Origin of the sequence: Ornithinimicrobium murale, assembly GCF_003352835.1 — a bacterium.
Lineage (GTDB): Bacteria > Actinomycetota > Actinomycetes > Actinomycetales > Dermatophilaceae > Ornithinicoccus > Ornithinicoccus muralis.
The window spans coordinates 226,780-282,733 of the sequence record NZ_QLVD01000010.1; the positions used below are offsets into that span (position 1 = coordinate 226,780).

The 55,954-nt window shown below is 70.6% G+C and carries 56 protein-coding genes and 2 pseudogenes (1 of these 58 cut by a window edge); 12 read left to right on the forward strand and 46 right to left on the reverse strand.

Annotated features, from left to right (window positions below; genetic code table 11):
* Window positions 1-46 precede the first annotated feature (46 nt).
* The gene (locus tag DPQ65_RS04325) at window positions 47-1,390 is read left to right on the forward strand and encodes an MFS transporter (RefSeq protein ID WP_114906133.1); all 1,344 of its coding nucleotides are present in this window, start codon (window positions 47-49) and stop codon (window positions 1,388-1,390) included.
* Window positions 1,391-1,568: 178 nt separating this feature from the next.
* On the opposite strand, the gene DPQ65_RS04330 is transcribed toward DPQ65_RS04325, so the two are convergent.
* The 5 genes from DPQ65_RS04330 to DPQ65_RS04350 all read right to left on the reverse strand — a co-directional run bounded on the left by DPQ65_RS04330 (window position 1,569) and on the right by DPQ65_RS04350 (window position 7,402).
* A complete protein-coding gene (locus DPQ65_RS04330; RefSeq protein ID WP_238146671.1) occupies window positions 1,569-2,276 on the reverse strand; it encodes a nucleoside/nucleotide kinase family protein in 708 nt (235 codons plus the stop codon).
* A 3-nt stretch (window positions 2,277-2,279) separates the two neighbouring features.
* Complete coding sequence (gene ispG / locus DPQ65_RS04335) at window positions 2,280-3,455, reverse strand: flavodoxin-dependent (E)-4-hydroxy-3-methylbut-2-enyl-diphosphate synthase (protein ID WP_114906134.1); 1,176 nt, start codon at window positions 3,453-3,455, stop codon at window positions 2,280-2,282.
* Window positions 3,456-3,489: 34 nt separating this feature from the next.
* Entirely contained in the window at window positions 3,490-4,815 is a 1,326-nt protein-coding gene (locus DPQ65_RS04340) for a M50 family metallopeptidase (protein WP_114906135.1), read from the reverse strand.
* The gene (gene dxr / locus DPQ65_RS04345) at window positions 4,812-6,134 is read right to left on the reverse strand and encodes a 1-deoxy-D-xylulose-5-phosphate reductoisomerase (protein ID WP_114906136.1); all 1,323 of its coding nucleotides are present in this window, start codon (window positions 6,132-6,134) and stop codon (window positions 4,812-4,814) included. Before dxr ends, DPQ65_RS04340 begins: the two co-directional genes overlap by 4 nt.
* 80 nt (window positions 6,135-6,214) lie before the next feature.
* Window positions 6,215-7,402: a citrate synthase gene (locus tag DPQ65_RS04350; RefSeq protein ID WP_162802006.1), complete on the reverse strand. Its 1,188-nt coding sequence runs from the start codon at window positions 7,400-7,402 to the stop codon at window positions 6,215-6,217.
* A 64-nt stretch (window positions 7,403-7,466) separates the two neighbouring features.
* On the opposite strand from DPQ65_RS04350, the gene DPQ65_RS04355 reads away from it, so the two are divergent.
* On the forward strand, window positions 7,467-8,681 hold the full coding sequence (locus DPQ65_RS04355; protein ID WP_114906208.1) for a citrate/2-methylcitrate synthase: 1,215 nt from the start codon (window positions 7,467-7,469) through the stop codon (window positions 8,679-8,681).
* On the opposite strand, the gene DPQ65_RS04360 is transcribed toward DPQ65_RS04355, so the two are convergent.
* The 4 genes from DPQ65_RS04360 to DPQ65_RS04375 all read right to left on the reverse strand — a co-directional run bounded on the left by DPQ65_RS04360 (window position 8,588) and on the right by DPQ65_RS04375 (window position 12,196).
* A complete protein-coding gene (locus tag DPQ65_RS04360; RefSeq protein WP_114906138.1) occupies window positions 8,588-9,400 on the reverse strand; it encodes a hypothetical protein in 813 nt (270 codons plus the stop codon). The genes DPQ65_RS04355 and DPQ65_RS04360 overlap by 94 nt on opposite strands.
* Window positions 9,400-10,671, reverse strand: a complete 1,272-nt coding sequence (locus DPQ65_RS04365; protein WP_114906139.1) for an AAA family ATPase — start codon at window positions 10,669-10,671, stop codon at window positions 9,400-9,402. The genes DPQ65_RS04360 and DPQ65_RS04365 overlap by 1 nt, the downstream gene beginning before the upstream one ends.
* Window positions 10,668-10,973 carry a hypothetical protein gene (locus DPQ65_RS04370; RefSeq protein WP_114906140.1) on the reverse strand — a complete coding sequence of 102 codons (306 nt, stop codon included), beginning with the start codon at window positions 10,971-10,973 and terminating at the stop codon, window positions 10,668-10,670. Before DPQ65_RS04370 ends, DPQ65_RS04365 begins: the two co-directional genes overlap by 4 nt.
* A gap of 131 nt (window positions 10,974-11,104) precedes the next feature.
* Window positions 11,105-12,196 carry an ATP-grasp fold amidoligase family protein gene (locus tag DPQ65_RS04375; protein WP_114906141.1) on the reverse strand — a complete coding sequence of 364 codons (1,092 nt, stop codon included), beginning with the start codon at window positions 12,194-12,196 and terminating at the stop codon, window positions 11,105-11,107.
* Window positions 12,197-12,334: 138 nt separating this feature from the next.
* Here DPQ65_RS04375 and DPQ65_RS04380 point away from each other — a divergent pair, with 138 nt between their 5' ends.
* Window positions 12,335-13,498 (forward strand): LOG family protein, encoded by a 1,164-nt coding sequence (locus DPQ65_RS04380; protein ID WP_114906142.1) that lies wholly within the window; start codon window positions 12,335-12,337, stop codon window positions 13,496-13,498.
* A 101-nt stretch (window positions 13,499-13,599) separates the two neighbouring features.
* Here the strand turns inward: DPQ65_RS04380 and rlmN are convergent, their stop codons facing one another.
* From rlmN to rpsB, 7 genes are all read right to left on the reverse strand, one after another.
* Window positions 13,600-14,766: a dual-specificity RNA methyltransferase RlmN gene (gene rlmN / locus DPQ65_RS04385; protein WP_114906143.1), complete on the reverse strand. Its 1,167-nt coding sequence runs from the start codon at window positions 14,764-14,766 to the stop codon at window positions 13,600-13,602.
* Window positions 14,767-14,771: 5 nt separating this feature from the next.
* Window positions 14,772-16,172, reverse strand: coding sequence for an MFS transporter (locus tag DPQ65_RS04390; protein WP_114906144.1), 1,401 nt, complete (start codon window positions 16,170-16,172; stop codon window positions 14,772-14,774).
* Between the two features lie 30 nt (window positions 16,173-16,202).
* Complete coding sequence (locus DPQ65_RS04395) at window positions 16,203-17,081, reverse strand: phosphatidate cytidylyltransferase (RefSeq protein ID WP_337589673.1); 879 nt, start codon at window positions 17,079-17,081, stop codon at window positions 16,203-16,205.
* Between the two features lie 21 nt (window positions 17,082-17,102).
* Window positions 17,103-17,669, reverse strand: a complete 567-nt coding sequence (gene frr / locus DPQ65_RS04400; protein WP_114906209.1) for a ribosome recycling factor — start codon at window positions 17,667-17,669, stop codon at window positions 17,103-17,105.
* A 75-nt stretch (window positions 17,670-17,744) separates the two neighbouring features.
* Window positions 17,745-18,482 carry a UMP kinase gene (gene pyrH, locus DPQ65_RS04405; RefSeq protein ID WP_238146683.1) on the reverse strand — a complete coding sequence of 246 codons (738 nt, stop codon included), beginning with the start codon at window positions 18,480-18,482 and terminating at the stop codon, window positions 17,745-17,747.
* Window positions 18,483-18,704: 222 nt separating this feature from the next.
* Window positions 18,705-19,532, reverse strand: a complete 828-nt coding sequence (gene tsf / locus DPQ65_RS04410; RefSeq protein ID WP_114906147.1) for a translation elongation factor Ts — start codon at window positions 19,530-19,532, stop codon at window positions 18,705-18,707.
* Window positions 19,533-19,585: 53 nt separating this feature from the next.
* Complete coding sequence (gene rpsB, locus DPQ65_RS04415; protein WP_114906148.1) at window positions 19,586-20,533, reverse strand: 30S ribosomal protein S2; 948 nt, start codon at window positions 20,531-20,533, stop codon at window positions 19,586-19,588.
* Window positions 20,534-20,760: 227 nt separating this feature from the next.
* On the opposite strand from rpsB, the gene DPQ65_RS04420 reads away from it, so the two are divergent.
* Window positions 20,761-21,921, forward strand: a complete 1,161-nt coding sequence (locus DPQ65_RS04420) for a pyridoxal phosphate-dependent aminotransferase (RefSeq protein ID WP_114906149.1) — start codon at window positions 20,761-20,763, stop codon at window positions 21,919-21,921.
* 30 nt (window positions 21,922-21,951) lie between these two features.
* Here the strand turns inward: DPQ65_RS04420 and DPQ65_RS04425 are convergent, their stop codons facing one another.
* The 16 genes and pseudogenes from DPQ65_RS04425 to DPQ65_RS04495 all read right to left on the reverse strand — a co-directional run bounded on the left by DPQ65_RS04425 (window position 21,952) and on the right by DPQ65_RS04495 (window position 34,312).
* Entirely contained in the window at window positions 21,952-22,854 is a 903-nt protein-coding gene (locus DPQ65_RS04425) for a tyrosine recombinase XerC (protein ID WP_238146684.1), read from the reverse strand.
* Window positions 22,855-23,060: 206 nt separating this feature from the next.
* Window positions 23,061-23,747 carry a M23 family metallopeptidase gene (locus tag DPQ65_RS04430; protein ID WP_114906151.1) on the reverse strand — a complete coding sequence of 229 codons (687 nt, stop codon included), beginning with the start codon at window positions 23,745-23,747 and terminating at the stop codon, window positions 23,061-23,063.
* A complete protein-coding gene (gene dprA, locus DPQ65_RS04435) occupies window positions 23,747-24,856 on the reverse strand; it encodes a DNA-processing protein DprA (RefSeq protein WP_238146672.1) in 1,110 nt (369 codons plus the stop codon). Before dprA ends, DPQ65_RS04430 begins: the two co-directional genes overlap by 1 nt.
* Window positions 24,853-26,388 carry a YifB family Mg chelatase-like AAA ATPase gene (locus DPQ65_RS04440; protein WP_114906152.1) on the reverse strand — a complete coding sequence of 512 codons (1,536 nt, stop codon included), beginning with the start codon at window positions 26,386-26,388 and terminating at the stop codon, window positions 24,853-24,855. Before DPQ65_RS04440 ends, dprA begins: the two co-directional genes overlap by 4 nt.
* Window positions 26,388-26,792: a YraN family protein gene (locus tag DPQ65_RS04445; RefSeq protein WP_420330067.1), complete on the reverse strand. Its 405-nt coding sequence runs from the start codon at window positions 26,790-26,792 to the stop codon at window positions 26,388-26,390. The genes DPQ65_RS04440 and DPQ65_RS04445 overlap by 1 nt, the downstream gene beginning before the upstream one ends.
* 98 nt (window positions 26,793-26,890) lie before the next feature.
* Window positions 26,891-27,211: a DUF2469 domain-containing protein gene (locus DPQ65_RS04450; protein WP_114906153.1), complete on the reverse strand. Its 321-nt coding sequence runs from the start codon at window positions 27,209-27,211 to the stop codon at window positions 26,891-26,893.
* A complete protein-coding gene (locus DPQ65_RS04455; RefSeq protein ID WP_114906212.1) occupies window positions 27,208-27,882 on the reverse strand; it encodes a ribonuclease HII in 675 nt (224 codons plus the stop codon). Before DPQ65_RS04455 ends, DPQ65_RS04450 begins: the two co-directional genes overlap by 4 nt.
* Window positions 27,883-27,962: 80 nt before the next feature.
* Window positions 27,963-28,868 carry a signal peptidase I gene (lepB, locus tag DPQ65_RS04460; RefSeq protein WP_238146673.1) on the reverse strand — a complete coding sequence of 302 codons (906 nt, stop codon included), beginning with the start codon at window positions 28,866-28,868 and terminating at the stop codon, window positions 27,963-27,965.
* 335 nt (window positions 28,869-29,203) lie between these two features.
* Window positions 29,204-29,563, reverse strand: a complete 360-nt coding sequence (gene rplS, locus DPQ65_RS04465; RefSeq protein WP_114906213.1) for a 50S ribosomal protein L19 — start codon at window positions 29,561-29,563, stop codon at window positions 29,204-29,206.
* 242 nt (window positions 29,564-29,805) lie between these two features.
* Window positions 29,806-30,495: pseudogene (trmD, locus tag DPQ65_RS04470) on the reverse strand (tRNA (guanosine(37)-N1)-methyltransferase TrmD); the annotation flags it as partial.
* A gap of 1 nt (window position 30,496) precedes the next feature.
* A complete protein-coding gene (gene rimM, locus DPQ65_RS04475) occupies window positions 30,497-31,003 on the reverse strand; it encodes a ribosome maturation factor RimM (protein WP_114906156.1) in 507 nt (168 codons plus the stop codon).
* 124 nt (window positions 31,004-31,127) lie between these two features.
* On the reverse strand, window positions 31,128-31,370 hold the full coding sequence (locus tag DPQ65_RS04480) for an RNA-binding protein (protein ID WP_114906157.1): 243 nt from the start codon (window positions 31,368-31,370) through the stop codon (window positions 31,128-31,130).
* A 2-nt stretch (window positions 31,371-31,372) separates the two neighbouring features.
* The gene (locus DPQ65_RS16575; RefSeq protein WP_475120291.1) at window positions 31,373-31,597 is read right to left on the reverse strand and encodes a sunset domain-containing protein; all 225 of its coding nucleotides are present in this window, start codon (window positions 31,595-31,597) and stop codon (window positions 31,373-31,375) included.
* A 114-nt stretch (window positions 31,598-31,711) separates the two neighbouring features.
* Window positions 31,712-32,221: pseudogene (rpsP, locus tag DPQ65_RS16030) on the reverse strand (30S ribosomal protein S16); the annotation flags it as partial.
* 311 nt (window positions 32,222-32,532) lie between these two features.
* The gene (locus DPQ65_RS04490; RefSeq protein WP_114906158.1) at window positions 32,533-33,645 is read right to left on the reverse strand and encodes an amidohydrolase family protein; all 1,113 of its coding nucleotides are present in this window, start codon (window positions 33,643-33,645) and stop codon (window positions 32,533-32,535) included.
* Between the two features lie 70 nt (window positions 33,646-33,715).
* Window positions 33,716-34,312, reverse strand: coding sequence for a mismatch-specific DNA-glycosylase (locus DPQ65_RS04495; protein WP_238146674.1), 597 nt, complete (start codon window positions 34,310-34,312; stop codon window positions 33,716-33,718).
* 64 nt (window positions 34,313-34,376) lie between these two features.
* Here DPQ65_RS04495 and DPQ65_RS04500 point away from each other — a divergent pair, with 64 nt between their 5' ends.
* Window positions 34,377-35,885: a phytoene desaturase family protein gene (locus tag DPQ65_RS04500; protein WP_114906160.1), complete on the forward strand. Its 1,509-nt coding sequence runs from the start codon at window positions 34,377-34,379 to the stop codon at window positions 35,883-35,885.
* A gap of 46 nt (window positions 35,886-35,931) precedes the next feature.
* Window positions 35,932-36,222: a Uma2 family endonuclease gene (locus tag DPQ65_RS04505; protein WP_238146675.1), complete on the forward strand. Its 291-nt coding sequence runs from the start codon at window positions 35,932-35,934 to the stop codon at window positions 36,220-36,222.
* Window positions 36,223-36,299: 77 nt separating this feature from the next.
* On the opposite strand, the gene ffh is transcribed toward DPQ65_RS04505, so the two are convergent.
* A complete protein-coding gene (gene ffh / locus DPQ65_RS04510) occupies window positions 36,300-37,925 on the reverse strand; it encodes a signal recognition particle protein (protein WP_114906216.1) in 1,626 nt (541 codons plus the stop codon).
* A gap of 67 nt (window positions 37,926-37,992) precedes the next feature.
* Here ffh and DPQ65_RS04515 point away from each other — a divergent pair, with 67 nt between their 5' ends.
* On the forward strand, window positions 37,993-38,880 hold the full coding sequence (locus tag DPQ65_RS04515; RefSeq protein WP_337589674.1) for an oxygenase MpaB family protein: 888 nt from the start codon (window positions 37,993-37,995) through the stop codon (window positions 38,878-38,880).
* A 6-nt stretch (window positions 38,881-38,886) separates the two neighbouring features.
* Here DPQ65_RS04515 and ftsY read toward each other — a convergent pair whose 3' ends face one another.
* The 8 genes from ftsY to DPQ65_RS04555 form a co-directional block, all read right to left on the reverse strand.
* Window positions 38,887-40,083, reverse strand: coding sequence for a signal recognition particle-docking protein FtsY (gene ftsY, locus DPQ65_RS04520; protein WP_114906162.1), 1,197 nt, complete (start codon window positions 40,081-40,083; stop codon window positions 38,887-38,889).
* Window positions 40,084-40,589: 506 nt separating this feature from the next.
* Window positions 40,590-40,799 (reverse strand): hypothetical protein, encoded by a 210-nt coding sequence (locus DPQ65_RS04525; RefSeq protein ID WP_114906163.1) that lies wholly within the window; start codon window positions 40,797-40,799, stop codon window positions 40,590-40,592.
* A 128-nt stretch (window positions 40,800-40,927) separates the two neighbouring features.
* Window positions 40,928-44,503, reverse strand: coding sequence for a chromosome segregation protein SMC (gene smc, locus DPQ65_RS04530; protein WP_114906217.1), 3,576 nt, complete (start codon window positions 44,501-44,503; stop codon window positions 40,928-40,930).
* A gap of 114 nt (window positions 44,504-44,617) precedes the next feature.
* The gene (locus DPQ65_RS04535) at window positions 44,618-44,899 is read right to left on the reverse strand and encodes an acylphosphatase (protein WP_114906218.1); all 282 of its coding nucleotides are present in this window, start codon (window positions 44,897-44,899) and stop codon (window positions 44,618-44,620) included.
* A 23-nt stretch (window positions 44,900-44,922) separates the two neighbouring features.
* Window positions 44,923-45,819, reverse strand: a complete 897-nt coding sequence (mutM, locus tag DPQ65_RS04540; RefSeq protein ID WP_114906164.1) for a bifunctional DNA-formamidopyrimidine glycosylase/DNA-(apurinic or apyrimidinic site) lyase — start codon at window positions 45,817-45,819, stop codon at window positions 44,923-44,925.
* 6 nt (window positions 45,820-45,825) lie between these two features.
* Window positions 45,826-46,638, reverse strand: a complete 813-nt coding sequence (rnc, locus tag DPQ65_RS04545) for a ribonuclease III (RefSeq protein WP_114906165.1) — start codon at window positions 46,636-46,638, stop codon at window positions 45,826-45,828.
* Window positions 46,639-46,652: 14 nt separating this feature from the next.
* The gene (rpmF, locus tag DPQ65_RS04550; protein WP_114906166.1) at window positions 46,653-46,847 is read right to left on the reverse strand and encodes a 50S ribosomal protein L32; all 195 of its coding nucleotides are present in this window, start codon (window positions 46,845-46,847) and stop codon (window positions 46,653-46,655) included.
* A 1-nt stretch (window position 46,848) separates the two neighbouring features.
* Window positions 46,849-47,433 carry a YceD family protein gene (locus DPQ65_RS04555; protein ID WP_114906167.1) on the reverse strand — a complete coding sequence of 195 codons (585 nt, stop codon included), beginning with the start codon at window positions 47,431-47,433 and terminating at the stop codon, window positions 46,849-46,851.
* Between the two features lie 117 nt (window positions 47,434-47,550).
* On the opposite strand from DPQ65_RS04555, the gene coaD reads away from it, so the two are divergent.
* Both coaD and DPQ65_RS04565 read left to right on the forward strand, forming a co-directional pair.
* On the forward strand, window positions 47,551-48,027 hold the full coding sequence (gene coaD / locus DPQ65_RS04560) for a pantetheine-phosphate adenylyltransferase (protein WP_114906168.1): 477 nt from the start codon (window positions 47,551-47,553) through the stop codon (window positions 48,025-48,027).
* A 3-nt stretch (window positions 48,028-48,030) separates the two neighbouring features.
* The gene (locus DPQ65_RS04565; RefSeq protein WP_114906169.1) at window positions 48,031-48,759 is read left to right on the forward strand and encodes an HAD family hydrolase; all 729 of its coding nucleotides are present in this window, start codon (window positions 48,031-48,033) and stop codon (window positions 48,757-48,759) included.
* A gap of 14 nt (window positions 48,760-48,773) precedes the next feature.
* Here DPQ65_RS04565 and rsmD read toward each other — a convergent pair whose 3' ends face one another.
* The 3 genes from rsmD to DPQ65_RS04580 are packed head-to-tail and all read right to left on the reverse strand — an operon-like array spanning window position 48,774 to window position 53,238.
* Window positions 48,774-49,352, reverse strand: coding sequence for a 16S rRNA (guanine(966)-N(2))-methyltransferase RsmD (gene rsmD / locus DPQ65_RS04570; RefSeq protein ID WP_114906170.1), 579 nt, complete (start codon window positions 49,350-49,352; stop codon window positions 48,774-48,776).
* A complete protein-coding gene (locus DPQ65_RS04575; protein WP_114906171.1) occupies window positions 49,353-51,557 on the reverse strand; it encodes an ATP-dependent DNA helicase RecG in 2,205 nt (734 codons plus the stop codon).
* A 13-nt stretch (window positions 51,558-51,570) separates the two neighbouring features.
* Window positions 51,571-53,238, reverse strand: coding sequence for a DAK2 domain-containing protein (locus tag DPQ65_RS04580; protein WP_114906172.1), 1,668 nt, complete (start codon window positions 53,236-53,238; stop codon window positions 51,571-51,573).
* Between the two features lie 316 nt (window positions 53,239-53,554).
* On the opposite strand from DPQ65_RS04580, the gene rpmB reads away from it, so the two are divergent.
* Window positions 53,555-53,752 carry a 50S ribosomal protein L28 gene (rpmB, locus tag DPQ65_RS04585; protein ID WP_114906173.1) on the forward strand — a complete coding sequence of 66 codons (198 nt, stop codon included), beginning with the start codon at window positions 53,555-53,557 and terminating at the stop codon, window positions 53,750-53,752.
* 258 nt (window positions 53,753-54,010) lie between these two features.
* On the opposite strand, the gene thiL is transcribed toward rpmB, so the two are convergent.
* Window positions 54,011-55,021, reverse strand: coding sequence for a thiamine-phosphate kinase (gene thiL / locus DPQ65_RS04590; RefSeq protein ID WP_114906174.1), 1,011 nt, complete (start codon window positions 55,019-55,021; stop codon window positions 54,011-54,013).
* 91 nt (window positions 55,022-55,112) lie between these two features.
* Here thiL and DPQ65_RS04595 point away from each other — a divergent pair, with 91 nt between their 5' ends.
* Window positions 55,113-55,346: an Lrp/AsnC family transcriptional regulator gene (locus DPQ65_RS04595; RefSeq protein WP_114906175.1), complete on the forward strand. Its 234-nt coding sequence runs from the start codon at window positions 55,113-55,115 to the stop codon at window positions 55,344-55,346.
* A 50-nt stretch (window positions 55,347-55,396) separates the two neighbouring features.
* Entirely contained in the window at window positions 55,397-55,828 is a 432-nt protein-coding gene (locus DPQ65_RS04600) for a DUF3515 family protein (protein ID WP_238146676.1), read from the forward strand.
* Window positions 55,829-55,892: 64 nt separating this feature from the next.
* On the opposite strand, the gene DPQ65_RS04605 is transcribed toward DPQ65_RS04600, so the two are convergent.
* Window positions 55,893-55,954: the end of a D-alanine--D-alanine ligase family protein gene (locus DPQ65_RS04605; RefSeq protein ID WP_114906176.1), read on the reverse strand. The gene runs 1,114 nt beyond the window's last position; the window shows 62 of its 1,176 coding nt (coding positions 1,115-1,176); the start codon falls outside the window, past its right edge; the stop codon is at window positions 55,893-55,895.

Below are 55,954 nucleotides of genomic sequence, written 5' to 3' on the forward strand. Positions count from 1 at the left end.
CGGGCTCGGTCCCGCCCCTGTCCGCGCATGGCTCGTGCTGTGCGCGATGTCCATGTTGCAGTTCTTCATCGCGGTCGACGTGACTGTGGTCAACATCGCACTACCCTCGATCGGCACAGACCTGGGAGTCGAGGGCCATTCCTTGACCTGGGTTGTGGTCGGCTACACCATCACCGGCGGCGGGCTGCTGATGCTCGGCGGCCGGCTCGGTGACCTTCTCGGCCGCCGCCGCACCCTTCTGGTCGGCACGACTCTCTTCGGCCTGGCGTCCCTGCTAGCTGGTCTGGCCCCGTCGTTCCCGGTCCTGGTCGCCGCCCGTCTGCTCCAGGGAGCCGGCGAGGCCGTCGCGCTGCCGGCGGCAATGGCGACCATCGTGTTGCTCTTCCCGGAGGGTCCGCGCCGGTCGCGTGCCCTGAGCGTGTGGGCCGCCGTGGCCAGCTGCGGCCTGGTGCTCGGCTTTGCCCTGTCGGGGGTCATCACCGCCCACCTGGGCTGGCGCTGGATCTTTCTGATCTCGGTGCCGTTCATCCTGGTCGTGATCGTGGCGGCGCTCGTCCTGGTCCCGGCGGACCGGTCCGCGTCTCGTGAGCGGGCACGGCTGGATCTTCCGGGTTCCCTTCTGCTGATGGCGTGCCCGTTGTTGTTCGTCTACGCGGTGGTCGAGGCGGGCGAACCTGGCACCGACGCGTGGGTGAGCGTGGCGGGACTGGTCGGGGCGGTGCTGGCTGCTGTCGGGTTCGTGCGAGTCGAGTCGAGGTCTCCGAACCCGCTGGTCCCGATGACGTTCTTCGCGGACCGCGCCCGGTTGCGGGCGAACCTGACGACAATGCTGCTCAGCGGTGCGTTGTCGACCTCGTTCCTGCTGTTCACCTTCTACCTGCAGGACAGGCTCGGGATCGGGCCTCTGGGAGCAGGCCTGACGATGCTGCCCCTGGCCGCGTCATTGATCGCGGCCTCGGTGCTCGTGCCCCGGCTGCTGGGACACTGGGGCGCACGGGCATGCGTGCTGGTCGGCCTCACTTCTGCTGCGGGCGCGATGGCCGTGATCGCGCTGGTGGCCGTTCTGGGCGGCGGGGCGGCATGGCTGCTCCCGTCGATGCTGCTGATCGCAGCGGGCATGGGCTTCGGGATCGTGGGTCTGCAGTACATCGCGGTCAGCGGGACCACTGACGAGGACGCCGGGATCGCCTCGGGTGTCCAGCGAGCAGCAGACCAGCTCGGCGGAGCAGCCGGTGTGGCGATCTACATAGGTCTCGGATTCGCCCCTGCCCTGCACACCGGTGACCCGTTCGTGATCGCCGCGGTCCTCGCCGTCCTCGGGCTGGTCGTCGGTGCCGTGGTCATCTCCCGCTCGCCGGCCACCGCGGAGAGGCAGCCGATGGCCGGGTAGCACAGCAGGCTGTCGCGCCGCGCCCAGGCGGCCGCGGCGCGGCAGCCTCGCACCTTCGCTCCGCCGACGACGACGATCAGACACGTTTACCGCCCCTTCCTCACCGACCCTCTGTGAGGAAGTGTCATGCACTGCCCCGAACGGAGCACCAACCATCCGCGCGACCGCTCAGCCTGCCTCAGGGCAGCTCTAACCACACAGGCTCCTCCGGGTCGGGATCGATCAGTGCCGGTCGCCGCAGGTCGGTGTTGTCCAGGATCCAGGTCGGCGGATGCAATCGCGCCTGCTGGAGATAGAGCTTCTGGCCGCCGACATAGCGGGCGTTCGCCGGGTGTGCCGGGTCGCCCGATCCCTCCGGCCGGTCCGGGAAGCGGGTGTTGCCCCTCGGGACCGAGACCGTCAGTGGCACCCACAGCATGAGCGTGGCGTCCCACTCCTCCGCAAGCTCGGGCCTGCGCAGAAAGATCCCTTCGACCAGCAACAGGGCATCGTCACTGGCCGCCACCGGGTCCGGTGACACGTGCTGGTCGGTGACCACGTCGTGGACGGCAGGCAGGTAGTCGCCGCCGGCCCGGAACGGTCGCAGCACCGCACGACGGAAGGCCTCATAGTCGTAGGAGTCCTCATAGAAGGTCTCCGGGCCGGTCCCCCTGGCGTGGCGCACGGCCTTCGGGTGGTGGAACCCGTCCATCCCGACGTTGCGGACCTCGCGCCCGGCCACGTGCGGAGCCAGCGCCACCAGCTCAGCAGCGAGCCGGCTCTTGCCGGCTCCGTCGACCCCGTCGATGGCAATGACCGCGCGCTCCCCCGGCCGGACGGCAACCATCATCGACAACAGGTCCACCAGCACAAGCTGGCGGACGGGCAGGAAGCCGGCTGTCGGCATACGTCAGCCGACGGTGACCGAGGGAGTTCCCGAGCCCTCGCCCGCGCCCTCGAGCTCGCCCATCTCCTCAGCGATCCGCATGGCCTCCTCGATCAGGGTCTCCACGATCTGGCTCTCCGGCACAGTCTTGATGACCTCACCCTTGACGAAGATCTGGCCCTTGCCGTTGCCGGAGGCGACACCCAGGTCAGCCTCGCGCGCCTCCCCCGGACCGTTGACGACGCAGCCCATGACCGCCACCCGCAACGGCACCTCCAGGCCCTCCAGACCGGCGGTGACCTCATCAGCCAGGGTGTAGACGTCAACCTGTGCGCGGCCACACGAGGGGCAGGAGACGATCTCCAGCTTGCGCGGCCGCAGGTTGAGGCTCTGCAGGATCTGGTTGCCGACCTTGACCTCCTCCACGGGCGGGGCCGACAGCGAGACCCGGATCGTGTCACCGATCCCCTGCGAGAGCAGCGCGCCGAAAGCCGTGGCCGACTTGATCGTGCCCTGGAAGGCGGGACCCGCCTCGGTCACCCCGAGGTGCAGCGGCCAGTCGCCGCGCTCGGCGAGCAGCTCGTAGGCGCGCACCATCACGACCGGGTCGTTGTGCTTGACCGAGATCTTGAAGTCGTGGAAGTCGTGCTCCTCGAACAGGGAGGCCTCCCAGACGGCCGACTCGACCAGCGCCTCGGGCGTGGCCTTGCCGTACTTCTCCATCACGCGCTTGTCCAGGGAACCGGCGTTGACACCGATCCGGATGGAGATCCCGGCATCCTTGGCCGCCCGGGCGATCTCCTTGACCTGGTCATCGAACTTGCGGATGTTGCCCGGGTTGACACGCACCGCCGCACATCCTGCGTCGATGGCGGCGAAGACGTAGCGGGGCTGGAAGTGGATGTCGGCGATGACCGGGATCTGCGACTTCTGCGCGATCGCGGGCAGCGCGTCCGCATCGTCCTGGCTGGGGCAGGCGACCCGCACGATGTCGCACCCGGTCGCTGTCAGCTCAGCGATCTGCTGCAGGGTGGCGTTGATGTCCGTCGTGGGCGTCGTGGTCATCGACTGCACCGAGATCGGGGCGTCGCCGCCGACCTCGACCTTGCCGACCTTGATCTTGCGGGTCGCCCGGCGCGGCGCGAGGACCGGCGGCGGGGCGGCGGGCATGCCGAGGGAGATGGGGGTGCCTGCTGTCATGGAGTCAGTATCTCCTTGCTGGGCCGGGGAAACGTCATCCGGCGAGGCGGACAGGGTTGACCAGGTCTGCGTAGACCAGGAGGAGCGTCATGCCGATCAGGGCGATGGCCACGGTGTAGGCCACCGGCAGGGCTTTGGCGATGTCGACCGGAGCCGGCTCGGGACGCCCGAGCAGCCGGGCGCCGGTCTTCTTCACACCCTCCCAGAGGGCACCGGCCACGTGTCCGCCGTCCAGCGGCAGCAGCGGCACCATGTTAAAGACGAAGAGCGCGATGTTCAGGGAGGCCAGCAGTGACAGCAGCATCACCGCCTTGCCCTCGAACGTGCTGGTCAGAGCACCGAGGGAACCGTCGGTGACCTCCCCGGCGACGCGGCCCACCCCGACAACCGACATCGGGCTCTCGACGTCGCGTTCCTGGTCGCCGAAGGCGGCCTGGTAGACGCCGACCAGCTTCTCGGGAAGCTTGAGGAAGATCCGGCCCGTGTCAGCCACGGCACCGCCGACGAAGGCCGGAGCCTCGGTGATCGGCTGCGCGACATACTCGATGGAACCGCTGGCACCGAAGTAGCGGCGCGGCTCCATCACCGGCTCACCGGCGGCATCGAGCTGGATGCTTCCATCGGCGTTGTAGACGGGACGGTCGCGCTCGACCAGGGTCGCGGCGATCTCGTGCTGCGCACCGGCCCGGTCGACGACGAAGGTCGCCTGCTCGGAGGAGTTCTGGATCTGGTAGCTCGCCTCGGCCCAGTCAGCCACGGGCACGCCGTTGACCTCGATGATCCGGTCCCCGACCTCCAGGTCCGAGGCCAGGGCCGGTGAGTCCGGCTCCCCCTCGCAGTCGGTGGCCAAGACATCAGTGGGAGCGCACTGGCTGATGGAGGAGATCCTGGCGGTGCTGGTGGGCAGGCCGAGCAGCACGAGGATGCCGGTCAGCACCACTGCGGCGATGGCCAGGTTCATCAGTGGCCCGCCCAGCATCACGATGATGCGCTTCCAGACCGGCAGCTTGTAGAAGACCCGGTCCTCATCACCGGGGCCGACCTCCTCCATCGACTCGGCACGGGCCTGGTCAGCCATCTGGCTGAACCGGCCGGTGGATGAGGCGCGCAGTTTGCCCTGGTCCTGGGCACGGGGCGGGAACATCCCGATCATCCGGACGTAGCCCCCGAGCGGGATGGCCTTGACGCCGTACTCGGTCTCCCCCCGTCGACGCGACCAGATGGTCGGCCCGAAGCCGACCATGTACTGGGTCACCTTCACGCCGAACTTCTTGGCGGGCAGCAGGTGGCCGATCTCGTGCAGGGCGATGGAGACCGCGATGCCGAGGGCCATCAGCAGCACCCCGAGCAGGTAGGTCATGACTGGCTCTCTCCCTGTGACGACCGGCCGATCACCTGGCGGGCACGCTCCCTGGCCCACCGGTCGGCCGCTAACACGACATCAACCGACAGCGCAGGAGAATCGTTCCCCTGCCGACCCGATTCTACGCCCGGTGAGCCCGCCGAGCGGCCTCCGGCCACGAAGCCGCCCGAGTATGCCGAGGTGCCGGTCAGGTGGTCCCGCACCACCTGGGCGACGGTGTCCACAATGTCCAGGAAGCCGATGACCCCGTCGTGGAAGGCGTCGACACACACCTCGTTGGCCGCGTTGTACACCGCGGGGTGGGTGCCTCCCGCCTCACCGACCCGGCGGGCGAGCCGGACGGCCGGGAAGGCCTCGTCATCAAGCGGGTGGAACTCCCAGGTGCTCGCCGTGCTCCAGTCGCTCGGCTCGTCAACGTCAGCGAGCCGGTCGGGCCAGGACAACCCCAGTGCGATCGGCACCAGCATCCGCGGTGGACCTGCCTGCGCGATGGTCGAGCCGTCGTGGAACTCGACCATGGAGTGGATCTGCTGCTGCGGGTGGACCACGACCTCGATCCGCTCGAAGGGGATCCCGAAGAGCAGGTGAGCCTCGATCACCTCCAGCCCCTTGTTGACCAGGGTGGCCGAGTTGGTGGTGACCACCCGTCCCATCGCGAAGTTGGGGTGACGCAGCGCCTGCGCCGGAGTCACGTCCCCCAGGTCTGCCCTGGCCCGACCCCGGAACGGGCCACCGCTGGCGGTGAGCACCAACCGCCGAACCTCCTCGGCCCGGCCCGACCGCAGACACTGGGCAATCGCGCTGTGCTCGGAGTCGACGGGCACGATCTGCCCGGGCGCCGCCGCCGCGGTGACGACCGGGCCGCCGATAATGAGCGACTCCTTGTTGGCCAGGGCCAGCGTGCTGCCCGCGGCGAGTGCGGCGAGCGTGGGACGCAGCCCGATGCTGCCGGTGATCCCGTTGAGCACCACGTCGGCGCCGTTCCCGGCGACCTCGATCGCGGCCTCGGGTCCGGCCAACACCTCCGGAAGCGCCGCCCCGGGTCCGCTCAGGCTGGCGATCGCCCGGATGAGGGCGTCTGCCGCGCCCTCGCGGGCCACCGCCACCTGTTCGACCTGGAAGGCAACCGCCTGTCGCGCCAGCAGGTCGAGGTCTGACCCAGCAGCGCTGATGGCGCGCACCGTGAACGCCTCGGGGTTGGCCCGCACCACCTGCTCGGCCTGGGTGCCGATGGAGCCGGTGGAGCCGAGCAGCGTCAGGGTGCGGGGAGCGGTCACCGACCCATTGTGACCCCATCCCTGGATGCCGACCGGCATTCCGCTCGGTTGCCGCCGGGGTCAGGGAGCCCCGTGCCACGACGACCAGCCCCTCGTCACCGGTGGGCAGGGTGGGCGAGTCAGGACTCGCCGACCGGTCGCCGTCGGCCGCTGTAGACGCCACGCAGCCGGAAGCGCATCGCCGGCTCCGCCAGCTCCTCGAGTGCGTGCGCGGTCCATCCCGCAGTGCGGGCGCAGGCGAAGATGGCCGGCCCGGCGTCCCGGGGCATGCCCAACGCCCGCACCAGGAGGGCCATGGCGAGGTCGACGTTGAGCACCCAGCCGCGCCGTTCGAGCAGCTCCTGCTCCACGGTCATGACGGCCGCCCACTCCGCGGGTGCACACCTCGGCTCAAGTAGGTCCAGGAGCACCTGCGCCCGGGGGTCCTGCTCGGTGTAGACCAGGTGTCCGAAGCCCGGCGGCGGCCGCTCTGCGGCGAGCGCGACGTCCAGGACCTCGTGCGGGTCCCGAACGGCGGTAGCCAACCAGTCGTTGGCCTGCAGCGAGGCAGCGATGTGGTGCGGACTGTCGGCCGCGGCCAGCCCCGCGAGCAGGGCGCTATAGACATCGGCACCCGAGGAGATCGCCACCCGCACAGCCGTGGTCGAGACGGCCAGGTCGTGGTCGGCCAGCAGCACCAGGGCGGCGTCGATGAGCTCCGCACGCTCAGGGGCGAGTGCCGTGGCGAGAGTGCCCGCGAGCGTGGGCTGCGCAGCGGGCGCCAGCGAGGCGTCCGGCAGGGTGAGGGCCATCAGGTAGGCCGCGCGGCGCCCGGCCCTGGCCAGTGCCGTGGCCCGGCGGTCCTGTCGGCCCGGGTCGGTGGTGGCACCGACCAGGACGGCGTGCTTGAACCGGTCTAGCTGTGCCGTCTGCTCCGGCAGGGCAGCCATCAGTGCCGCCAGGGCCTGCTGCTCGGCCTGCGTGGGCGCTCCCGAGGTGCCCTGTCCACCGGTGAGCAGGTCCCGCACCTGCTCATAGCTCGCGCTGCCCGCCAGTGCCCTGATGTCGACGCCCCGGTAGGCCAGGCTTCCACTCGTGATCTCGGTGATCGCGGTGCGCACGTCGTCACTGGTCGCCGGACGACTGGTCCGACGGCCACCTCGTCCCCCACCCGCCCGTTCCTGGACGTCCTCGAGCCGGAACAGACTGCCGGTCCCGGGCTCCTTCCGCACCGGAGTCAGCACCCCGCGGCTCACGTAGGCGTAGACAGTCTGGATCTGGACACCGAGGTAGTCCGCCACCTGCTCCGTGGTGAGTTCGCCGTCCACACCGACTCCTGACATTGATTGGATCAACGTTGACATCTTTGTCAATGCTAGGGACGCTCGGGGCATGACCACAACCCAGCCGTCGCAGAACCATCTCATCGCTCCCCCGGGCCTGAAAGGTGTCGTCGTCGCCGACACCGGAACGGGTGACGTCCGGGGCGAGGAGGGCTTCTACCACTTCCGGGAGTACTCCGCCGTGGAGCTGGCACTGACGCACAGCTTCGAGGACGTCTGCCACCTGATGCTCGAGGGCACACTGCCGACACCGGAGCAGTCCGCCGCCCTGCAACGCACGCTGGCCGAGGCAGCGGTCCTGCCTCCTGAGCTGGTGGAGCTCCTGCCCACGATCGCACGGTCGGGGCCTGACCGAGCCGCCCTGGCCCGCTTGCGCACCGCCGTCTCCCACCTCGGAGCACTGGAGAGCTTCGGTCCGACCTACGGGACCGAGCCTGCCCAGGTGCGAGCCCAGGTCCTCCGTCTGGTCGGCGCGGTCCCGGTCATCCAGGCCGCCCTGCACCGACTGCGGATGGGCCGGGAGCCGCTGACCGCCCGCCCGGAGCTGGGCGCTGGCGGCAGCTGGCTGTGGCTGGTGACTGGTCAGGAACCAGGTCCGGCGCACCAGGCAGCCATCGGTGCGTATCTCACCTCGACCATCGATCACGGCTTCAGCGCCTCGACCTTCGCCAGCCGCGTGGTGACCTCCGCCGGCTCGGACGTTGCCTCGGCGGTGTGTGCAGCCATCGGGACCTTCGCCGGGCCGCTGCACGGCGGCGCGCCGGACCGAGCACTGGATTCACTGGATGAGATTGGCCGTCCGGAGCGGGCGCGGGACTGGGTCCGAAGCAAGGTCGCCGCGGGGGACCGCATCATGGGCTTCGGGCACCCGGTGTATCGGACGATGGACCCGCGTGCGGCGATGCTCCGCGACATCGCCACCAACCTGGGTGGTCCCCTGGCAGAGCTCGCGGTGCAGGTCGAGCAGGAGGTCATTCAGGCGCTCGCCGCCCTGAAGCCGGGCCGCGAGCTGCATACCAATGTGGAGTACTACGCCGGCGTCGTGATGGAGCAGTGTGGGCTGCCGCGTGAGATGTTCACGCCGACCTTCGCCACGGCACGGGTCGTCGGCTGGGGAGCTCACATCCTGGAACAGTCGCAGGACAGCAAGATCTTCCGGCCCTCGGCACGCTACGTCGGTCCGGCGGTCCCGGCACCCGTGCCCACCCCGGAGAGTGTGTCGCAGAGCAGTTCGGCGATCGCACCGTCGGGGTCGACTGGGTGATAGCTGACTGAGTCGTGCGCGCGGAAGGTGCCGCCCGGACCGAGCGCAAGCATGAGGCTCAGCGGGTGGGTCGGCGGTGCCTCCGACCCGATCCCGGTCAGACGGCTTGCCTCCACCAGGACAGTCGGGTGTCCGAGCGCCTCCAGCAGGTCCTCAACGGCACCGTCCAGCACACGCACCGCGCCGCGCCCAGGGGTCGCATCGGGTGGGCGGATGAAGTCAGCCACAGCGTCCTGGTAGCGGTCGGGGAAGACCGTGAGCAGACCGTGCATCCCGCTGTCGGTGACGTCCTCGATGACGGCGATCTCCTCGTGCAGGTGCAGGTAGCGGACCGCGTGGGTGCCTGCCGTCTCCGGACCGCCCTTCTGGTCTGTGGCGTCCGCGGACAAGGGCCCCAGGACCCGGTGCAGCCCGAGCACAGCCGGAGCGAGCTCACGCAGCTGCAGGGTCAGGCCCAGCGGCTCGATCACCTCCCAGGACACCCCCTCCCCGGTCGGAGCTCCGGTCGGCAGGACCAGCCCACGGGCCATCAGGGTCCGCAGCGCCATCGATTGCATCAGATCGGCCGCCGCGGGATCCTCCGGCTGCGGGATCCGCCTCGGCACGATGCCCAGGGAGCCCTTGGTCAGGACCAGCAACTCCTCCTCGGTCAGCGTCAGAGCCGGCTGCAGCGGCAGATCGGCGTCCGATCTGCCCGGGCTTGGGGTGCCCTCGTCCATCAGAAGAGCTTCCCCAGCGACGGGAGCAGGATCCCGAGACCGGCCGCCCCCATGCTCGGGGACGGAATCACGGGCAGGCGGAGCCCCTTGTCGATCGGCACGTTGGGCACGGTGACGGGGCCACCGACCCCGGGCAGGAATCGGCCGAGCTCGGACAGTCGCGGCAACTCGGAGAGCAGATCCTTGGCCCCGGGCACCAGCGGCTGCATCGGGCCGAGCGGGCCGAGGGGGAAGGCCGGGCTCGGCCGGAGCACCCTGCGAGCCGCCTCGATGATCGCGTGCCGCTTCTGGATGATGGCCGCGCCCACCTGTGTCAGGAGAATCCGGTGATCCCAGATGGCATAGCCGCCCTTGGCCAGGTAGTAGATGCCGACCGACACCGAGCCCAGACCGGCCACGACCGGGTGCGGGAGCACCATCGCCACGCTGCCCGGGATGGCCACCGCGGCCGACAGTCGCAGGGAGAACCCCTGCACCCCCTCGTAGCCGCCACCGGTGCGAAGGTCGTCGACGGCGCTGGGGATGACCGTGAGCGGGATCAGGACCCGGAAGGGCAACCGGGTGAGCAGGAACATGACCGGTGGCTTGCGGACCACTGTGAGCAGCCGGGCCAGCCTGACCTCAAGGGCGTGGCGTGCGACGGGGGTCAGGTCCCGGGCCAGCCGCGCGGTGGTGAGCACCACCCGGCTCCCGACGATGAGCAGGCCTCCGCCCCGCCAGATCGGTGCCACCTCCTGGCCGATCCTGACCAGGTCCTTGAGCTCCTCCACGCCGAGCCCGACCCAGGAGTCACGGAGCAGTCGGTCGATGGTCCGCCGGCCGCGCTCGAGCTGCTCCTCGGCCCAGTCGATCTCGTCCTCGGAGCGACGAATGGTCTGTTCCAGCCGGAGGATCCGTTGCCGGAGCACGTCGATCACCTGGGGGTCGGTGGCCGCGGCCAGCTGCGCGATCTCGCGGACCCGCTGGGCGCGCGCCTCGTCCCCGGCCCCCTGAGCGGCCCGCACCACGACCTTGGCCTGCTCCGCCTGGTCGGCAAAGACACCCAGCGCCCCCGCCAGCTGCTCCGCCGGGCCACACCGGGACAGCACGGCGGTGGCCACGCGCTGGGTCGCCAGCCGCTGGCCCAGCGCAGCGACACCCTGCCATCCACTGGCAGCCTCCGCCTCGGCTCGCTGCACGCGGTGACCTGCCTCGCTCAGCTCGGCGGCTGCCCCGAGCAGTGCCCGGGAGGCCACCCGGAGGTCTTCGGGCCGTGTGGCCAGGGCGGTCACGGGGCGACCACCGGCGTCAGCACCTGACTCGTCTGCAGCTCGACCAGGCGGTAGGCCAGGGCTGCCTGCTCGGTGGCGCGGGCCACGGCGACCCCCGCCTCGGCATACCCCACCAGTCCGTCCCGCCACTGACGCGCGGCCAGGGATCCGGTGGCGACCAGGCTGCCGGCCCCACCCGCTCCCCCGGCCAGTTGCAGTGCCTGACCGACGCGCTGCGCCGCCTGACGCATCTCCTCAGCCGCGCTCCGCAGCGTGGTCCCCGAACTGTCGACCACGTCTGGGTGGACCTCGAACGTGCTCATCGCTTCCCCTTTCCGATGCCGTGCGGCTCACGGTAGGCGGAAGGGCGCGCAGCGCGCCGGAGTTGTCCACAGCGGCCCAGGAGGGGGCCGTGGCACTCACCCGCGGGAGGCGACTGGTCTGCTCGGTCCCGTCAGCGCTGCAGGGATCGTCTGGCGGGCATCGGTGTCGTCACCGACGGGTCGTGCGGGCCCGGCACCACGGCGAAGGGCCGCCCCCGGGCAAAGTCCAGGTTCACGCGGGCCTCCGCTTCGTCATACATCCGCCCGAGCAACCGGTCGTGCTCCCTGGTGAAGCTGCCAGAGGTGCCGGGCAGCGGCGTCAACTCGCCGAGCATGATGCCCTCGGGCAGCTGATAGAGGTCCACCCGCACGAACGGGACCGGCACGGCCGTCGAGAGCACCCGAGCAGCCTCGACCATGTGCGCCAGGTCGCGGGGCACCGCGATGTCCGGCGCGTGCCGGTGCCGCTCCTGCACCCGCCCCCGGTCGTTGCCCTCGGCGTCCAGAAAGCGGTAGGTGAAGGAGCTGATGTCGTTGTGCCTGGTCACCCGCCGCAGCATCACGTCGGCGACCTCACCGTAGAAGGCATAGATCTTCACGTCGTCGGGTAGGACCGCACCGGTGCCGGGCAGGACCTCCTCCACGAAGTAGGGCGCGGCCAGCCCCCGGGCATCCTGGTAGTGCCGGACGATCTCCTCGGGGGTGATGGCCTTCCCCGAGTCCAGAAAGCAGAAGGCGTCTCCGTGCCGACGCAGGGGCAGCACGCCGTTGCCGCTGTAGCCGCGGTTGCTCTTGATGACGAAGGACTCCGGCAGCTCATCCCAGGGCAGCTCGGTGATCCGGGGCCAGGAGCCGATCACCCGCGGTGTCGCCACGCCATAGCTGCGGGCCAGTTCGTAGTTGTGCAACTTCTCCAGGAGCCGGCGCCGCGGATACTCGCGCTGGGTGTCCAGCGTGGACAGAAAGCGACCGACCCGGGCCTGCTCCATGATGCGGGTGTGCCAGGACGGCTCGGTGGGTGAGTACTTGCGGTCAGCGATCGCGCGCTGTGCGTCGTCCCACTCCTGCTTCACCGTCGCCAGCCGGGTGGTCGCCTGCTCAAGGCGTCGCTCAGCCCTGGACACCTGCGCCCGCAGTGTCTTCTCACTGCGGCGCAGCTCTGCGATGCGGTCGTCCCGCCACGCGATCGCTGGAAGTCGTCGCACCCGTGCCCGCAGACCCACTGGTCCTCCTCCGGTTCGCGCCCTGCGGCGTCCACCGGCAGCTGGTGCCGGCCCCGCCCTGGTGTGACCCCTGATGGTAAGCCCTGGCGCGGTTCGTCGGTCCGACGCGACGCGGCCCGGCGCAGCTAGTGTCGAGCCATGGCTGCGGCAGATCGCGATGACCACGAGGTGCGCTACCACCGTGCCTTCCGCACGCCCGTGCCCGGGCTCGTCCACGAGATCTCGGAGTTGGCCACGCTGGAGGCACTCCTTCGCGCGGGCGCTGATCTGCACGGATCCCGCCTGCAGGGCCTTGACCTGACCGCCTACGAGGAGGCGTTGCTGGCTCGGGAGGACCTGTCCGGCCTGGTGGTGCTGGGAGGGGTCCTCACGCCGGCGCTGGAGCTGCACCTGCGCCGCCAGGGGGCGATCATCTTCCCCGCGGCACCCCAGGCGCCCGTGCGGGCCTACCGCGGCAGTCTCTACACGCCGGACGAACTCTACGACGGTCTGCGCGAGCACGGCTACGACGCCACCACGGACGCCCGCGCCTACCGGTGGTTGCAGGATGCCGCTGTCCGCCACGACGCCTATGTCACCGTGCTGCGCGCCATTCACGATGATGCGATGGCCGACGCCCTGGTGGACGTGGTCTCCGAGCGCCGGGTGGTCGGAGTGATGGGCGGGCACGCCCTGGCCCGTGGAACTGAGCATTTCGCCGCGGCCGCTCACCTGGGTTTCGCGCTGGCCGAGGCCGGGTATGCCGTGGCAACAGGGGGTGGGCCCGGCGCCATGGAGGCGGCGAACCTGGGAGCCTGGTGCCGCACCGAGGACCAGTTGGCCCCCGCTCTGCAGACGCTGGCAGCGGTGCCCCATTTCGCAGAGGGCATCGGCCCGTGGGCCCAGGTGGCCCTGGACGTCGTCCATGCTGCTCACGGCACCGAGCCGGCCCCCGGGCCGTTGCGCAGCCTGGGGATCCCGACCTGGCACTACGGCCATGAGCCACCGAACGTCTTCGGCGACCAGATCGCGAAGTTCTTCAGCAACGCCCTGCGCGAGGACCTGCTGCTGCACCACAGCAGTTCGGGGCTGGTCGTGCTGCCCGGGGCGGCTGGCACGGTCCAGGAGATCTTCCAGATGGCCACCCGGCAGTACTACGAGGTGGACGGCCGCGTGCCCCCGGTCGTGCTCGTCGGTCACCGCCACTGGACCGAACACCTGCCCGTCTATCCGCTGCTGACGGCACTGGGACGGGACCGTCCCATGGCCGGCCGGGTGCACCTGGTGGACACCGTCGAGGAGGCCGCCGCGCTCCTGGGGTGACGCAGATCCCGACACGCTCGGTCAGGGTTGAGGGCAGGCGCCCACGCGCTCGGTCGGCATGAGGAGCACGCGACGACGCGCTCGGTCAGGGGGCAGGGGTCTCAGACGGTGGCGGCGAGCTGGCCGCAGGCACCGTCGATCTCCGAGCCGCGGGTGTCCCGCACCGTCGTGGGGATCCCGTGCGCGCGCAGCCGCTCCACGAACTGCTGCTCGACGCCTGGGCGCGACGCGGTCCACTTGGACCCGGGCGTGGGGTTGAGCGGGATCGGGTTGACGTGCACCCAACCGCGACCGCGGGCATTGAGCTTCTCGCCCAGCAGGTCGGCACGCCAGGCATGGTCGTTGATGTCCTTGATCAGGGCGTACTCGATGCTGACCCGGCGACCGGTGGTCTCGTAGTAGCGGTGCGCGGCATCGAGTGCCTCGTCGACCTTCCACCGGGTGTTGATCGGGACCAGCTCATCGCGCAGCTCGTCGTCGGGTGCGTGCAGCGAGAGTGCCAGGGTGACCGGGATGCCCTCCTTGGCCAGCTTGTCGATGGCCGGGACCAGACCGACGGTGGACATGGTGACACCGCGGGCCGACATGCCGAGTCCCTCGGGCGAGGGATCGACCAGGCGGCGGATGGCGTCGACGGCCTTGCGGTAGTTGGCCAGCGCCTCCCCCATGCCCATGAAGACCACATTGCTGACGCGCAGCGCCTCGGCGGTGTCGCCGGCGCCGTCGCTGCCACCGCCCAGGTCCCCGTGGCGAAGGTAGCGCGCCGCGGCCACGACCTGCTCGACGATCTCGGCCGTCGAGAGGTTGCGGGTCAGCCCGGCCTGTCCGGTGGCGCAGAACGGGCAGTTCATGCCGCAGCCGGCCTGGCTGGAGATGCACATCGTGACCCGGCCCGGATAACGCATCAGCACCGACTCGACCATCGCACCGTCGTGCAGGCGGTGCACCTGCTTGACGGTGGCGCCATCGTCGGTGCTCAGGTTGCGGATGGGCGTCAGCAGGGTCGGCAACACACCGGTGACCAGTTCCTCGCGTCCCGGCTTGGGCAGGTCGGTCATCTGCTCGGGGTCGGTGACCAGGCGCTCGAAGTAGTGCCGTGAGATCTGGTCGGCCCGGAAGGGCTTGTGGCCCAGCTCGGCGAACCACGCCCGTCGGCCGGCCATGTCGAGGTCGGCCAGGTGTTGCGGTGCCTTGCCCCGTCGGGGCGCGCTGAAGGTCAGCGTGCCGGGGGCTGGACGCGTGCTGGGACTGGGCAGATCGGTGGTCATCGCCCCTAGTGTCTCAGGACTGCCGGGGAATCCCCAGCCGCTGCCCGCCGGGACAACGGGATGAGCCCCAGGGAGAGCACCGCGAGCCCGAGGTAGACCCCGGCGCCAGGGATGGCTCGGGCCGCCGGCGAGGCCACCACCCACGCCAACGCCGAGGCGGTGATCGTGGCGGCCAGGGCCGTGCCGATCCCCTCGATCATGACCAGGGCCTGGGCCGCCGCACTGGTGCCGATGCCGTCCTGCTCGGTGGGCTGGTCCAGCACCCGGTTCAGGGTGTCGACGTAGCTCAGTCCCATCCCGGCCCCGCTCAGCGCCCAGCCCAGCAGGTGCAGCTCCCAGGCACCGCTCGCCCCAGGCAGCAGGGACAGCCCGAGGGCGCCGAAGCCTGCGGCCAGCAGGACGGCGGAGCCCACCACCCGCCAGCCGTATGCCGAGGCGCGCCTGGCCGGCCACCTGCCACAGACCACACCGAGGACAGACCAGGCGACGCCTCCGGCGCCGAGCAGGAGGGCCAGGTCACCGGCGTCGCGCCCGAGCAGGTCGTGAGCCGTGATGGCCACGACGGCGTGGCCGCCGAAGTAGACGGCGCACAGCAGCCCCATCAACAGGATCGCCGCGGGTCGACCGGGCCGGGCCAGCAGGGTGCCGGCGGGCAGGATGCGGGAGGCCGCAACGAGCACTACGACTGCGCCGCCCACCGCCACGCCCGTGCCCGGCAGGGAGGTGCCCGCGAGGGAGACCACGGTCACCCCGCCCGCCAACCCGAGCGCGGGCAGCAGGCCGAGCGGCTGCCTGCCGTCCTGCTCGGCACGGTCCAGTTGATGCAGTCGGGCGATGACGAGCGCGCGGGCGACCAGGAAGAGCGGGAGGTAGGCGATCAGTGCCCACCGCCACCCGATCGTGGCCGCTGCCCATCCGGCATACACCGGTCCGGCGACGGAGGCGACCAACCAGACCAGGGCGTAGCCGGCCAGCACCAGCCGCCGCCAGGCAGGCGGGAGGGCGGTGGCGAGGGCGGACAACGACACCGTCATCAGGGCCCCGGCCGCCAGGGCCGCCAGCACCCGGCCGGACAGGAAGACAGCGAAGGTGGGGGCCAGCGCGCTCAGCGCCGCACCAAGCACCACCAGCGGGGTGAGCCAGGTGAGCATCTGTGCAGCGGGCCAGCGGGACAGCAGGGCGGCCCCCAGCGGCATGGTGAGAAACATGGCCGCCTCGGTCGAGGCGATGAGCAACCCATAGCCGTCCTGCGCCCGCAGGTCGTGGGCCATCAGGGGCGTGATCGTGGTGGTCAGGTAGGACTGGCAGGCTGCCACCAGCTCCACGACCAGCATGGCCGCGGCGAGGACCCCGGCCGAGCGGTTGCCGGCCCGGGACTGCGTGCGGTCAGCAGCTCGATCACTCACACCATAATGCTAGCACCATAGTATTCTTGGTCAGGCGGGGACCAGGATCCCGAGCAGAATCCAGCAGAGCGGAGCGGTGATCAGCAGAGAGTCCAGCCGGTCCATCAGACCGCCGTGCCCCGGCAGCAGGTTGCCCATGTCCTTGATGCCCAGATCGCGCTTGAGCGTGGACTCGGAGAGGTCCCCGACGGTGGCGAAGAACGCCAGCGGCAGCCCGAGGAGGGCACCGGCCCACCAGTCACCGCCGAGCAGCAGGGGCACGCTGATGGCACCGGCGAGCGCGCTGGTCGCCAGCGAGCCGGAGAAGCCCTCCCACGACTTCTTCGGACTGATCGAGGGCGCCATCGGGTGCTTGCCGAACAGGACCCCCACGGCATAGCCCCCGATGTCGCTCATGGTCGTCACGAGGGCATAGACGACGATCCGCTGGCCACCGTCCGGGGCATCGATCAGCAGCGAGGTGAAACTCGCCAGCAGGGCCACGTAGGTGACGATGAAGACGCCCCCGGCGACGTCCCGAGCCACGCGGCCGGGCCCTTGGGTCGCCCGCCACGCCAGAACCGACAGGCAGACCAGACCGTAGCCCACCACGAGCGCGTCGCTGCCCCACAGGTAGGCCACGGGCACCAGGGTCGCCCCGAGGAGCTCGGGAGCGAGCGGAGGACTGAATCGACCCGCCCGGAGCGCGGTGGTCATCTCCAACGACCCGATCACCACCACCACGGTGACCAGGGCGACGAACGAGGGAGGAAACAGCAGCGCGGTCGCGATGATCAGCGACCCCAGTGCCGCACCGACGCCAATAGCGGCCGGGAGGTTCCGGCCGGCCCGCGAGGGGGCCTTGCCTGTCGGGGTCTCGGGGTGCCGCAGTTGCGCTCGATAGGCGCGACGCGACGACGCGTCCATCATGCTTCCTCGGGGTAGGCGGCTTCAGACCTCCAGCAACTCGGCTTCCTTGAGCTTGAGGACCTCGTCGATCTGGTCGACGTACTTCTTGGTGATGGCCTCGATCTCCTTCTCGGAGCGGGTGCCTTCGTCCTCGCCGATGTCGCCGTCCTTGACCGCCTTGGAGATGGTGTCCATCGTGGAGCGGCGCACGTTGCGGACCGCGACCTTGGCGTCCTCGCCCTTGGTGCGCGCCAGCTTGATGTACTCCTTGCGGCGGTCCTCGGTCAGCTGGGGCATGACGATGCGGATGGCGTGCCCGTCATTGCTGGGGTTGAGCTGGAGCTCACCCTCGCGCAGGACCTTCTCGATGCCGGCCATCGCGCCCTTGTCGAAGGGGGTGATCAGCACGGTGCGCGCGTCCTGGATCTGGAACGAGGCCAGTTGCTGCAGCGGGGTCGGCGCGCCGTAGTAGTCGACCGTGAGCTTGTTGAACATGCTCGGGTGGGCACGGCCCGTCCGGATCGTGGCCATGTCGTCGCGGGCGACCTCAACGGCCTTGCCCATCTTCTCCTCGGCCTCCATGACCGCCATCTCGATCGCTTCGGACATCAGGTCCTGCTCCTTCACGTTGTGCCCCCGGTGGGAGGGCGCGGTTCCTGGTTGGTCGGTGCGCGGGTCACCCAGTCAGTCGGCGGTGACCAGTGTGCCGATCTTCTCACCACGTAGGGCACGGGTGATGCTGTCCTCGCCGCCCATGCCGAACACCAGCATGTCCAACTGGTTGTCCATGCACAGGCTGAAGGCCGCGGCGTCGACCACCTTGAGGTTGCTCGCGAGCGCGTCGGCGTAGGTCAGCGTGTCCAGCTTGACCGCGTCGGGATCCGTGCGGGGGTCGGCGGTGTAGACGCCGTCCACCCCGTGCTTGCTCATCAACACGACATCGCAGTGGATCTCCAGAGCGCGCTGTGCCGAGACGGTGTCGGTGGAGAAGTAGGGCATGCCGGCGCCGGCCCCGAAGATGACCACGCGCCCCTTCTCCATGTGCCGGATCGCCCGACGGGGAATGTAGGGCTCGGCGACCTGGCCCATGGTGATGGCGGTCTGCACGCGGGTGGGCACGCCCTCCTTCTCCAGGTAGTCCTGGAGGGCCAGACAGTTCATCACGGTGCCGAGCATGCCCATGTAGTCGGCACGCGCACGGTCCATGCCGCGCTGCTGCAGCTGGGCACCGCGGAAGAAGTTGCCACCGCCCATGACGACGGCGATCTGCACGCCCTCCCGTGCAGCCCGTGCGATCTGGTGGGCGATGCCCCTGACGACATCGGGGTCCAGACCGACGCTCCCCCCGCCGAAGGCCTCGCCGGAGAGCTTCAGCAGCACCCGGCGGCCCGGCTCGGCGCCCTCGGGTGCGTCGTCGGCCAGGGTGTCGGTCGCTGTCGAGGCAAACGCTTCGTGGGTGGTGGTTAGGCGCTCGGACACGAAGCCTCCTGTGGGTCCTGCGGCGGTGAGGGGTCGATCGATCCTGCCATACCGAGGTGACTGCGGCCCATTTCGGCAGGTAGACGGGCGGACCGACATGCCGTGAGGCCGGGCCCCACAGGGAGACCCGGCCTCACGGCATACACGTTGATCAGTGCGTCAAGCTCAGACGCCGACCTTGAAGCGAGCGAAGGAGGTGATCTCCGCGCCGGCCTCCTGAGCCACCTGGGCCACCGACTTCTTCGGGTCCTTGGCGAACGCCTGGTCGACCAGCACGTTCTCCTTGAAGTAGCCATTGACGCGACCCTCGATGATCTTGGGCAGGGCCTGCTCGGGCTTGCCCTCCTCACGAGCGGTCTCCTCGGCGATCCGGCGCTCGTTGGCGACGGTCTCCGCGTCGACGTCGTCGCGGGTCAGCACGGTCGGGCTGAACGCCGCGACGTGCATCGCGATGTCGCGGGCGGTTTGCTCGTCCCCACCGGTGGTCGTCACCAGGACACCGATCTGCGCGGGCAGGTCGGGGCTGGTCTTGTGCAGGTAGGACACGACCTGGTCGCCCTCGAGGCGGGCGACCCGACGGATCTCGATCTTCTCGCCGATGGTGGCGTTGGCCTCGTCGAGAACCTCCTTGACGGTCTGGCCGTCGAGGTCACTGCTCAGCAGGGTCTCGGCGTCAGCCGCCCCGATGGCCACCGTGTGCGCCAGCACGCGGTCGGCCAGCTCACCGAACTTCTCGCCCTTGGCGACGAAGTCGGTCTCGCAGTTGATCTCCACCAGGGTGCCGACGTTGCCGTCGACGTGAGCGGCGACCAGGCCGTTGGAGGCCGAGCGGCCCTCACGCTTGGTGACACCCTTCAGGCCCTTGACCCGCAGGATGTCGGTCGCCTTGGTGGCATCACCCTCGGCCTCGTCGAGAGCCTTCTTGACGTCCATCATGCCGGCGCCCGTCGCCTCGCGCAGGGCCTTGATGTCAGCGGCGGTGTAGTTCGCCATGGATCGGGTTCGCTCCTTCGTCAGGGAACTTCGTGGATAGGGATCTGGAAAGCTCAGGCCTGCTCGGCCGGGGCCTCGGTCGACTCGGTGGCCGGAGCCTCGGTGGACTCGGTGGCCGGAGCCTCGGTCGACTCGGCGGCCGGAGCCTCGGTGGCGGGCTCCTCAGCAGCCGGAACCGCCGTGGCGTCAGCGGTCGGTGCCTCGGCGGGCGTCGCAGCGGGCTGGTCGCCCTCGGTGCCGGCCAGGAGCTCGCGCTCCCACTCGGCCATCGGCTCGGCGGCCGCAGCGCCCTCCTCGGAGGTGCCCCCACCGGCGCGCGACATGAGACCGTCGGCGACGGCGTCAGCGACCACGCGGGTCAGCAGCGTGACCGAGCGGATGGCGTCGTCGTTGCCCGGGACCTTGTAGTCGACCTCGTCCGGGTCGCAGTTGGTGTCCAGGATCGCGATGACCGGGACGCCGAGCTTGCGGGCCTCGGTGACGGCCAGGTGCTCCTTCTTGGTGTCGACAACCCACACGGCGGAGGGGACCTTGCCCATGTCGCGGATGCCGCCCAGGGTGCGCTCGAGCTTCTCGTACTCGCGGCGCATCATGAGGAGCTCCTTCTTGGTGTGGCCGGAACCGGCCACCGCGTCGAAGTCGATCTCCTCAAGCTCCTTGAGGCGGCTCAGCCGCTTGGAGACGGTCTGGAAGTTGGTGAGCATGCCACCCAGCCAGCGGTGGTTCACGTAGGGCATGCCGACGCGGGTCGCCTGCTCGGCGATGGCCTCCTGGGCCTGCTTCTTGGTGCCGACGAACAGGATCGTGCCACCGTGGGCGACGGTCTGCTTGACGAAGTCGTAGGCCTCGTTGAGGTAGGTCAGCGACTGCTGCAGGTCAATGATGTAGATGCCATTGCGCTCGGTCATGATGAAGCGCTTCATCTTGGGGTTCCAGCGACGGGTCTGGTGCCCGAAGTGGACGCCGCTCTCGAGGAGCTGACGCATAGTGACGACGGCCATGCCGAGGTCTCGCTTTCTTCTAGGGTGCAGTTATCTCCTGGCACGGGCGACGTCCTCCACCCGACCCCTACGGAGGGGACGGGACCGCGGAGGTGCGTCCCGGCATACCTGGCCCTCGACCGCAGGTCTCAGGTGGTGCGCCGGTGGGCTCGTGCGCGAATTCGTCCGGCGCACCCGCAAGCAGGCACACCACACGTGCTCAGCATTCTACGGCTACGGTCGGTGACATGCGAAATCCTCTTGTGACCCGGATGACCGGCTTCGGCTCCACGATCTTCGCGGAGATGACCCAGGCGGCACTGCGCCACGATGCGGTGAATCTCGGCCAGGGCTTCCCGGACACCGACGGCCCGCAGGAACTGCTCGACATCGCCCGGGAGTCGATCGCCTCCGGCCTGAACCAGTACTCCCCCGCCATCGGGATGCCCGTGCTGCGTGAGGCGGTCGCCAGCCACCAGCAGCGGTTCTACGGGATTGACGTCGACCCGGACCGCGAGGTGCTGGTCACCGTGGGAGCCACGGAGGCGATCGCTGCCTCGATCCTGGCGCTGGTCGAGCCCGGTGAGGAGGTGGTCACCTTCGAGCCGTTCTACGACTCCTACGCCGCCTCGATCGCCCTGGCCGGCGGTGTCCGGCGCACCGTGCCGCTGCACTTCCCCGACCTCGCGATCGACGAGGCGGCGCTCCGCGCGGCGTTCGGGCCGCGCACTCGCGCCGTGCTGCTGAACTCGCCGCACAACCCCACCGGTAAGGTGTTCACACGGGCCGAGCTGGAGTTGGTCGCCGAGCTGGCGCGCGAGCACGATGCCGTGGTGATCTCGGACGAGGTCTATGAGCACCTCACGTTCGACGGGACGACGCACCTCCCCATCGCGACGCTGCCGGGGATGGCGGAGCGGACCCTGACGATCAGCTCCGGCGGCAAGACCTTCTCGGTCACCGGGTGGAAAGTCGGCTGGGTGCACGGCCCCGAGGAGCTGATCGCCGCGGTGCGCGCGGTCAAGCAGTTCCTGACCTTCGTGGGGTCCGGACCGTTCCAGCCGGCGATCGCCCACGGGCTGACCCTGCCGGACGGGTTCTTCAGCGGGTTCGCCGCGGAGCTGCAGGGCAAGCGGGACGTGCTGGTCGAGGCACTCACGGGAGTCGGGCTGCCGGTCATGCCCTGCCAGGGGACCTACTTCGTGATCGCGGACGCTGCTCCCCTGGGCGTCACCGATGCGGTCGAGTTCTGCCGCCGGATGCCCGAGGAGGTGGGCGTCGTCGGCGTGCCGGTCTCGGCCTTCTGTGACGAGACCGAGCCGGTCCGCACCTTGGTCCGGTTTGCCTTCTGCAAGCGCGAGGACGTGCTGCGTGAGGGTGCGCGGCGGCTCCGCCGGCTTGCTGGATAACCGCCTCGCCGTGGGCCGCCGGGGGCGATCTCAGGCGCGGGGGTGGGCCTGACGGTAGGCAGCGCGGAGCCGGTCGACGGACACGTGGGTGTAGATCTGGGTGGTGGACAGGCTGGCGTGACCGAGCATCTCCTGGACGGTCCGCAGGTCGGCGCCTCCCTCCAGCAGGTGGGTCGCTGCGCTGTGACGCAGCCCGTGCGGCCCGAGATCTGCCGCCTCGGGCACGTGCGAGAGCAGGTCGTGCACCACGCTGCGCACCTGTCGCTGGTCCACGCGTCGTCCCCGCCGCCCCAGGAACAGCGCCGGCCCGGAGTCGCCGGTGACCAGGCGGGGGCGTCCGTGCTCCAGCCACGCACGCAGCGCCGCCGCGGCCGGGGCCCCAAACGGCACCGTGCGCTCCTTGGCGCCCTTGCCGAGCACGCGCGCGACCTGGTCGTCCAGGTCCACGTCATCGACGTCCAAGCCGGTGAGTTCCCCCACCCGCATGCCACTGGCGTAGAGGAGCTCGAGAACAGCGCGGTTGCGGATGTGCACGGGGTCGTCGTCATCGGCCGCGACGGCGGCCAGATCCATCAGATGGCCTGCCTCGGATTGTTTGAGCACTCCCGGCAGATGTCTCCCCCGGGCCGGGGCTCCCAGTCGCAGCGCGGGATCCTGCTCGATCAGCCCGGTCTGCTTGGCCCACCGCAGGAAGGTCCGCGCTGCTGCTGACCGTCGCGCGATGGTGGAGGACGCCGAACCGTCGGCCGCCATGGCACCCAACCAGGTGCGCAGATCACTCAGCGTGATGTCCGACAGGTTCCTCACGCCCGCGAGGGCGAGTGCCCGGGACAGGGCGGTCACGTCTCCCAGGTAGGCCCGGACGGTGTGCTCGGAGCGGTTCCGCTCGGCCCCCAGGTGCGTGCGGAAGTCGCTCAGCACCTCGTCCGGGATGAGCGCCGGCTGCTCCTCGACGGCCTCGACCACGGCGTCGGACGAGACCGCCTCGGTCGGCCGCTGCGTGTCCTGCTCCACCTGTCCACGATGTCATGTCCGGCACGCCTCGCGCAGGAGGACGCACTTCCGCGACGCGCCCTGCCGCCGGGTGGGGCTTTCACTGAGGCCACCGTCCGTGGGCCCCGGTGCGACGTTCGGCACGGTCATGGCTCGTGGGGCAAGAGCGTCAGCTCCCAGGCCTGCAGGAACAGGAGGGGGTCGAGGTAGTCGTCCTTCCCCCGGACCGCCCCCAGGTGCAGGCAGGTCCGGGGCAGACAGTGACTGCCCAGCACTCCCAGGAGGCCGAGCCGATCACCAGCGGACACCGGCTGCCCCTGCTCGATCCGCTCGGTCACGGGTTGATACGTGCTGCGCACTCCGCTGGGGTGCGTGACCGAGACGATCCCGACGCCCGCGATCCTCCCGCTGTAGCTGACCGTGCCGTCAGCCACCGCGAGAACAGGTGCATAGGTGAAGCCCGCGAGGTCGACGCCGCGGTGCCCGGGCAACCACCGCTCCTCGGGAGGATCGAAGGTGTTCACAACCTCCGGTTGCCCTGGCAGTGGCCACTGCCAACTCCCTCGCGGTTCCACTGCCTGCGAGGCACCCCGCCCGACCGTCCCGTGCACAGCCGCCTCCTCGACACGGACCGTCTCCATGACGAGGTGCGAGGCAGCCCGGGTCAGTCCGTGGACAAAGGAGACGACCAGGTGGCGCTGCTCCTCATTCTCTACAGGGAGTCGGTGGTCCGGGGCTGCCGCGACCGGCACCACGCACAGTGCTGCCAGCACCAACCCGAGAGTCACGCGCACCGCGGCCGAGGCCAGGCGATGGGCTCGGTGGCACCGCATCACGCTCTCCCCCACCCGTCGAGACGCAGCTCGGCCATCCCGCGGCTCTGCAGGTCCCCGAGCGCCCCGAGCACCTCACGGGCTGACAGCCCGGCCTGCACCGTGAGCTCCTCCACCGTCTTGGAGCGGAACGGCGCCAAGGTGGACCACACCAGGTGCGGGAGGGGCTCCAACTGGTCCTCGGGCCGCTCCGGCCCGCGTCTGCGGGGTGCCAGGTCATCGCCGCCGATCTCACCGAGCAGATCGACCACCTCTGCCGCGTCGGTCACCAGCACGGCGTTCTCCTCCCGCACGGCGTAGTGGCACCCCGCGGAAGCCATCGATGTCACCGGGCCAGGGACCGCGCCCACCGGCCGCCCGATGCCCGACGCATCGCGCAGGGTGCGCAGTGACCCGGACCTCAGGCCCGCCTCGACCACCACCGTGCCGGTGGCCAGGGCGGCGATCAGGCGATTGCGGGCCAGGAACCTGGGGCGCGTCGGTGAACTTCCCGGTGGCACCTCGCTGACGACCGCTCCGGTCCGGGCGATCTGCTCGATCAGGTCACTGTGTGCCGTGGGATAGGGACGATCCACCCCTCCGGCCAGCACGGCGACGGTCGGGGTCTCCATCGCGAGCGCGGCCCGGTGCGCCGCGGCGTCGATGCCGAAGGCCGCTCCAGAGACGACGGTGAAACCACGCGCCCCGGCTCCGGAGGCGATCTCGGCGGCCACATGGTTGCCATACGGGGTGCTCGCCCGGGCCCCCACGACGGCGACACTGCGCCGCGGGACATCGTTCAGTGGCAGCGGCCCCCGGACCCACAGACACCAGGGTGGGACGTCCAGGTCACCCAGCGCATCGGGCCACTCGGGATCGCCCGGCAGCAGTGTGCGCGCTCCGAGCCGGCCGCAGATCTCACGGTCACGCGCCAGGTCCAGGTGCTCGAGTCGTGCAGCGAACCGGTCGACGCGCTTGCCCGAGGGGCTGACTCCACCGCGGGCCGCGATCTCGAAGGCATCGACGTAGCCGAAGTGGTCGATCAGCCCGAGGGCGACACTGTCGGTGGGCTCGGCAAGTCGCGCCCAGGCCATGCGGGCCGTCATCTCGTCCGTGACTTCGTGACTCACGCCGCCACCTCCGAGCTCGTCCGGAGCGCGAGGGCGTGACCGAGGTGCCCCGCCTGCGGGCGGTCGACGCCGTCGAGGTCCGCGAGGGTCCAGGCGATCCGCAGACACCGGTCATAGCCGCGCAGTGTCAGCTCGCCCACATCCATCGCCCGCTCCAGGGGCCGGGTCACCAGGCGTGGCAGCCGCCACCGGTCGCCACGCAACATGCTCCCCGGGACCTCCGCGTTGACCGTCCAGGGAGTCTCCGACCAACGCTCACGTTGTCGCTCCCGGGCGGCACGGACCCGTTGTGCCACTTCGTGGGTGGTCTCACCTGGCGGTCCGGCGAGAGCCGTCAGACTGACCGGCAACAGACTGACCCGGACGTCGATGCGGTCCAGGAGCGGACCGCTCAGTTTGCCGAAGTAGGTCCGGCGGGCTAGAGGGGTGCACTCACATCGCTCGCCCTTGCCGACGCCACGACCGCAGGGGCAGGGGTTGGCCGCGGCGACCAGCTGGAAGCGGGCCGGGAGCCGGGTCTGCCGGTCCGCGCGGGCGATCACGACCTCGCCGCTCTCCAGCGGCTGCCGCAGGCCGTCGAGGACGTCGCGTCGAAACTCCGGGGTCTCGTCCAGAAAGAGGACACCACGGTGAGCCCGCGACACGGCACCCGGACGCACTCGCGCGCTGCCGCCGCCGATGACCGCCGCCATGGAGGCACCGTGGTGGGGCGCCACAAAGGGCGCGCGTGCGACCAGGGACCGGGCGCTGTCCAGCACCCCCAGCACCGAGTGCACGGCCGTGACCTCCAACGCCTCGGACCGCTCCAGCTCCGGGAGCAGACCGGGCAGCCGCTCAGCGAGCATCGTCTTGCCCGCTCCGGGGGCACCCACCATGAGCATGTGGTGCCTGCCGGCGGCGGCCACCTCGAGTGCAGCCCTGGCCTCCGGCTGCCCCACCACGTCCGCCAGGTCGGGGACCAGCTCGCTCGGACCGCGGTCCGGCACCAGCGCCGCGGGCACAGGGACCGCCCCGGCGTGGGCCGCGAGATGCAGGTCGATCAGTTCACGCAGCGAGGAGACCCCATAGATCCGAACCCCCGGGACGAGCACCGCCTCACGAGCGTTGGCGCTGGGCACCACCACGGTGCGCATGCCAGCATCAGCGGCCGCTACGACCATGGGCAGCACGCCGGCGACCGGCCGCACGGCCCCGTCCAGGCCCAGCTCCCCGATATGCACAACCGACTCCACCACCGTCGGGGGCAGGACCGCGGTGGCAGCGAGCTGGGCGACCGCGATGCCGATGTCGAACCCGCTGCCGGTCTTGGGCAACCAGGCGGGTGTCAGGTTGATGGTCCAGCGTCGTTGCGGGATCGTCAGGCCACAGTCCTCCACCGCCGCCCGGATGCGGTTGGGCGCACGGGAGCAGGCGGCGTCGGGCAGACCGCTCATGGTCATCGCCGGCAGGCCCTGCGCCATGTGCGCCTCGACCTCCACCAACCGTCCCTCCACCCCGCTGAGGGCGACGGCATGCGTCCGCCCGAGCCCCATCAGGCCACCCCGATCAGGTGCTCGAGCTGTGCCGGGGCACCGGGTGGGCGCAACACGCCGATGACGTCGATCCGCACCTCGTCCGAGCGCTGGTCGTGCTCCCGCAGCCACCGGATGGCAAGTCTGCGCAGGCGGCCGGCCTTGGCGCGGGTGACCGCCTCGACCGGGGTGCCGAACGCCGTCGACCGGCGTGTCTTCACCTCACAGAACACCAGGCACGCGCCGTCCCTGGCCACGATGTCTAGCTCACCCTGGTCACACCGCCAGTTGCGTTCGACGACCTCATAGCCCAAACCGGTCAGGTACTCGCAGGCCAACCCCTCGCCATACGCCCCGATCGCGCTCGCGACCTGATGGGACATTCCCATCTCCACCACCTCCGGGACCACCGTCGCGGTGGCCACCTCGCCCGGAAAGGACGACGGAGGATCTGTGGATGGTCTGCCGGCCCAGCAGGCCCTGGGGAGGACCGTGCCGCGGCGTGCACGAGACCTCTGTCCTCCTAGGAGTCGCGATCCAGCTTGGTCAGGTCCAGGTCGCTCTTGGCGAGCTCCTCGACGTTGACGTCCTTGAAGGTGATGACGCGGACGTTCTTGACGAACCGTGCGGGTCGGTAGACATCCCACACCCAGGCATCGGTCATCGTCACCTCGAACCAGGTCTCGCCGCCGCCCGTGCGCACCTGCACATCGACCTCGTTGGCCAGATAGAACCGCCGCTCGGTCTCCACCACATGGCTGAACAGGCTCACCACATCGCGGTACTCGCGATACAGCTGCAGCTCCATGTCGGTCTCGTACTTCTCGAGATCCTCGGCGCTCATGCTTGGTTCATCTCCCTCGCCTCGGGCGGGACGCTCAGGTCCCGGTCGGTGGTGCCGGTGATATTCCACGACCGGCGGTGGTGGACGCACGCGCCCAGGGCGCGCAGCGCCTCCTGGTGCTCGGGGGCGGCATAGCCCTTGTTCAACTCCCAGGAGTATGCCGGGTGCTCGGGGGCGATCGAGATCATGTGGTCGTCGCGGGTCACCTTGGCCAGCACGCTGGCGGCGGCGACCGACGAGCACGTCATGTCCGCCTTGATCATGGTCCGCACCGGTGTCTGTGGCGGCGCTGCGTCCTCGGCCAGGGCCAGCAGGCCCTCGCTCCTGGGGTCGGTGAGCCAGTCGTGGTTGCCGTCCAGCACGATCAGGTCGGGCGTGACGGCAAGCTGTGTCAGGGCCCGCTGCCCGGCCAACCGCAGCGCGGCCATGATGCCGATCGCATCGATCTCCGCGGGCCACGCGTGCCCGACGCCCCAGCCCAGGGCCCAACGCTTGATCCGTGGTGCGAGGCGTTCGCGGGCCTGTTGGGTGAGCAGCTTGGAGTCCTTGACGCCCTGGGGTGCGCTGCGACAGGTGGGGTCGATCGCGACCACGCCCACCGACACCGGGCCGGCCAGGGCGCCGCGACCGACCTCGTCCATGCCGACCAGGACGGTGTGCCCCTCTCGCATCAGGGCACGCTCCAGCCGCAGGCTCGGGCGGGTGCTGCGCGGCGGCGTGCGCCGGCGCGTCCCGCCACGGGTCAGCTGGGTCACTGGTGCCCCGCGACGGGATCCGGGACGGACCCGAAGACGTCCTGCGGGTTGGTGAAGAACTCGAACCGGTCCAACGGCCAGACCAACGCGAAGGCCTGCCCGACCACCCGGTCCGCCGGGATCGACCCGGCGGTGCCGGTGCCGTCGTCGTGGGCGCGGGAGTCCCTGGAGTAGGAACGGTGGTCACCCATCATCCAGTAGCTGTCTTCCGGCACGGTGATGTCGAAGTTCTCCTGGCTGGGTTCGTCCCCCTCGAACAGATAGGTCTCGATGAGCGCCTCGTCGTTGACCGTGAGCCGTCCCTGGTCGTCACAGCACACGATGTGGTCGCCACCGACGCCGATGACCCGCTTGATGAGGTGGTGGCTCTCCCCCTCCGGGGCGATGCCCACGAACTTGGCGGCCTCCACGAGCGGGCCGATGATCGGGCCCCGGTCCACCTCGTCGCTGGGGGGCAACCACCCACCCGGGTCCTCGAAGACGATGATGTCGCCGCGCTCCACCGACATCGGCCCTGCCTGGATCTTGCTGACCAGCACCCGGTCGCCATAGACCAGGGTCGTCTCCATCGAGCCCGAGGGGATCCAGAATGCCTGCACCAGGAAGGTCTTGATCAGGAAGGAGATCAGCAGGGCTGTCACGCCGATGATCAGGACCTCGCGCACGAAGTGGACCACCGGGTGCCGCCGCGTGCGTCCCTGGGACGCCGAGCGCTCCCGCCCCGGGTGCACGGCGGTGGCCCCACTCGCGTGCTCCTCCTCGACTGTGGGCGCACCCTCAGCGTGCCGCTCGTCGACCTCGAGGTGCTGCTCGTCGACTGCGGGGCTCTGCGGGCCCGCTGTGCTGCTCGGATCGTCAGGGGCGGCGGCCCCGCTCTCAGCGGATCGCGAGTCGTGCGTCACGGGTGGTGTCCTCGTCTGCGGGTCGTTGGTCGGGCCTCTTGCGTCGACACTAATACCCCTGGCTGGGTGTCGTGGCCCCGACGCGGCCGGCGGGCCGATCGGCAGGAGAGCCGGCCTGCGAACAGCAACGCCTATGCCTGCTCTGCGGCGCGCCCAACTCGACCTGCCGCGCCCCGTGGTGGCCGCCACAAGGAGTGCCGTGGCACGCATTCGGGCGGCCGCACGAGCGCGAGGGGGTCTGCTTGCTCGCGTGCCATGCGGGCGAACCGCGGCATACGAGAGCCGCCCCGGCCAGACGGTCCGGGGCGGCTGCTGCGCAGAGGGTTCGCGGCGTGTCAGGCCGTCGGGGTGTTGTCGCGCTTCTCGCGGATCTTCGCGGCCTTGCCGCGCAGGTCGCGCAGGTAGTAGAGCTTGGCGCGACGGACGTCACCGCGGGAGACGCGCTCGATCTTCTCGACGTTCGGGGAGTGCACCGGGAAGGTGCGCTCGACGCCGACGCCGAAGCTGACCTTGCGGACGGTGTAGGTCTCGCCGATACCGCCGCCGTGGCGCCGGATGACGACGCCCTGGAAGATCTGGACGCGGGAGCGCGTGCCCTCAATGACCTTCACGTGCACCTTGATGGTGTCGCCGGCGCGGAACTCCGGGATGTCGTCGCGCAGGCTGGCTGCGTCGACGTCGTCGAGCTTGTGCATGATCAGTTCGCTTTCTCGTCGGTGCCACAGGTCACCCACGGCGGTGTGCCGTCACGTCGGACGGTCGTGGTCAAGGGGTGTGTCAGCCCGTCCTGATCGCGCACTTCCCCCTGTGGCAGGGGCACGATGTCCTCGTCCGGGCGGACGCAAGGGTCAAGTTTGCCACACCCGCACCCCCTGGGCCAATCCCGTGGGGACTGACCGGGGAGAGCCGGCCGTCGGCATACGGCCCCTCAGTCGGACAGCAGATCCGGTCGCCGCGCGGCGGTGCGCTGCAGCCGCTGCTCGTGCCGCCAGGCCGCGATGGCACCATGGTTGCCGGACAGCAGGATCCCGGGCACCTCACGGCCCCGCCAGGAGGCGGGCTTGGTGTAGACGGGGTACTCCAGCAGACCGTCCTCATGGGACTCCTCGACCAGCGACTGCTCGTTGCCGATGACGCCGGGGATGAGCCGGGCGATCGCCTCGACCATGGCCAGCACGGCGACCTCTCCCCCGTTGAGGACGTAGTCGCCCAGGGAGAGCACGGAGACGGGCATCCGCTCGGCCGCCTCCTCATAAACGCGCTCGTCGATGCCCTCGTAGCGGCCGCAGGCGAACGCCAGCCAGGGTTCGGCCGCCAGGTCGCGGGCGGTCTGCTGGGTGAACGGGGTGCCACCCGGCCCCGGGACGATCAGGTGCGGCACGGTGCCACCTTCGACGTCCTGGGTAGCCAGCGCGTCGAGCGCCTCACCCCACGGCTCGGGCTTCATCACCATGCCCGCGCCGCCGCCGTAGGGGCTGTCGTCCACGGTGCGGTGCCGGTCGTGGGTGTGGTCGCGCAGGTCGTGGACGTGCAGGTCCAGCAGCCCGTTGCGGCGCGCGGTGCCGATGAGGCTCAGGTCCAGCGGCGCGAGGTAGTCCGGGAAGATCGTGATGACATCCAGGCGCATGTCAGTCCCCCAGCTCCAGCAGACCCCCTGGTGGGTTGACGATGACCCGGCGGGCCTCCTCGTCGATCTCGGGGACCAGCTCCTCGACGAACGGGATGAGCAGCTCGCCGCCGTCGGCGCGGCGGACCTCGAGCAGGTCCTGCACGTCCCGGGTATGCAGCCCGCTCACCTCTCCCACGACCGTCCCGTCGGACAGGGCGACGGTGAACCCGAGGATGTCCTCTTCGTACCACCCGTCGTCCTCGACCTCTGCCTCGGCGTCCTCGGGCAGCAGCAGCCGGGTGTTGCGCAGCGCCTCGGCGGCCGTCCGGTCGGCAACGCCCTCGAAGCCGAGCAGGTAGATCTGTTGGTGCAGCCGCACCGACCGCAGGGTCAGGGGCCCGCGGTCCGGCTCCGTGGCGAACTCGGTGCCGACCGTGAACCGCTCCTCCGGTGCGTCGGTGTGGGTCTGGACGGTGACCTCACCCTTCAGGCCGTGGGCCTTGCCGATGCGGGCGACGACGAACACGGGCGCTCCTCTGGGACGGGACGTGGTGGGCGGTCCCCGGCGAGTTCACCGGCCGGGAACAGACTGGAGGGGTATGACGACAGGTGACTGCCGGCATACCCCTCCAGGGTGGTGCGTGGTGGGCTCAGCGAGCCCGGTCGGTGTCGACGATGTCGACGCGGACCTTCTCGCCACCGGCGAGCGCACCCATGACGGTGCGCAGCGCGCTGGCGGTCCGGCCGCGCCGGCCGATCACCCGGCCGAGGTCCTCGGGGTGGACCCGCACCTCCAGGACGTCGCCGTGGCGGACGTTCTTGGTGCGCACGGTCACGTCACCGTCGTGGTCGACGATCCCCTTGACGAGGTGTTCCAAGGCCTCTTCAAGCATGATCAGCCCTCGGCCTTGTCGGTGCCGATCTCGGCACCCGTGTCAGCGGACTGCTTGGCAGCGCCGCCCGCGGGCTCGAAGCCAGCGGCCTGGGCGGCCTCAGCCGTGCGGAACCAGACCTCGGCCGTGGTGGCGTCATACCACTGGGAGCCCTCGACGTGGAACTTCATCGAGTCCTTGTTGCCCTTGACGGTGAAGCCCACGGGGGCCGATCCGTCCTCGGTCACGGGGGCGGAGTCGGGGCCGAACCCACCGTCGACCGCGGCAGCGTCGACCGCTGCAGCGACCTCGGTCGCCGGCTCGGCGCCCGCGGCCTCCGCAGCGTTTCCGGCAGCTGGTGCCTCGGCGTCAGCGGTCGCCTCGGCCGGGGACTCGGCGGCCACCTCTGCGGCGGCAGCCTCGTCGGCCTTCTTGTCGGACTTCTTGTCGGCCTTGGCCTTCTCGTCCTTCTTGGCCGGCTTCTCGTCCTTCTTGGCCTTGGAGGTCGGCGTGTCGCTGGCCTCCTTGCCGTCGGCAGCGGCCAGTGCGGCCTCGTAGAGCGACTTCTTGTCCTGGCGGGGCTCGGCGGCCTTGAGGGTGCCCTCGGCGCCCTCCTCGCCCTTGAACTTCTGCCAGTCGCCGGTCACCTTCAGCAGCGCGGCGACCTGCTCGGTCGGCTGCGCGCCCACGGACAGCCAGTACTGCGCACGCTCGGAGTCGATCTCGATGAGTGACGGCTCCTCGGCCGGCACGTAACGGCCGATCTCCTCGATGGCACGGCCATCGCGCTTCTTGCGGCCGTCCATGACGACGACGCGGTAGAACGGTGCACGGATCTTGCCCATGCGCTTCAGACGAATCTTGACAGCCACGAGTTCGGGTGTCTCCTCATTCTTGGTCAGGGTGAGCAGCCGCTTGCCCACGTGGGGAAACACGCGCGGGGCGGTCGCTCGGGAACACGCTGGAGTCGGAGAGAGGGGCCGACCCGCAGACGGGTACCGGCCTATTGTGCCAGATCCCGCGAGCACCCACGAACCACGCACACTCCCACCCGTGGCCCGGCCGAGCGTCATGCGGTTTCGGTGTTGCAGGATTGGGGGCATAAGCCCGAGCTCCGCAACGCCGAGACCGCATGACCGACATGTGGGCGCAGGTCGCCGCGGCGGGTGTGCCGCTTGACCCGTCAGTGGTGGTGGCGTCCCTGCGACTCGTGGGCGTGGCCGCGCAAGATGACCCGGTGCGGATCGGCCATCGTGCGCAGGTCCTCACGGGGGTCATCGCGATAGACCACCAGGTCTGCCGACTCCCCCTCGGCGATGCCGGGGCGACCTAGCCACTCTCGCGCGGCCCAGGTCGCGGCACCAATCGCCTCGAGGTTGCTCATGCCGGTCTTGGTCAGAGCCTCGACCTCGCGGGCGACCAGGCCGTGCGGCAGCTGGCCGCCGGCATCGGTCCCGACATACACCGGCACGCCGGCCTCGCGGGCCTTGGCGACCGTCTCATAACGGCGTGCGTGCAGGTCACGCATGTGTGCGGCATACGAGGGGAACTTGGCCTCGCCGGCGTCCGCGAACTTCGGGAAGTTGTCGATGTTGATCAGGGTCGGCACAATCGCGATCTGCTGCTCGGCGAAGGCGTCGATCGTGTCGTCCAGCAGCCCGGTCGCGTGCTCGATGCAGTCCGTCCCTGCCGCGGCGAAGTCCCGCAGCGACTGCTCACCGAAACAGTGGGCGGTGACCCGGGCTCCCTCCTCGTGCGCGGCCGCGATCGCAGCTGTGAGCTCCTCGAGGGGCCACAGGGTGCCCAGGTCACCGGTCTCGCGGTCGATCCAGTCACCGACCAGCTTGACCCAGCCGTCCCCGCGGCGGGCTTCCCGCCGGACATAGGTGACCAGGTCCTCTGGCTCGATCTCGTGACCGAAGTTCCGCAGATAGCGCTTGGGGCGGGCGATGTGCCGCCCGGCCCGGATCAACCGCGGCAGGTCGTCCCGGTCATGGACCCACGAGGTGTCCAACGGGCTGCCGGCATCTCGCAGCAACAGTGCCCCGGCGTCGCGGTCGGCAAGCGCGTGCTCCTCGGCGCGCTCAGGCGTCACCGCACCGTGTGCTTCAAGACCCACGTGGCAGTGCGCGTCGACGAGCCCTGGCAGGACCCAACCCTGGATGGTCTCGGCCTCGCCCGCCAAGCCGCTCGGCGGGGTGAGACTGATCCGCCCGTCCACGACCCACACCTCATCGAGCGTCTCCTCGGGTCCGACCAGGATCTGGCCGCGGACGTGCAGCACGGGCTTGCTCATCGGGTCCTGCCTCCTCGGGGTGGGTGCTGTCGGCAGGCTATCGGCCGGGGAGCGCGGGTGCCCGTCGGGTTCAGTCGATGAGGCGCGCGGCGCGCGCCGGCTCGGCATAGGCCAGCGCGAGCGATCCGACCGTCTCGTGGGCGTTCAGGCCGCTGGGGTTGGGCACGACCCACAGCCGGGATCCCTCGAACGACTCCGCCTGCTCCCCCACCCGTGCGCCCCGCACCCCAAAAGCGCTGCGGTATGCCGTGATGCCGGCGACCGCGACGACCGCAGGTCGGGCATCGCGCACCGTGGCACGGAGGTGCTCACCGCCCTCGCGCAACTCCGGCATCGTCAGCTCATCCGCCCGGGCCGTGGCCCGACGCACCAGGTTGGTGATGCCCAGGCCGCGCCCTCTGAGGTGCTGGCGGTCCTCCTCCGTCATGCCCGCTGACGGATCGATCCGGCGCTGCACGATCCCGGCCTCGAGCAGTGCGGGATAGAACCGGTTGCCCGGGTGGGCGAAGTGGGTCTGCGTGGCGGCGGTCCACAAGCCGGGGTTGATGCCGACGAACAACAGGCGCAGGCCCTGTCCCGCTGCGGGCAGCAGGTCCGGCACCTCGGTGTCCCGGAACGACTCCAGCTCGGCGCGGCTGAACCGGCCCGGTCGGGTAGCGGGTGGCACGGTTCGGGAGCCTACCCGTGGGAGTGGACGGCGCACGCGGCGCCGTGGTGGATACCGTGTGCCCATGAGAGTCGATGCCGTCGTCATCGGGGCCGGGCACAACGGCCTGACCGCAGCCGCCTACCTGGCCAGGGCCGGGCGCTCGGTCCTGATCCTGGAGCGGGCCGAGCACATCGGCGGGGCCGCACGCTCGGACCAGGTGTTCCCGGCCTACGACGCCCGGCTGTCGGCATACTCCTATCTGGTCAGCCTGCTGCCCGACCAGATCATCGAGGAGCTGGGTCTGGACCTGCAGCTGATCCGGCGTCGGATCAGCTCCTACACCCCGGTCGGGGACGGCGGGATCCTGGTGGACAACGGCGACGCAGCCCGCACCGCGTCCGACCTCGGCGCCGACGCGCAGGCGTGGGACGACTTCTACGGCATGACCGGGGAGCTCGCCCAGAAACTGTTCCCCACGGTCACCGAACCGCTGCGCTCCAGCCAGGACGTGCGTGCGCTGGTCGGTGAGGAGGCCTGGCGTGACGTCGTCGAGCGGCCGCTGGGCGAGGCGATCGAACGCCGGTTCTCCTCCGACACCGTGCGCGGGATCGTGCTCACCGACGGGCTGATCGGCACGTTCGGCCGACCCGGCGACGCGGATCGCCTGGTCAACCGGTGCCTCCTGTATCACGTGATCGGGCGCGGCACCGGGGACTGGGACGTGCCGGTCGGCGGCATGGGAGCCGTGACTGACGGACTGCTGCGCACCGCCCAGTCGTATGGCGCGCAGTTGCGGACCTCGACCACTGTCACCGCGGTCTCGACGGACGGGAGCGAGGCGGTGGTCACCACTGCGGACGGGCTGGAGGTCCGCGCCGGGCAGGTCTTCGCCAACTGTGCGCCGAACGTCCTGGACCGCCTGCTCGGGGACGCACCGTCGCGGCCGGAGCCCGAGGGTGCCCAGCTCAAGATCAACATGCTGCTCTCCAGGCTCCCCGCGCTCCGGGACGACTCCGTCACCCCGGAGGAGGCCTTCGCCGGGACTTTCCACATCAACGAGGGCTACGGGCAGATCGCGACGGCCTACGCCCAGGCGGCGTCGGGACAGATTCCCGAGGTCCCGCCGTGTGAGGTGTACTGCCACAGCCTGTCCGACGACTCGATCCTCGGACCGGACCTGGTTGCCGCCGGTGCGCACACCCTGACCCTGTTCGGCCTGCACATGCCGGCCCGGCTGTTCCGCGAGGATCCCGCGGGTGCCCGCGAGCGGGCGCTCGAGCTGACGCTGGCCTCGATCAACTCGGTGCTGGCCGAGCCGATCGAGGACTGCCTGCTGGCGCCCGACACCCTCGACGTGCGCAGCCCGCTGGACATCGAGGCCTCGGTCGGGATGCCCGGAGGGCACATCTTCCACGGGGACCTGCAGTGGCCGTTCGCCGAGTCCGAGGACGAGGTCGGGCGCTGGGGCACCGAGACGCGGCACGCCAACATCTTCCTCTGTGGGTCGGGTGCGCGACGCGGCGGTGCGGTCAGCGGCATCCCCGGTCGTGCCGCGGTCGCCGCCGCTCTGGGTGAGGAGGCGCTCGGCTGAGGGCTGGCAGGGTTTGTGGACAGCTCCTGACCCAGGCCCAGGATCCGTGCCACCGTGGACGGCAGGGACCGGGAGGGGCACCACCGTGCTGGCCGTGGAGGTGCTCTCGCCCAGCACCCGGCACATCGTCCTCGGGCTCAAGCTGTCCCGCTACGAAGCGGCCGGCACCCCGGCCTACTGGGTCATCGACCCCGACGAGCCTGCTCTCCGCGCCTGGGAACTCCGGGAGCGCCGCTTCGTCCAGACGGCGCATGTGTCAGGCGAGGAGCTGGCGCAGCTCACGCAGCTCTGGGCCCTCGAGATCGTCCCGAACAGGCTGGTCGAGGACCTGCGCTGAGTGCACGGGACCCGAACACATGGGTCGACAACCTGCGTCGACCTGTTCGCGTCCTGCCGTGTGGGCAGGACTGCCGCCTATCTCCCGTCGTTCTTGAGGAACTTGTCGAAGCCGGCCGGCAGTTTGAGGTTGGACAGGTCCTGCTCCGATGGCTCCTCAGTGCCACCCGGCAGACCGAAGGCGCTGCCCAGCGCGTTGCCGCGGGACTCCTCGGCCTTCTGAGCGGCCAGCCGCTCCTGCTCGGCCCGCTTGGCGGGGTTGCCGCTCTTGCCCTTCTTGCGCTGCGGCTTCTGCTTGGCCTTGCCACCACCGGCGCCCATGCCGGGCATCCCCGGCATCCCCGGCATGCCGCCACCGCCCTTGCGCATCTGCCGCATCATCTTCTGCGCCTGACCGAACCGCTCCAGCAGCTGGTTGACCTCGGAGGTCGAGACCCCAGAACCCTTGGCGATGCGGGCGCGGCGGGACCCGTTGATCTGCTTGGGGTGGGCACGCTCGAACGGCGTCATCGAGCGGACCATTGCCTCGACCCGGTCGAACTCCTTGTCATCGAGCGAGTCCAGCTGAGCGCGCATCTGCTGCATCCCGGGCATCATGCCGAGCATCTGCTTCAGCGAGCCCATCTTCTTGATGGCCTGCATCTGCTCCAGGAAGTCGGTGAAGGTGAAGTCCTCCTCCGAGAGGAACTTGCGCGCCATCTCCCGCTGCTGCGCCTGGTCGAAGGCCTTCTCAGCCTGCTCGATCAGGGTCAGCACATCACCCATGTCCAGGATCCGGCTGGCCATCCGGTCCGGGTGGAAGGTCTCGAAGTCGGTGACCTTCTCGCCGGTGGAGGCGAACAGGATCGGCTGTCCCGTCACCGTCGCCACGGACAGCGCTGCACCACCGCGCGCGTCACCATCGAGCTTGGTGAGCACGGTGCCGGTGAGTCCCACACCCTCAGCGAAAGCCTTGGCCGTGTCGACGGCAGCCTGACCGATCATCGCGTCGATGACGAACAGCACCTCGTGGGCGTTGGTCTCCATCCGGATGTCGTGGGCCTGACGCATCAGGTCGACATCAACGGCCAACCGGCCGGCGGTGTCGATGATGACCACGTCATGACCCTTGTCGCGGGCGTGTGCCACACCGTCGACCGCGACGTCGATCGGGTCACCGAACGAGCGCGTGCCCTCACCGGACTCCAGCGCGGCGTCGTGCCCGAAGACGTTGCCCCGCTCGGGCGCGAAGACCGCAACCCCTGCCCGCTCCCCCACGACCTCCAGCTGCGTGACGGCGTTGGGCCGCTGCAGGTCGGCCGCGATCAGCAGCGGAGCGTGCCCCTGCTCCTTGAGCCAGTGCCCGAGCTTGCCCGCCAGCGTGGTCTTGCCCGACCCCTGCAGACCGGCCAGCATGATGACCGTCGGCGGGTTCTTGGCCAGGTTGAGGCGCCGAGTCTGCCCACCGAGGATGCTGACGAGCTCCTCGTTGACGATCTTGACGACCTGCTGGCCAGGGTTGAGTGCCTTGGAGACCTCGGCGCCGAGCGCACGCTCGCGGATGCTGCCCGTGAACTGCTTGACGACCGGCAGCGCGACATCGGCGTCGAGCAGCGCCATCCGAATGTCTCGGACGGTCTTGTTCACGTCGGTCTCGGACAGGGTCCCTTTGCGCTTGAGGTTGCGGAAGGTGTCTGTCAGACGGTCGGAGAGGCTGTTGAACACCCCCACAGGTTAACCGCTGACGCCAGCCAGACCGTCCTCCCCGCCTCCAGGCTGCAGAATGGGCGGTATGCCGTTGCGTCGCCGCCTCGCCGCGGCCCTCCGTTCCCGCGTGGCCGGCCCGGACGCCGACCGGCGCGCCGCCGCGATCTGGCTCGCGCCGGGCGAGCGGAGGTTCGCGCCGAACGACCCGATCTGCCGGGTGCACAACCACGCCGGGATGTATGCCGGTGGGTTGCGTGCCCTGCTGCTGCAGTCACTGCATCCGCTGGCCATGGCGGGCGTCGGGGAGCACTCCGGCTATCGCGGGGACCCGTGGGGCCGACTGCAGCGGACCAGCGAGTTCATCGCGATGACCACGTTCGGTCCCGTCGAGGGCGCCCAGCGGATGGTCGAGCACATCGACCGGGTCCACGGCACCGTCTCGGGGACCGCGCCCGATGGACGCGCGTACCACGCCCGCGACCCGCACCTGCTCACCTGGGTGCACATCGCGGAGATCGACTCGTTCCTGGTCGCCCACCAGCGCTATGCCCGCACCCCGCTCACCCCCGCGGAGGCAGACACCTACGTGGCCCAGACCGGCTGGGCTGCCGGCGAGCTGGGCGTGCCCGACCCTCCGCAGACCGTCGCCGACCTGCGGAGGCGCCTGTCGGCATACCGGCCTGAGCTCGAGGTCACCGACGGGGCCCGGGACGCAGCCGCCTTCCTTCTCCGGGAGCCGCCGCTGCCGATCGCGGCGCGGCCGGGCTACTGGCTCCTGGCGGCGGGCGCCGTGTCGATGCTGCCGGACTACGCCAAGGACCTGCTGGGGCTGCGGGTGGGCGGTCCGCTGGGTTCGGTCGTGGAGCGGCTGGTCCTCACCCCGGCGGGACGGCTCGGCACCGCTGCCGTCGGCTGGGCGCTGAGCGAGCCCTCGGATCCGCGCAACTCGCCGGGCAGCTCCGCCGTGTCCTGATGCGCGTCAGCCGATGATGGCGTCGACGAAGGCCTCGGGGTCGAACGGGGCCAGGTCGTCGGGTCCCTCACCGAGCCCGACCAGCTTGACGGGGACGCCCAGGCGGCGCTGCACATTGACCACGATCCCGCCCTTGGCCGTGCCGTCCAGCTTGCTCAGCACGATGCCGGTGATGTTGACGGCCTCACCGAAGACCTCCGCCTGGCGCATCCCGTTCTGACCGGTCGTCGCGTCCAGGACGAGCAGCACCTCATCGATCGGGCTCTGCTTCTCCACGACCCGCTTGACCTTGGACAGCTCGTCCATCAGACCCGCCTTGTTGTGCAGCCGGCCGGCGGTGTCGATGATGACCGCGTCCGCCTCGTACTCCTGGGCCGACTTCACGGCGTCGAAGGCCACCGAGGCGGGATCGGCGCCCTCGCGGTGGGACCGCACCGTCGGCACGCCGACCCGCTCGCCCCAGGTCTGCAGCTGGTCGGCCGCCGCCGCGCGGAAGGTGTCGGCGGCTCCCAGGATGACGTCCTTGTCCTCTGCCACCAGCACACGGGCCAGCTTGCCGACGGTCGTGGTCTTGCCGGTGCCGTTGACACCGACGACCAGGATCACCGAGGGACGATCGCCCACCCGGCTGGCGGCCACCCGACGGTCCATGGACGGGTCGACCAGGGCGAGGAGCTCCGCGCGCAGCCAACCCTTGACGACCTCAGGGTCGGTGGCACCGTCCACCCGAACCCGGGTGCGCAGCTTCTCGACCAGCTCGTTGGTGGCCTCCACACCGAGGTCTGCCTGCAGGAGGGTGTCCTCGACGTCCTCCCACGACTGCTCGTCCAGGCCACCGCTGGAGAGCAGCGCCAGCAGGGCGTTGCCGATGGCGTTGTTGGAGCGTGCCAGGCGGGCTCGCAGCCGGGCCAGCCGCCCGCGTGCCGATGCGGGCTTCTCCAGGGTCGGGGTGGCCGGCTCCGGTTCGACGTCGACCGCGACACCGCCCCCGACATCCTCGACCGGCTCACCGGCTGGGGGCTCGGCCCGGTCACCGTCGCGCGCCTCCTCGACCGGTGGCGCGGCGGGGGGCCGCTCGATCGTTGTGCTGTCGCCCTTGCGTCCGCGGCCCCCGCGGACGAGGCCGACGATGACGGCCAGCCCGGCCAGGGCCACCAGGGTGGCGACGGTCAGGTACTCCCACAAACTGTCCACACCCGTCATTCTCACAGACACCGAGGGTGCCGGTTCCACTGCCTCTGGGCCCTTGTCGGTGGCCCGGCCGGCCGGGCCATGGCGGCTCTTGCGCTCTGCGCCCGAGGTCACATAGCGCCACTTCTGCAGAGCCGAGACTGGCCGACTCCTGCGCTCTGCACCTGAGGTCACATAGCGCCACTTCTGCAGAGCCGAGGGGGGCCGACTCCTCCGCTCTGCACCTGAGGTCACATAGCGCCACTTCTGCAGAGCCGAGAGGGGCCGACTTCTGCGCTCTGCACCTGAGGTCACATAGCGCCACTTCTGCAGAGCCGAGGGGGCGATCCACACCGACTGCAGAACCGGGAGCCTGCGGGATGGCCTCGCCGTCGCCCGGACACCCGTCAGGGCGCGCCCCGACCGCGAACGTCAAGCCCGGGTGTTGACGTGGTGTGGAGGAGTGTGTGGCGTCGTGTGGGGAGGACGCGCTACGTGGTGCCGAGAGGAGGCGCTACGGCGCGTGGGAAGGAGAGGCGCTACTTGCGGACGTTCGGGAGGGTCCCGCGAGCGGCCTTCTCGCCGCGGTGCAGCAGGGCGTCCTGACGGCGTCGGGCATCGGCCAGGATCTCCTCGCCCTCCGGCGTGAGCACCTGGCGCCCGTCCCGTCTGGCCTCCACGGCAACGAAGCCCACGACGAGTCCCCCGAGGGCCACACACACGATCATGGCCAGCACCAACGCGATCATGGTCACAATCGTGCAACGATTTGGGGGCAGCGCCAAATCACCGCGCCGTGCACAGTGCGACGCATGTGACAGAAGTGACATTGGGCCGACGGACTGAGAGCGCGCAGGCGGCTCCGACCCGCCCGCGGCTAGGCGGACTGCGGCTGCACGTCGCGCAGCCGCTGGGACACGACCGTCGTCACGCCGTCCCCCTTCATCGAGACGCCGTAGAGCGCGTCGGCGACCTCCATGGTGCGCTTCTGGTGGGTGATGACAATCAGCTGGCTGGAGTCGCGCAGCTCAGCGAACAGCGTGATGAGCCGGCCCAGGTTGGTGTCGTCCAGTGCCGCCTCGACCTCGTCCATGATGTAGAACGGGCTCGGCCGCGCCTTGAAGATCGACACCAGCAGTGCCACCGCGGTCAGCGACCGCTCGCCACCGGAGAGCAGCGAGAGCCGCTTGATCTTCTTGCCGGGCGGGCGGGCCTCGACCTCGATGCCGGTGGTCAGCATGTCCCCGGGGTTGGTGAGCGTCAACCGACCCTCGCCCCCGGGGAACAGCCTCCCGAAGACCCCGGCGAACTGCTCGGCAGTGTCCTCGAAGGCCTCGGCGAAGACCCGCTCGACGCGCTCGTCGACCTCCTTGATGATGCCGAGCAGGTCCTCCTTGGAGCGCCGCAGGTCCTCGACCTGCTCGGTGAGGAACTTGTGCCGCTCCTCCAGCGCCGCAAACTCCTCCAGTGCCAGCGGGTTGACCTTGCCCAGCGCGGAGAGCTTGCGCTCCGCCCGGCGCAGGCGCTTGTCCTGCTCCTCACGCACGAAAGGTGCTGGCTCCGGCAGGTCCTCCGGGTCGTCATCAGGCCCAGGCACCGCCGGGACCAGCTGGTGCGGGCCGAACTCCTCGATCAGGGCCTCGGGGGCCACGCCGAGCTCCTCGACCGCCCGGGTCTGCAGGGCCTCGATGCGCAGCCGCTGCTCGGCGCGGGCCACCTCGTCGCGGTGGACCGAGTCGGTGAGGTCGCGCAGCTCGTCCCCGAGCGTCGAGACCCGGCCCCGTGCCTCGGCCAGGCGCGTGTCGCGCTCGGCGGCCTGGGCGCGTGCCCGGTCTCGGACGGTGGCGGCCTCCCCCACCAGGGCGCGCACCTCCTCCAACAGGTATGCCGATCCGTCGGCGACGGCGGTCGCGACCCGGGCGGCGTGGGCCCGGCGCTCGCGACGGGCGGCGGCCCGTTCGCGGGCGGCGATCTCGGAGCGGGCGGCGGCCTCCAGGGACTCGGCCCGTCCCTGCAGGGCCCGGCCGCGTTCCTCCTGGGTGCGCAGGGACAGCCGCACCTCGGTCTCCTTAGTGCGCGCGGCTGCGGCGACGGCCGCCAGCCGGTCGCGCTCCTGGGTGCTCGGCTCCTCCTCGCCGGGCTCGGCTTCGGCGTCGGCCAGCCGCTGGGCCAGGGCCTGCAGGTCCACCCGGCCGGCCTCCAGTGCCTCCTCCGCTGAGGCGATGGAGGCGGTGGTGCGCTCGTGCTCCGAGCGTGCGGCGCGCACGGCCGACCCGAGCTGACCCAGTTTCTCGGCGACGGCGGCCATCTTGGCGTCGGAGTCGTGGAGAGCGTCCAGCGCCTGCTGGGCGGCTGCGGTGTGCCGCGTGAGCTGTTCCTTGGCGGTGGCCAGGGCAAAGGTGGCCTGTTCTCCCCGGGTGGTCGCGGCGGCCAGCTGCTCCTGGGCCTCATCGAGCGCGCTCTGGATCTCCAGGAGGCTCGGCGCGGCCGAGCTTCCTCCGCGGACCCAGCCCTCGGCATACACATCGCCGTCCCGGGTGACCGCGGTGATCTGGTGCCGGGCGACCAGCTCGGCGGCCGCGGCGTCGTCCTCGACGACCGCCACCCGGTGCAGGAGGGCCTCGACCGCGGGCGCCGCCGCCTCAGCCAGTGTGACGACCTCGCGGGCCCAGACCGCGCCGTGTCCCAGCTCCGGCCAGTCGCTGGTGTCGACCGGGGGCGCCGTCCGCGGGACCAGGAGAGCAGCCCGGCCCTGGTCCTCGGAGCGCAGGGTGGCGACGGCAGTGCGGGCCTGGTCGAGGGACTCCATGACCAGGCCGTCGCCGGCCCAGCCCAGGGCCGCGGCGAGGGCGGCTTCGTAGCCGGTCTGCACGGTGACCAGGCTGGTCACCGTGCCCACCACGCCACGCCCCTCCGGCTCGGCCAGCAGCGCGGCGGCGCCGTCCTTGCGGCGCAGGCTCAGCTCCAGGGCCTCACAGCGGGCCGTGAGGCTCAAGCGCTGGGACTCCGCGGTCCGGACCTCCTCGGTGAGCCGCTCGACATCCGCGGCGGCGGCGACTCGTGCGGCCTCGGCGTTCTCATAGTCCTGGTCGAGGCTCTCCTCGCCCTCCTCGACGTCCAGGACGCGACCCTCGAGCGCGGCGAACTCCTGCTCCGCGTCGGCCGACCGGGTGGTGATGGACTCCAGGGCTGCGCGCAGACGGCCGACCTCGGCCTCCCCGGCCTCCTGCTTGCTGCGCGCCGCGGCGACCTTGCCGGAGAGCCGGGCCAGGCCTTCCCGCCGGTCCGCTGCCGCGCGCGCGAGCCGGGTCAGACGCTGCTGTTCCTCGTGGTGGGCGGCCTCGGCGTCGCGCCGCTCCTGCTCGGCCGCCTGCAGGGACTCCCCGATGCCGGCGACCTCCTGCTCCAGCTGCTGCTCCTGCTCACGCAGGGCGGCGGCCTGGGCGCGCAGCTTCTCCGGGTCACGACCCTGCTCGGAACCGCTAGTGGCCTCCTCCTCGCTCTCACTCGCCAGGAGGCGCACCCGCTCGCGCGCCAGGTCAGCGGTGGCGGAGGTGCGCTCGACGAGGGAGGACAGGGCATACCACTGATCCTGCGCCGCATTGAGCGCCGGCGCGGCCTCGGCGGCCTCGGCCTCCAGCTCGGCGACCGTGGACTGCGCGACCGCCAGTGCCTCCTGCACGGAGGTGCGCCTGTTGATCATGGCGGTCTCGTCGGCCAGTTCCTGCTCAAGGGTGCTGGTGAGCTGCACGAGGTCGTCGGCCAGGATGCGCAGGCGGGCGTCGCGCACCTCGGCCTGGATGCTGGCTGCACGCCGGGCGGTCTCGGCCTGTCGTCCCAGGGGTCCCAGCTGGCGACGGATCTCGGAGGTCAGGTCGCCCAGCCGGGTGAGGTTGCCCTCCATCGTCTCCAGCTTGCGCAGCGCCTTCTCCTTGCGCTTGCGGTGTTTCAGGACGCCGGCCGCCTCCTCGATGAAGCCGCGGCGCTCCTCGGGCGTGGCCCGCAGGACAGCGTCGAGCTGGCCCTGGCCGACGATGACGTGCATCTCCCGGCCGATGCCGGAGTCGGAGAGCAGCTCCTGGATGTCCAGCAGTCGGCAGGAGGTGCCGTTGATGGCATAGTCCGAGCCGCCGTTGCGGAACATGGTCCGCGAGATCGTGACCTCGGAGTAGTCGATCGGTAGCGCGCCGTCGGTGTTGTCAATCGTCATCGTGACCTCGGCGCGGCCCAACGGGGCACGGCCGGAGGTGCCGGCGAAGATCACGTCCTCCATCTTGCCGCCGCGCAGGCTCTTGGCGCCCTGCTCGCCCATCACCCAGGCCAGGGCGTCGACGACGTTGGACTTGCCGGACCCGTTGGGACCGACAATGCACGTGATGCCCGGCTCCAGACGCAGCTTTGTGGCCGAGGCGAACGACTTGAACCCCTTGAGGGTCAGGCTCTTGACATACACGTGGAAAGGCAGCTCCTGTGCGGCGGACTTCCGGTCACTGTACCGGCGGACGACCCCGATCACCCGCACCTCGGCACCGTCGGCCGAAACACACCCCCGCTGACCGCGTGCTGCTCAGCGCTCCCGGAAGCCGACGAGGTCGGCCGTGGGCTGGTGCCACTGGACCGTGATCCCCGAGACGTGACCAGGTCTGCTGCGTAGCGACTGCTCCTCGCCGAGCAGCTCGATCAGGGCGCTGACCGCGTCCTCAGGTCCCTGGGCGTTCACCTCGACGCGCCCGTCGGGCAGGTTGCGGGCGTGCCCGACCAGCCCCAGCTCGAGCGCCCGGGCGCGCGTCCACCACCGGAAGCCCACGCCCTGGACCCGGCCCCTGACAAACACCAGTGCACTGACCACGGGGTCAGTGTAGGGAGCCGCGCTCACCTGCGCGGGGTCCGTGGGCGGGGTTGGCACCGCGGGCAGTAGTGCGAGGACCGGTTCATGAAGGCCTCGCGCCGGATGGGCGTGCCGCACCGGTCGCACGGCTGCCCTGCGCGGCCGTAGGCGTGCAGGGACCGGTCGAAGTAGCCGCTGGCGCCGTTGACATTGACATAGAGGGAGTCGAAGCTCGTGCCGCCCTGCCCCAGCGCCTCGCGCATCACCTCGGTGGCGTGGTCGAGGACGCGCCCGAGCGACGGCTTGGTCAGGGCGGAGGTCTCCCGCAGCGGGTTCACCCGCGCCCGCCAGAGCGCCTCGTCGGCATAGATGTTGCCGACGCCACTGATCAGCCCCTGGTCCAGGAGGGCCCGTTTGACGGCCGTATGCCGACGCTTGAGCGCGCGGACCACCGCCGGTTGGTCGTAGGCCGGCTCGAGCGGGTCGGGGGCGATGTGCTCGACGGGGACCGGGAGGCCGTGCCGGTGGCTGTTGTGGGGGCTCAGGTCCGGCACGAGCGGGGTGAGTGCCAGGCCACCGAAGGTGCGCTGGTCGACGAAGCGGAGCTGTGGGCCGTCGTCGGCGAAGTCGAAGGTGGCGTGCAGGTGCTTCTCGCGTGGTGCCTCGGGGCGTTCGACCAGGAGCTGTCCGCTCATCCCGAGGTGGATCACGAGCGCGTGCGGGTCGTCATGTGGCGACTGGACGACGAGCCAGAGGTACTTCCCACGGCGGTCAGCCGTCAGCACCCGTGCCCCGGCGAGCCGGGCGGCCAGGTCGGCGGGCCCGGCCTCGTGACGGCGGGCGACGCGGGCACCGGTGATGGTGGCGGCGGCGATGTCTCGCCCGACGACGTGGTCGGCCAGCCCGCGTCGGACGACCTCGACCTCCGGGAGCTCCGGCACGGCTGGTCAGTCGCTGGGGGTCTGGGTGGGTGGCGCGGACCGGGCGGACTGCTCGGTCTCCACGTCCTCGACCACTGTCGCCCGCTCGGTGAGCAGCTTCCAGGCGGCCTCTGCGGCCTTCTGCTCAGCCGCCTTCTTGCTGCGCCCCACACCGGTCCCGAGTGCCTCGTCGTTGACGACGGCAGTCGCAGTGAACACCTTGTCGTGGTCGGGACCGTCCTCGGCGATGTGGTAGTTCGGCGAGGTGGGGGTCTCGGTGGAGACGAGCTCCTGAAGGCTCGTCTTCCAGTCCAGGGCGGCCCCCAGGTTGGCGGTGTGCTCCATGAGCGGGTCCAGCAGGTGGTGGACGAAGGTGTCAGCCGCTGCCAGACCGACGGAGACATAGACGCAGCCGATCACCGCCTCGGTGGTGTCGGCCAGGATCGAGGCCTTGTCCCGCCCGCCGGTGGACTCCTCGCCACGACCGAGCAGGACGTAGTCACCCAGACCCATGGTGCGGGCGACGTCCGCGAGCGCGCGGGAGTTCACGACGGCCGCGCGCAGCTTGGCCAGCTGTCCCTCGGGGAGGTCCGGGTGCCGGCTGTAGAGGGTGTCGGTGACGACCAGGCCCAGCACCGAGTCGCCCAGGAACTCCAGGCGCTCGTTGTGCGGCACGTTGCCGTTCTCGTAGGCATAGGAACGGTGCGTGATGGCACGGCGAAGCAGCGCCTCGTCGCAGGCCTGCCCGACCACCTCAGCGAGGTAGTCGCGCAGGTCTGCGAGGGGGCGCTGCTCGGAGGCGGCAGAGCCGTCCGAGCTGGAGCCGGAGCCCGACGTCATCCTGACGGGGGACTTCAGCCCTGGTGCTCGGTGCGCTCTGCGGCGTCGTAGTGACGCCCCGCGTAGGTGCCGCAGGACGGGCACGCCATGTGGGGCTGCTTGAGCTCCTTGCACTGCGGGCAGGTGCTCACCGCGACCGGTGACGCCTTCCAGTTGGCGCGGCGCGAACGGGTGTTGGAGCGGGACATCTTCCGCTTCGGGACAGCCACGTCAGTTCCTCTTCTTCTCGTCGTCGGTGCCCGGGTGGGCCAGGTCGGCGAGAGCCGACCACCGTGGGTCAATCACGTCATGGTGGTGCTCCGGGTCGTCCGCCAGGCGTGCTCCGCACTCGGAGCACAGACCCGGACAGTCGTCCCGGCACACCGGCTGGAACGGCAGGGCGGTCACCACTGCGTCCCGAACCAGTTCCTCGAGGTCCATCTGATCGTCCTCGAGCTCGTGCACATCGTCCTGCTCGTCCTCGCCGGCCGCCACCTGCTGGTGGTGGGCCGCACGGTCGGGGTAGGCGAACAGCTCCTGGAAGGTGACCTCGACCGGAATCTCGAGGTCGTCCAGGCACCGCACGCACACCCCGGTCGCAGTAGCCCCGACCGATCCAGTGGCCAGGACACCCTCCATCACGGACTCCATGCGCAGCTCAAGCTCGACCGGGTCCCCGGCCTTGATTGCGATGACGTCCGTGCCGATCTGGTCCGGAGCCGTCACGACCCGAGAGGTCTCCTTCATAGCGCCCGCCCGGCGGACGAGCTCCCGGGTGTCGAAGACCCAGGGGCTCGCGGCGTCCTGCGTTGCCATGTCGTCCCTCGCGTGTCGTGTGGATCGGTCTGGACCCACGCAGGGACACAGACCGACACACTAGGTTAGCGGAGCGGCCCACGGCCCAACAAATCAGCGGGCCGGTAGGTTGGCGCCATGACTCGCTGCCTCTGCCCCGGATCCTACGACCCGGTCACCAACGGGCACCTGGACATCATCGTGCGCGCCGCTGCACTCTACGACGACGTCGTCGTCGGCGTGCTGCACAACCCGTCCAAACGTGGCCGTTTCCCTGTCGAGCAACGTCTGGAGTTCATCCGGGAGGCGATCCCGGAGGGGCTGTCTGTGCGGGTCGAGGCGTTTGGGGGGCAGCTGCTGGTCGACATCGCTCGGGAGCTCGGAGCCACGGCGATCGTCAAGGGCCTGCGTGGCGGCACCGACTTTGCCTACGAACTGCCGATGGCCCTGATGAACCGGCACCTCACGGGGGTGGAGACGGTCTTCCTGCCCGGGGACCCTGCTCTGGAGCACGTCTCCAGCTCTCTGGTCTCCGAGGTCGCCACCTATGGCGGGGACGTCACCGGTCTCGTCCCGGACCACGTGCGGGACGCGCTCATCGCCCGCCGCCGCTGACCCGTGGTCGACACCGAGGCTGGCGCCGCCGGGCCGGGACCGACGGGTCCGCCTCCGATCACGGCCGTCCTGTTCGACTTCCACCAGACGCTGGTGCACAGCGGGGACGCGGCTGCCTGGCTGGCGGCCGGCTGGACTGCGTGCGGACGCGGCGCAGATCCCCTCACCGGCCTGGGCAGCGGGCCCGCCTCCGCTGCGGCCGCCTTCCTGGACCGAGTCTGGGAGCACGCCCAAGAGATCGACCCCGACAGCTCACGCGACGAGAGTCCGGAGCGGCACCGGTCGGTCTTCCTGGCGACAGCGGCCCGCTGCCCGAGCCTGGACGCCGACCTTGCGGAGGCGCTCTACGAGGCCATGCCCCGGCGCTGGGAGGCATATGCCGACACCGTCCCGGTGCTCACGGCTCTCCGTCAGCGGGGTGTGCGCACCGCGGTCGTCTCCAATGTCGGTTTCGATCTCCGACCGATCATCGAGCGCAGTGGCATGGACGTGGACGCCGTCGTGCTGTCCTACGAGGTCGGCAGTGTGAAGCCCGACGCCGGGATCTTCACCCGCGCTCTGGAGCTCCTGGGAGCGGCACCGCAGGAGGCACTCATGGTCGGCGACAGCTGGCGGGACGACTCCGGCGCCGCCGCGCTCGGCATCCGCACCCTCCTGCTCCCCCGTACGTCCGGGACGGTCCACGGCCTGGAATCCGTGCTGCGCCTGGTCGGATCGTCGCAGGGGCGCTGAACGGTGCCCTCGTCTCAGACGTCCTCGGTCTGGACGTCGGGCTCCAGGTAGTGCACGACCGTCTCGCCGTAGCGGCGTGGCCCCATGGCCCTCAGCCCGTCGGGCAGGGTCGGGTCCGGTGAGCGGGCGCCGCGCTCGATGAGGACCAGGGCCTGAGGCGTCAGCCAGCCGTGGCTCACCAGCAACCCGAGCGTGTTGGTCAGCTCCTCCTCGGGGAGCGGATAGGGCGGGTCGAGCAGCACGAGGTCGAACGGCTCCGCCGGGCCGCGCTGCAGCACCCGGTCGACTGTCTCGGCCCGCACCTGGGCTGTGTCCTGCAGGCCGAGCTGCCCGACATTGGCCTCGATCAGTCGTGCCGTCCGGCGGTGGGACTCGACGAGGACGACCGCACCAGCTCCGCGGCTCGCTGCCTCGAGCCCGAGGGCGCCGGATCCGGCATACAGATCCAGCACCCGCGCCCCGTCGAGATCCAAGAGCGACTCGACCCGTGAGAACAGCGCCTCCCGGACCCGGTCGGTGGTGGGTCGGGTGTCGACACCTGGTGGCGCGCTCAGACGCCGGCCGCCGAGTCGCCCGGCAATGATCCTGGTCACTCAGCCACGCTCCAGGAAGGCGGCGCGTTCGGCGTCGAGCCGCGCCAGCTCGGCGCGCAGCTCCGGGTGGTCGGTGAGGTCGGGGTCGGCGCCGACCAGGTGCCAGGCGTCCTCGTGGGCCGCGGTGATGAGGTCCTCATCACGGGTCAGCTTGAGCAGCCGCAGACTGCTGCGCGCACCGGACTGGGAGGCACCCAGCACGTCCCCCTCCCGACGCTGGGCCAGGTCCAGGCGGGCCAGCTCGAAGCCGTCCGTCGTGGAGGCCACGGCCTCAAGTCGCTCCAGGCTCTGACTCTCGGCAGCCTGACTCATCAGCAGGCACAGCCCGGGCTTGGACCCGCGACCGATCCGGCCGCGCAACTGGTGCAGCTGGGAGATCCCGAACCGGTCGGCATCGATGATGACCATCTGGGTGGCGTTGGGCACGTCGACCCCCACTTCGATCACGGTGGTGGCGACGAGGACGTCGATCTCGCCGGCAGCAAAGGCGCGCATCGTGGCGTCCTTGTCCTCGGCCGGCTGACGACCGTGGAGTATGCCGACCCGCAGCCCCGCGGTCGCCGGCAGCTCCTGCAGGGCGCGTTCCACCTGCAGCACGCCGTGCAGGGAGCCACCCTCCTCGTCCGCATCGTCCTGCTGGATCACGATCGGCCCGCCGGGCCCGAGGTCGGCGGCACCGGGCAGATCGGGGTCGTCCTCCTGACCGATCCGCGGGCAGACGACATAGACCTGACCTCCCCGGGCGACCTCCTCGGCGACTCGCTCCCAGGTGCGCTGCACCCACGACGGTTGGTCACCGCGCACCACGTGCGTGGTGATCGGCTGCCGTCCGCGGGGCACCTCGGTCATGGTCGAGGTCTCCATATCACCGAAGACGGTCATCGCGACGGTGCGCGGGATGGGGGTGGCCGTCATGACCAGGGTGTGCGGTGAGGCTCCCTCAACCTTGGCGCGCAGCGCATCCCGCTGCTCCACCCCGAAGCGGTGTTGCTCGTCGACGACGACGAGGCCGAGCTCGGCGAACTGCACGTGCTCCTGGATCAGGGCGTGAGTGCCGACGACGATGCCGGCCTCCCCGGAGGCTGCCATCAGCAGGTTGCTGCGCCGCTCGGCCGCGGGCTGGCTGCCGGTGAGCAGGGCGACCCGGGTCCCGTCGGTGGATCCGCCCAGCAGGCCGGCCTCGGCCAGCGGTCCGAGCATGGCGGTGATCGAGCGGTGGTGCTGCAGCGCGAGCACCTCCGTGGGCGCCAGCAGGGCGGCCTGGCCCCCCGTATCGATGACGCTCAGCATCGCCAGGAGCGCGACGACCGTCTTGCCCGAGCCCACCTCGCCCTGGAGCAACCGGTGCATCGGACGGGTGCGGGCCAGGTCCCCGGTGATCTCGGCGAGCACCTGCTCCTGACCCTGGGTGAGCTGGAAGGGCAACCGCTCCCGGAACTGGTCGGCCAGGCCGCCGCTGGTCGCCACCCGAGAGGTCGCTGGCACGGCATCCGAGGAGTGGCGCATCACGGCGAGTGCCGCCTGCAGGACGAAGGCCTCCTGAAACTTCATCCGCCAGCGGGCCTTGCGTTCCTCCTGGGTGCTGCGGGGCTGGTGCACCATCGTCAGGGCGTTGCTCAGCGGCGGCAGGCCGCGCTTGGCGCGGACCTCGACGGGAATCGGGTCGGGCATCTCGGCCACCGCGTGCAGCACCAGGTCGACGGCGGCGGCGACCTTCATCGAGGTCATCTTCGGGACCTGGCGATAGACCGGGATCGGCCCCTCGCCGAAGGCGCTCCCGGCCTCCGCCCCGGCGCCGAGCACCTCATACTCCGGATGGGTGAGCTGTCGCTTGCCGCCGTAGTGGCTGACGGTGCCGCTCACCAGGACGCGGCGCCCCGGCACGAGGGCCTTCTCGTGGCCCCAGGCGGAGAAGAAGGTGAGCTCCAGGGCGTTGCCGAGACCGTCCTGGATCGTGGCGATAAGCATGCTGCCACGCCGCTGCCGCATCCTGCGGGTGACGGCGTGCCGGACGTCGGCCAGCACCACGACGGTGTCCCCCTCGACCAGGGTCGAGAAGTCCGTCGGCCTGGTCGGGTCCAGGTAGTCGCGGGGATAGAACTCCAGCAGGTCCCGCACCGTGACCAGGTCCTTCTTGGCCAGGTTGGTGGCGGCCTTGGCCACGATCGTGCGCAGGTTGGTGTCCAGGGTCGTCCGCTCGGCCATCAGTCTCCCGTCCTCACTCCGCGCCCAGCAGCCACGGATAGCCCGGCTGCCCCCCGTCGACCCAGGCGACCTCGATCTCCGGGTGGGCTCGCTCGAGAGCACCGACCACGTGCTCCATCCCCGTCCGTTCGTCCGGACCGACATCGGCCCCGGCAACCACGGTCAACAGCTCGGTCTGGTCGGTCACCAGCCGGGCCAGCAGGCGGGTGGCCGCCCGGCGGGGGTCGTCGTCGATGACCACGATCTGGCCGTCCAGCAGCCCCAGGGACTGCCCGGCCCGACACGGTCCGGCCCCGGTCTGGGCATCCCGCGAGGCGACCGTGAGCTCGGCGTGCAGCGTCGCCCCCGCGGCCTCGGCCATCGCGGCCCTCGCACTGAACAGGTCCGCCGCCGGATCGAGCACCGCCAGCGCCGCCAGCCCCTGGACCGCCGCCCGGCTGGGCACCACCTCGACGACCAGACCGTCCTCGCGCGCTGCAGCGGCCGCCGCCTCCGCTGCCATCAGCACATCGTCATCATTAGGCAGGACCACCGCCGCCTCGGCTCCCACGGCCCAGATCGCATTGAGCAGCTGTCCCGTCGAGGCTCGTGCGCCTGCTGCGGAGCGCACGACGGTCGCCCCGGACTGTTCAAAGAGCCGAACCAGGCCGTCGCCGCCGGCACAGGCAACCACCCCGACAGCGGCGCGCGGGTGCAGTGCGGGAGCGTGCGGCATACCGCCCGTCCTGACCAGGGTCTCGATGGTGACCTGGTGCACGTGGCCGGCCATCGCTCCAGCCTCCACGGCGACCTGTGGCTCGTCCAGGTGGACGTGCACCCGCCATTCCTCCGGCCCACCGACGACCAGGACCGAGTTGCCGACCTGCTCCAGGTGCGCTCGCAGGTGACCCACGCTGGCCTCGTCGGAGGCACTGAGGAGGAACATCACCTCATAGGCCCCCTCCCCGTCGTCGCCGCACTCGACCGGTGGCAGGACGGCGCCGCCCCGGAACCACGGGCTCGAGCCTGCATCTGCCTCGACCCGGCCGTCGGTCAGCACCCGCAGCAGGGCCTCCAGGACGATGACCAGTCCGGCTCCCCCGGCATCCACCACACCGGCCCGTGCGAGGGCCGGCAACTGGGTGGGAGTGTGCTCCAGTGCGCGGCGAGCTGCCTCGAGAGCGGCCGCGCTGACGTCGGCCGGGGTGGCCTCCTGATCGGCTGCCGCCTCGCGGGCTGCCGCGGCGGCGGCGCGGGAGACCGACAGGATGGTGCCCTCCACGGGCGAGGAGACCCCGGCCCAGGCGAGCTGGTCGGCGCGGGTGAACGCCTCAGCGAGCAGATCGGCCCCGAGGTCGTCCGCTGTGGCATCGACCGCGGCAGCGGCCTCGTGCAGGCCGCGTGCAAGCTGGCTCAGGATCACCCCGGAGTTGCCGCGGGCCGACAGCAGCATGCCGCGAGCCAGGAGTGCCAGGCCCTGCGTGAGACTGATGTCTGCGCCGGCGACGTCGTGGTGCCCTCGCAGGACGTCGAGCGCGCCGTCGAAGGTGAGGAACATGTTGGTCCCCGTGTCGCCGTCGGGCACGGGAAAGACATTGAGCGCGTCGATCTTGGCTCGGGCATCAGCCAGGCCCGCGCGAGCTGCCAGGGCCCAGCGGCGCGCGGCAGCCAGGTCCAGCGGGAGCGCGGTCGGGGTGCTCACGGGTCACCTGCCTTGATCTGCTCGCGTGCGGACCGGACTCGCTCGGTCCTGGTTGTGGGGGGCACCCGCAGGTTATCGCCCGGGGCGGACCTGCCATCGCAGCCGTCCACACCCGCGTGCGCCGTGGCCGGGCAGGCCACGGCCGACTAGTCTGGGCAGGGCCGGGCATCACCGGCGTTCGTGGCGCTGGGCCGTTTTGGCGCGTGCGCCCGACGTCGGCTACGCTAGGCCGGTTCCCGAAAGACTTCGCGGCGCTCCAGTGTGCGTTGTGGCGGTCGGGGACGCGCCGATCCACCATTCGACCTCAGGAGACACCGTGGCTGCCACTTGCGACGTCTGCGGCAAGGGACCGAGCTTCGGTCACAGCATCTCGCACTCCCACCGCCGCACCAAGCGCCGTTGGAACCCGAACATCCAGCGTGTGCGGGCCCTCGTCGGACCCAAGGGTGTGACCCCCAAGCGCGTCAACGTGTGCACCTCCTGCCTGAAGGCGGGCAAGGTCACCACGCGCTGACACCCCGCGGTCGCAGACCGCGTCGACAAGCCGGACTCCCCTGTGGAGGCCGGCTTTTGTCATCCCCGCGGCTACCGAAGCCTGACCAGGGGAAGCGCCGACCGGCAGGTCCACTCTACCCTGAAGCCCGAACCCGCCGGGCAAGGTCAGCTGACATCCAGGTGCCCACGCGCTCGGTCGCCTGACATCCCAGGTGCCCACGCGCCCGGTCGGGAGAATATCCAGGTGCCCACGCGCTCGGTCGGCATGCGGGAGGTGTTAGCCGCCGAAGTGGTCCCAGCCGCCTCCGGCGGCGCGCTCCCCCCGCCACCAGACCCCCGGTCCTGGGCCACCTGCCGCTGCGGTGCTCCCGATGACCGTCCAACCAGCCGGGGCCCCACCGGCTGGGAAGGTCGCGAGCAGAGAGTGCTCCTCCCCTCCTGTCAGCACACAGTCCACCGCAGTGGTCTCGCCAAGCACAGGCTCGAACTCTGCCGCAAGACGAGTGATGGCCTGCTCGTCCAGGTCCAGCCGCAGCGAGCTTGCCTCGGCGATCCGGCCGCCGTCCCGGACCAGACCGTCAGACACGTCAATCATCGCCGTCGCTCCGGCTGCCGCTGCGAGCGGTCCCTGGCTCAGGTCCGGGTCGGGGCGGCAGTGGTAGGCGACCCACCCGGAGGCGACCTCGGCAGACTCCTGGGGCGGCCACCACCCGGCGTCACTGCGCCGCAGCAGCTCCAGCCCGGCGGCGGACCGTCCGAGCGACCCGGAGACCGCGACCTCCTGACCGGGCGCCGCTCCCGAGCGCAGCACGGCCGCGCCGCCGGGCAGTTCACCCAGGGCAGTGATCGAGACCATCACGGTCCCGTCGGAGGAGGACAGGTCGCCCCCGATCACCGGGACGCCCCACGAGTCGGCGACCGATGCAATCCCCGCCGTGAGGTCCCGCGCCCACTGTGCAGCCAGCGTGCCCGGCGCGACGAGCGTGACGAGCAGACCGGTGCCTGCACCACCCATCGCCGCTAGATCGGCGAGGTTCTGCACGACGACCTTGGCCCCGACGTCCTCGGCGGAGGACCACTCATCGAGCCAGTCCCGGCCGCGCACCATGGTGTCGGTCGTCGCCAGGACGGGGCCGGAGGTGGCCAGCAGGGCGGTGTCGTCACCGGGCCCCACCAGCACCGCGTCCGAGGTGCGCAGCAGCGCGAAGATGTCCCCCAGGATCCCGGCCTCGCCGAGCTCCCCAAGGGTCGCCGAGCCCTCAGCAGAACCCTCTGCCGCAGCCGACATGCCAGGCCTCCTCCCGCGTCGCGTCCCTGCACGGTAGCGTCTGCAGGACGGTGGGCTGTGCAGCGGCCCGCACCAGGCAACAGGAGGCGACATGGTCCAGGCGTACATCCTCATCCAGACCGAGGTCGGCAAGTCGGGTGTCGTCTCACGCACCGTGGGCCAGCTCCCCGGTGTGGTGACGTCCGAGGACGTGACCGGGCCCTACGACGTGATCGCTCGCGTCGAGGCCCCGAGCGTGGATGACCTTGGGCGACAGGTGATCTCGCAGATCCAGGAGGTCCCGCACATCACCCGCACCACGACCTGCACGGTGGTCCACCTCTGACCCCGCGGACCGACACCCGGGCCCCCGCCCGGGCGAGCCGGGTCGGTGCGGTGGGCCTCGGCATACTCCTGGTCCTCCTGTTCCTCAGCGCCTGCTCCTCTGCCGTCAAGGTGGCTCCTTTCGAGGGTGCCGAGACCCCGGAGTGTCACGCGGTGGGCGCTCTGTGGCCGAGCACGGTGGGCGACGCCCAGTGGCGCGAGACCGCCGTTGACTCGGTGACCGTCGCGGCCTGGGGGGACCCCGCAATCATCGCCCGGTGCGGCGCGGTGCCTCCCGGACCGACCGAGGACCTGTGCATCGACAGCGCCGGCGTGGACTGGATCGTCGAGGAGCTCGAGGATGGCACCTCCTTCACGACCTATGGCCGCAGCCCGGCCATCCAGGTGCTGGTGCCTGATGCCTACTCCACCCCTCCCCTGCTCCTGCCGGCATTCGGCCCCGCGGCGGAGACCATCGAGCAGGGCTCCAACCGCTGCTCGTGAGCGTGCTGCAGCTGCGCCAGCCCACCAGCCACCAGAGGGCCGAGGCGGTCGGCGGGACCCGGACTCAGCGCAGACCGGTGCGCCGCTCCAGGGCGAGGGTGATCAGCTCGTCGATGAGTTCGGGAT

Bases quoted from the DNA above. Each gene is read 5' to 3' on its own strand.
- DPQ65_RS04325 (WP_114906133.1), top strand. From the start codon at position 47: ATGTCCATGTTGCAGTTCTTCATCGCGGTCGACGTGACTGTGGTCAAC.
- DPQ65_RS04330 (WP_238146671.1), bottom strand. From the start codon at position 2,276: ATGCCGACAGCCGGCTTCCTGCCCGTCCGCCAGCTTGTGCTGGTGGAC.
- ispG (WP_114906134.1), bottom strand. From the start codon at position 3,455: ATGACAGCAGGCACCCCCATCTCCCTCGGCATGCCCGCCGCCCCGCCG.
- DPQ65_RS04340 (WP_114906135.1), bottom strand. From the start codon at position 4,815: ATGACCTACCTGCTCGGGGTGCTGCTGATGGCCCTCGGCATCGCGGTC.
- dxr (WP_114906136.1), bottom strand. From the start codon at position 6,134: ATGCCGGTCGGCATCCAGGGATGGGGTCACAATGGGTCGGTGACCGCT.
- DPQ65_RS04355 (WP_114906208.1), top strand. From the start codon at position 7,467: ATGACCACAACCCAGCCGTCGCAGAACCATCTCATCGCTCCCCCGGGC.
- DPQ65_RS04360 (WP_114906138.1), bottom strand. From the start codon at position 9,400: ATGGACGAGGGCACCCCAAGCCCGGGCAGATCGGACGCCGATCTGCCG.
- DPQ65_RS04370 (WP_114906140.1), bottom strand. From the start codon at position 10,973: ATGAGCACGTTCGAGGTCCACCCAGACGTGGTCGACAGTTCGGGGACC.
- DPQ65_RS04380 (WP_114906142.1), top strand. From the start codon at position 12,335: ATGGCTGCGGCAGATCGCGATGACCACGAGGTGCGCTACCACCGTGCC.
- rlmN (WP_114906143.1), bottom strand. From the start codon at position 14,766: ATGACCACCGATCTGCCCAGTCCCAGCACGCGTCCAGCCCCCGGCACG.
- DPQ65_RS04395 (WP_337589673.1), bottom strand. From the start codon at position 17,081: ATGATGGACGCGTCGTCGCGTCGCGCCTATCGAGCGCAACTGCGGCAC.
- frr (WP_114906209.1), bottom strand. From the start codon at position 17,669: ATGTCCGAAGCGATCGAGATGGCGGTCATGGAGGCCGAGGAGAAGATG.
- tsf (WP_114906147.1), bottom strand. From the start codon at position 19,532: ATGGCGAACTACACCGCCGCTGACATCAAGGCCCTGCGCGAGGCGACG.
- rpsB (WP_114906148.1), bottom strand. From the start codon at position 20,533: ATGGCCGTCGTCACTATGCGTCAGCTCCTCGAGAGCGGCGTCCACTTC.
- DPQ65_RS04420 (WP_114906149.1), top strand. From the start codon at position 20,761: ATGCGAAATCCTCTTGTGACCCGGATGACCGGCTTCGGCTCCACGATC.
- DPQ65_RS04430 (WP_114906151.1), bottom strand. From the start codon at position 23,747: ATGCGGTGCCACCGAGCCCATCGCCTGGCCTCGGCCGCGGTGCGCGTG.
- DPQ65_RS04440 (WP_114906152.1), bottom strand. From the start codon at position 26,388: ATGGGGCTCGGGCGGACGCATGCCGTCGCCCTCAGCGGGGTGGAGGGA.
- DPQ65_RS04450 (WP_114906153.1), bottom strand. From the start codon at position 27,211: ATGAGCGCCGAGGATCTCGAGAAGTACGAGACCGACATGGAGCTGCAG.
- DPQ65_RS04455 (WP_114906212.1), bottom strand. From the start codon at position 27,882: ATGCGAGAGGGGCACACCGTCCTGGTCGGCATGGACGAGGTCGGTCGC.
- rplS (WP_114906213.1), bottom strand. From the start codon at position 29,563: ATGCACAAGCTCGACGACGTCGACGCAGCCAGCCTGCGCGACGACATC.
- DPQ65_RS04480 (WP_114906157.1), bottom strand. From the start codon at position 31,370: ATGCTTGAAGAGGCCTTGGAACACCTCGTCAAGGGGATCGTCGACCAC.
- DPQ65_RS04490 (WP_114906158.1), bottom strand. From the start codon at position 33,645: ATGAGCAAGCCCGTGCTGCACGTCCGCGGCCAGATCCTGGTCGGACCC.
- DPQ65_RS04500 (WP_114906160.1), top strand. From the start codon at position 34,377: ATGAGAGTCGATGCCGTCGTCATCGGGGCCGGGCACAACGGCCTGACC.
- DPQ65_RS04515 (WP_337589674.1), top strand. From the start codon at position 37,993: ATGCCGTTGCGTCGCCGCCTCGCCGCGGCCCTCCGTTCCCGCGTGGCC.
- ftsY (WP_114906162.1), bottom strand. From the start codon at position 40,083: ATGACGGGTGTGGACAGTTTGTGGGAGTACCTGACCGTCGCCACCCTG.
- DPQ65_RS04525 (WP_114906163.1), bottom strand. From the start codon at position 40,799: ATGATCGCGTTGGTGCTGGCCATGATCGTGTGTGTGGCCCTCGGGGGA.
- rnc (WP_114906165.1), bottom strand. From the start codon at position 46,638: ATGACGTCGGGCTCCGGCTCCAGCTCGGACGGCTCTGCCGCCTCCGAG.
- DPQ65_RS04555 (WP_114906167.1), bottom strand. From the start codon at position 47,433: ATGGCAACGCAGGACGCCGCGAGCCCCTGGGTCTTCGACACCCGGGAG.
- coaD (WP_114906168.1), top strand. From the start codon at position 47,551: ATGACTCGCTGCCTCTGCCCCGGATCCTACGACCCGGTCACCAACGGG.
- DPQ65_RS04575 (WP_114906171.1), bottom strand. From the start codon at position 51,557: ATGGCCGAGCGGACGACCCTGGACACCAACCTGCGCACGATCGTGGCC.
- thiL (WP_114906174.1), bottom strand. From the start codon at position 55,021: ATGTCGGCTGCGGCAGAGGGTTCTGCTGAGGGCTCGGCGACCCTTGGG.
- DPQ65_RS04595 (WP_114906175.1), top strand. From the start codon at position 55,113: ATGGTCCAGGCGTACATCCTCATCCAGACCGAGGTCGGCAAGTCGGGT.